This window comes from Bradyrhizobium jicamae, from assembly GCF_018130695.1.
GTDB classification, from domain to species: Bacteria; Pseudomonadota; Alphaproteobacteria; order Rhizobiales; family Xanthobacteraceae; genus Bradyrhizobium; species Bradyrhizobium jicamae_B.
The window spans coordinates 53,957-110,028 of record NZ_JAFCJX010000014.1; the positions used below are offsets into that span (position 1 = coordinate 53,957).

54 protein-coding genes, 1 tRNA gene and 1 other RNA gene (2 of these 56 running past the window's edge) are annotated in these 56,072 nt (G+C 64.5%); 38 read left to right on the forward strand and 18 right to left on the reverse strand.

Going from position 1 to position 56,072, the window contains the following annotated elements:
* The 3 genes from JQ604_RS21160 to JQ604_RS21170 form a co-directional block, all read left to right on the forward strand.
* Positions 1-386, forward strand: partial view of a DHA2 family efflux MFS transporter permease subunit gene (locus JQ604_RS21160; protein WP_212360983.1) — the 3' end only. 1,207 nt of this gene lie to the left of the window's left edge; the window shows 386 of its 1,593 coding nt (coding positions 1,208-1,593); its start codon lies beyond the left edge, outside the window; its stop codon occupies positions 384-386.
* A 345-nt stretch (positions 387-731) separates the two neighbouring features.
* Positions 732-2,534, forward strand: coding sequence for an ABC transporter ATP-binding protein (locus tag JQ604_RS21165; protein ID WP_212360986.1), 1,803 nt, complete (start codon positions 732-734; stop codon positions 2,532-2,534).
* Between the two features lie 63 nt (positions 2,535-2,597).
* The gene (locus JQ604_RS21170; protein ID WP_212360989.1) at positions 2,598-3,995 is read left to right on the forward strand and encodes an MATE family efflux transporter; all 1,398 of its coding nucleotides are present in this window, start codon (positions 2,598-2,600) and stop codon (positions 3,993-3,995) included.
* On the opposite strand, the gene JQ604_RS21175 is transcribed toward JQ604_RS21170, so the two are convergent.
* Both JQ604_RS21175 and JQ604_RS21180 read right to left on the reverse strand, forming a co-directional pair.
* A complete protein-coding gene (locus JQ604_RS21175) occupies positions 3,934-4,851 on the reverse strand; it encodes a DMT family transporter (protein ID WP_212360992.1) in 918 nt (305 codons plus the stop codon). The genes JQ604_RS21170 and JQ604_RS21175 overlap by 62 nt on opposite strands.
* Before the next feature lie 75 nt (positions 4,852-4,926).
* Entirely contained in the window at positions 4,927-5,670 is a 744-nt protein-coding gene (locus tag JQ604_RS21180; RefSeq protein WP_212360995.1) for a sulfite exporter TauE/SafE family protein, read from the reverse strand.
* A 102-nt stretch (positions 5,671-5,772) separates the two neighbouring features.
* Between JQ604_RS21180 and JQ604_RS21185 the strand changes: the two genes are divergently transcribed.
* Both JQ604_RS21185 and JQ604_RS21190 read left to right on the forward strand, forming a co-directional pair.
* On the forward strand, positions 5,773-6,489 hold the full coding sequence (locus tag JQ604_RS21185; RefSeq protein ID WP_212360998.1) for an alpha/beta fold hydrolase: 717 nt from the start codon (positions 5,773-5,775) through the stop codon (positions 6,487-6,489).
* A gap of 186 nt (positions 6,490-6,675) precedes the next feature.
* Positions 6,676-7,614: an AEC family transporter gene (locus tag JQ604_RS21190; protein ID WP_212361000.1), complete on the forward strand. Its 939-nt coding sequence runs from the start codon at positions 6,676-6,678 to the stop codon at positions 7,612-7,614.
* Here the strand turns inward: JQ604_RS21190 and JQ604_RS21195 are convergent.
* Complete coding sequence (locus JQ604_RS21195; protein WP_212361003.1) at positions 7,611-9,266, reverse strand: hypothetical protein; 1,656 nt, start codon at positions 9,264-9,266, stop codon at positions 7,611-7,613. The genes JQ604_RS21190 and JQ604_RS21195 overlap by 4 nt on opposite strands.
* Positions 9,267-9,457: 191 nt before the next feature.
* On the opposite strand from JQ604_RS21195, the gene JQ604_RS21200 reads away from it, so the two are divergent.
* From JQ604_RS21200 to JQ604_RS21210, 3 genes are all read left to right on the forward strand, one after another.
* Positions 9,458-9,808, forward strand: coding sequence for a hypothetical protein (locus JQ604_RS21200; protein ID WP_249158534.1), 351 nt, complete (start codon positions 9,458-9,460; stop codon positions 9,806-9,808).
* A 153-nt stretch (positions 9,809-9,961) separates the two neighbouring features.
* Positions 9,962-10,144 carry a hypothetical protein gene (locus JQ604_RS21205; protein ID WP_212361006.1) on the forward strand — a complete coding sequence of 61 codons (183 nt, stop codon included), beginning with the start codon at positions 9,962-9,964 and terminating at the stop codon, positions 10,142-10,144.
* Between the two features lie 94 nt (positions 10,145-10,238).
* Positions 10,239-10,769 (forward strand): DUF2846 domain-containing protein, encoded by a 531-nt coding sequence (locus JQ604_RS21210; RefSeq protein WP_249158548.1) that lies wholly within the window; start codon positions 10,239-10,241, stop codon positions 10,767-10,769.
* A gap of 61 nt (positions 10,770-10,830) precedes the next feature.
* Here the strand turns inward: JQ604_RS21210 and JQ604_RS21215 are convergent, their stop codons facing one another.
* The gene (locus JQ604_RS21215) at positions 10,831-12,675 is read right to left on the reverse strand and encodes a YncE family protein (RefSeq protein WP_212361013.1); all 1,845 of its coding nucleotides are present in this window, start codon (positions 12,673-12,675) and stop codon (positions 10,831-10,833) included.
* Positions 12,676-13,208: 533 nt separating this feature from the next.
* Between JQ604_RS21215 and JQ604_RS21220 the strand changes: the two genes are divergently transcribed.
* From JQ604_RS21220 to JQ604_RS21230, 3 genes are all read left to right on the forward strand, one after another.
* Entirely contained in the window at positions 13,209-13,754 is a 546-nt protein-coding gene (locus JQ604_RS21220) for a hypothetical protein (protein ID WP_212361016.1), read from the forward strand.
* A 44-nt stretch (positions 13,755-13,798) separates the two neighbouring features.
* On the forward strand, positions 13,799-14,497 hold the full coding sequence (locus tag JQ604_RS21225) for an ATP-dependent Clp protease proteolytic subunit (protein WP_212361021.1): 699 nt from the start codon (positions 13,799-13,801) through the stop codon (positions 14,495-14,497).
* Positions 14,498-14,683: 186 nt separating this feature from the next.
* A complete protein-coding gene (locus JQ604_RS21230) occupies positions 14,684-15,175 on the forward strand; it encodes a hypothetical protein (RefSeq protein ID WP_212361024.1) in 492 nt (163 codons plus the stop codon).
* A gap of 107 nt (positions 15,176-15,282) precedes the next feature.
* On the opposite strand, the gene rnpB is transcribed toward JQ604_RS21230, so the two are convergent.
* An RNA gene (rnpB, locus tag JQ604_RS21235) (RNase P RNA component class A) lies at positions 15,283-15,698 on the reverse strand.
* Positions 15,699-15,949: 251 nt separating this feature from the next.
* On the opposite strand from rnpB, the gene JQ604_RS21240 reads away from it, so the two are divergent.
* Entirely contained in the window at positions 15,950-16,300 is a 351-nt protein-coding gene (locus tag JQ604_RS21240) for a YciI family protein (protein WP_212361027.1), read from the forward strand.
* Between the two features lie 63 nt (positions 16,301-16,363).
* On the forward strand, positions 16,364-17,599 hold the full coding sequence (locus JQ604_RS21245) for an RNA polymerase sigma factor (protein WP_212361030.1): 1,236 nt from the start codon (positions 16,364-16,366) through the stop codon (positions 17,597-17,599).
* Positions 17,600-17,636: 37 nt separating this feature from the next.
* On the opposite strand, the gene JQ604_RS21250 is transcribed toward JQ604_RS21245, so the two are convergent.
* Genes JQ604_RS21250 through JQ604_RS21270 form a run of 5 tightly spaced genes read right to left on the reverse strand, consistent with a single transcriptional unit; the run spans position 17,637 to position 21,566 of the window.
* Positions 17,637-18,473 carry a sugar phosphate isomerase/epimerase family protein gene (locus tag JQ604_RS21250; protein WP_249158537.1) on the reverse strand — a complete coding sequence of 279 codons (837 nt, stop codon included), beginning with the start codon at positions 18,471-18,473 and terminating at the stop codon, positions 17,637-17,639.
* A 38-nt stretch (positions 18,474-18,511) separates the two neighbouring features.
* Positions 18,512-19,129: a nuclear transport factor 2 family protein gene (locus tag JQ604_RS21255; protein ID WP_212361035.1), complete on the reverse strand. Its 618-nt coding sequence runs from the start codon at positions 19,127-19,129 to the stop codon at positions 18,512-18,514.
* Between the two features lie 57 nt (positions 19,130-19,186).
* On the reverse strand, positions 19,187-19,933 hold the full coding sequence (locus JQ604_RS21260; protein WP_212361040.1) for an SDR family NAD(P)-dependent oxidoreductase: 747 nt from the start codon (positions 19,931-19,933) through the stop codon (positions 19,187-19,189).
* The gene (locus JQ604_RS21265) at positions 19,923-20,759 is read right to left on the reverse strand and encodes a sugar phosphate isomerase/epimerase family protein (protein WP_212361043.1); all 837 of its coding nucleotides are present in this window, start codon (positions 20,757-20,759) and stop codon (positions 19,923-19,925) included. The genes JQ604_RS21260 and JQ604_RS21265 overlap by 11 nt, the downstream gene beginning before the upstream one ends.
* A gap of 60 nt (positions 20,760-20,819) precedes the next feature.
* Positions 20,820-21,566 (reverse strand): GntR family transcriptional regulator, encoded by a 747-nt coding sequence (locus JQ604_RS21270; protein ID WP_212361046.1) that lies wholly within the window; start codon positions 21,564-21,566, stop codon positions 20,820-20,822.
* 242 nt (positions 21,567-21,808) lie between these two features.
* On the opposite strand from JQ604_RS21270, the gene JQ604_RS21275 reads away from it, so the two are divergent.
* The 4 genes from JQ604_RS21275 to JQ604_RS21290 all read left to right on the forward strand — a co-directional run bounded on the left by JQ604_RS21275 (position 21,809) and on the right by JQ604_RS21290 (position 24,884).
* Positions 21,809-22,534, forward strand: coding sequence for an amino acid ABC transporter permease (locus JQ604_RS21275; RefSeq protein ID WP_212361049.1), 726 nt, complete (start codon positions 21,809-21,811; stop codon positions 22,532-22,534).
* A 12-nt stretch (positions 22,535-22,546) separates the two neighbouring features.
* Positions 22,547-23,188 (forward strand): amino acid ABC transporter permease, encoded by a 642-nt coding sequence (locus tag JQ604_RS21280; RefSeq protein WP_212361052.1) that lies wholly within the window; start codon positions 22,547-22,549, stop codon positions 23,186-23,188.
* A 79-nt stretch (positions 23,189-23,267) separates the two neighbouring features.
* Positions 23,268-24,101 (forward strand): transporter substrate-binding domain-containing protein, encoded by an 834-nt coding sequence (locus tag JQ604_RS21285; RefSeq protein WP_212361055.1) that lies wholly within the window; start codon positions 23,268-23,270, stop codon positions 24,099-24,101.
* A 24-nt stretch (positions 24,102-24,125) separates the two neighbouring features.
* On the forward strand, positions 24,126-24,884 hold the full coding sequence (locus JQ604_RS21290; RefSeq protein WP_283818019.1) for an amino acid ABC transporter ATP-binding protein: 759 nt from the start codon (positions 24,126-24,128) through the stop codon (positions 24,882-24,884).
* Positions 24,885-25,036: 152 nt separating this feature from the next.
* Here JQ604_RS21290 and JQ604_RS21295 read toward each other — a convergent pair whose 3' ends face one another.
* Both JQ604_RS21295 and JQ604_RS21300 read right to left on the reverse strand, forming a co-directional pair.
* Positions 25,037-25,894, reverse strand: coding sequence for an HD domain-containing protein (locus JQ604_RS21295; protein ID WP_212361058.1), 858 nt, complete (start codon positions 25,892-25,894; stop codon positions 25,037-25,039).
* A gap of 281 nt (positions 25,895-26,175) precedes the next feature.
* Positions 26,176-27,036, reverse strand: coding sequence for an N-acetylmuramoyl-L-alanine amidase (locus JQ604_RS21300; RefSeq protein ID WP_212361061.1), 861 nt, complete (start codon positions 27,034-27,036; stop codon positions 26,176-26,178).
* 382 nt (positions 27,037-27,418) lie between these two features.
* Here JQ604_RS21300 and rsmH point away from each other — a divergent pair, with 382 nt between their 5' ends.
* The 14 genes from rsmH (at position 27,419) to JQ604_RS21370 (ending at position 42,611) form a co-directional block, all read left to right on the forward strand.
* Positions 27,419-28,414 carry a 16S rRNA (cytosine(1402)-N(4))-methyltransferase RsmH gene (rsmH, locus tag JQ604_RS21305; RefSeq protein ID WP_212361066.1) on the forward strand — a complete coding sequence of 332 codons (996 nt, stop codon included), beginning with the start codon at positions 27,419-27,421 and terminating at the stop codon, positions 28,412-28,414.
* Between the two features lies 1 nt (position 28,415).
* Entirely contained in the window at positions 28,416-28,826 is a 411-nt protein-coding gene (ftsL, locus tag JQ604_RS21310) for a cell division protein FtsL (RefSeq protein WP_212361069.1), read from the forward strand.
* Complete coding sequence (locus JQ604_RS21315) at positions 28,823-30,562, forward strand: peptidoglycan D,D-transpeptidase FtsI family protein (RefSeq protein WP_212361073.1); 1,740 nt, start codon at positions 28,823-28,825, stop codon at positions 30,560-30,562. Before ftsL ends, JQ604_RS21315 begins: the two co-directional genes overlap by 4 nt.
* 96 nt (positions 30,563-30,658) lie before the next feature.
* On the forward strand, positions 30,659-32,104 hold the full coding sequence (locus JQ604_RS21320) for a UDP-N-acetylmuramoyl-L-alanyl-D-glutamate--2,6-diaminopimelate ligase (protein ID WP_212361076.1): 1,446 nt from the start codon (positions 30,659-30,661) through the stop codon (positions 32,102-32,104).
* 64 nt (positions 32,105-32,168) lie between these two features.
* Positions 32,169-33,602, forward strand: a complete 1,434-nt coding sequence (locus JQ604_RS21325; RefSeq protein ID WP_212361080.1) for a UDP-N-acetylmuramoylalanyl-D-glutamyl-2,6-diaminopimelate--D-alanyl-D-alanine ligase — start codon at positions 32,169-32,171, stop codon at positions 33,600-33,602.
* A 10-nt stretch (positions 33,603-33,612) separates the two neighbouring features.
* On the forward strand, positions 33,613-34,719 hold the full coding sequence (gene mraY / locus JQ604_RS21330) for a phospho-N-acetylmuramoyl-pentapeptide-transferase (protein ID WP_212361083.1): 1,107 nt from the start codon (positions 33,613-33,615) through the stop codon (positions 34,717-34,719).
* Positions 34,720-34,922: 203 nt separating this feature from the next.
* Positions 34,923-36,323, forward strand: a complete 1,401-nt coding sequence (gene murD / locus JQ604_RS21335; RefSeq protein ID WP_212361086.1) for a UDP-N-acetylmuramoyl-L-alanine--D-glutamate ligase — start codon at positions 34,923-34,925, stop codon at positions 36,321-36,323.
* A 330-nt stretch (positions 36,324-36,653) separates the two neighbouring features.
* Positions 36,654-37,361, forward strand: coding sequence for a hypothetical protein (locus JQ604_RS21340; protein ID WP_212361091.1), 708 nt, complete (start codon positions 36,654-36,656; stop codon positions 37,359-37,361).
* A 45-nt stretch (positions 37,362-37,406) separates the two neighbouring features.
* Complete coding sequence (locus tag JQ604_RS21345; RefSeq protein ID WP_212361095.1) at positions 37,407-37,604, forward strand: hypothetical protein; 198 nt, start codon at positions 37,407-37,409, stop codon at positions 37,602-37,604.
* A 968-nt stretch (positions 37,605-38,572) separates the two neighbouring features.
* Positions 38,573-39,589, forward strand: coding sequence for a TRAP transporter substrate-binding protein (locus JQ604_RS21350; RefSeq protein ID WP_212361099.1), 1,017 nt, complete (start codon positions 38,573-38,575; stop codon positions 39,587-39,589).
* Positions 39,590-39,721: 132 nt separating this feature from the next.
* Complete coding sequence (locus tag JQ604_RS21355; protein WP_212361102.1) at positions 39,722-40,297, forward strand: TRAP transporter small permease; 576 nt, start codon at positions 39,722-39,724, stop codon at positions 40,295-40,297.
* Positions 40,294-41,619 carry a TRAP transporter large permease gene (locus tag JQ604_RS21360; RefSeq protein ID WP_212361105.1) on the forward strand — a complete coding sequence of 442 codons (1,326 nt, stop codon included), beginning with the start codon at positions 40,294-40,296 and terminating at the stop codon, positions 41,617-41,619. Before JQ604_RS21355 ends, JQ604_RS21360 begins: the two co-directional genes overlap by 4 nt.
* 138 nt (positions 41,620-41,757) lie before the next feature.
* Positions 41,758-42,360, forward strand: coding sequence for a Spy/CpxP family protein refolding chaperone (locus JQ604_RS21365; RefSeq protein ID WP_212361108.1), 603 nt, complete (start codon positions 41,758-41,760; stop codon positions 42,358-42,360).
* A 175-nt stretch (positions 42,361-42,535) separates the two neighbouring features.
* Positions 42,536-42,611, forward strand: a tRNA-Lys gene (locus JQ604_RS21370).
* A gap of 60 nt (positions 42,612-42,671) precedes the next feature.
* Here JQ604_RS21370 and JQ604_RS21375 read toward each other — a convergent pair.
* The 3 genes from JQ604_RS21375 to JQ604_RS21385 all read right to left on the reverse strand — a co-directional run bounded on the left by JQ604_RS21375 (position 42,672) and on the right by JQ604_RS21385 (position 44,710).
* The gene (locus JQ604_RS21375; protein WP_212361111.1) at positions 42,672-43,271 is read right to left on the reverse strand and encodes a thiamine pyrophosphate-dependent enzyme; all 600 of its coding nucleotides are present in this window, start codon (positions 43,269-43,271) and stop codon (positions 42,672-42,674) included.
* Complete coding sequence (locus JQ604_RS21380; protein ID WP_212361114.1) at positions 43,268-43,810, reverse strand: thiamine pyrophosphate-binding protein; 543 nt, start codon at positions 43,808-43,810, stop codon at positions 43,268-43,270. Before JQ604_RS21380 ends, JQ604_RS21375 begins: the two co-directional genes overlap by 4 nt.
* Positions 43,811-43,951: 141 nt before the next feature.
* Positions 43,952-44,710: an SDR family NAD(P)-dependent oxidoreductase gene (locus tag JQ604_RS21385; RefSeq protein ID WP_212361118.1), complete on the reverse strand. Its 759-nt coding sequence runs from the start codon at positions 44,708-44,710 to the stop codon at positions 43,952-43,954.
* Positions 44,711-44,878: 168 nt separating this feature from the next.
* Here JQ604_RS21385 and JQ604_RS21390 point away from each other — a divergent pair, with 168 nt between their 5' ends.
* The 7 genes from JQ604_RS21390 to JQ604_RS21420 all read left to right on the forward strand — a co-directional run bounded on the left by JQ604_RS21390 (position 44,879) and on the right by JQ604_RS21420 (position 51,706).
* On the forward strand, positions 44,879-46,138 hold the full coding sequence (locus JQ604_RS21390) for an extracellular solute-binding protein (RefSeq protein ID WP_212361121.1): 1,260 nt from the start codon (positions 44,879-44,881) through the stop codon (positions 46,136-46,138).
* 2 nt (positions 46,139-46,140) lie between these two features.
* Positions 46,141-47,082: a carbohydrate ABC transporter permease gene (locus JQ604_RS21395; protein ID WP_212361125.1), complete on the forward strand. Its 942-nt coding sequence runs from the start codon at positions 46,141-46,143 to the stop codon at positions 47,080-47,082.
* A complete protein-coding gene (locus JQ604_RS21400) occupies positions 47,075-47,923 on the forward strand; it encodes a carbohydrate ABC transporter permease (protein ID WP_212361128.1) in 849 nt (282 codons plus the stop codon). The genes JQ604_RS21395 and JQ604_RS21400 overlap by 8 nt, the downstream gene beginning before the upstream one ends.
* 22 nt (positions 47,924-47,945) lie before the next feature.
* Positions 47,946-49,043 carry a Gfo/Idh/MocA family protein gene (locus JQ604_RS21405; RefSeq protein ID WP_212361131.1) on the forward strand — a complete coding sequence of 366 codons (1,098 nt, stop codon included), beginning with the start codon at positions 47,946-47,948 and terminating at the stop codon, positions 49,041-49,043.
* 10 nt (positions 49,044-49,053) lie between these two features.
* Positions 49,054-49,698, forward strand: coding sequence for a ThuA domain-containing protein (locus tag JQ604_RS21410; RefSeq protein ID WP_212361134.1), 645 nt, complete (start codon positions 49,054-49,056; stop codon positions 49,696-49,698).
* Complete coding sequence (locus tag JQ604_RS21415) at positions 49,695-50,744, forward strand: LacI family DNA-binding transcriptional regulator (RefSeq protein ID WP_212361139.1); 1,050 nt, start codon at positions 49,695-49,697, stop codon at positions 50,742-50,744. Before JQ604_RS21410 ends, JQ604_RS21415 begins: the two co-directional genes overlap by 4 nt.
* Positions 50,745-50,812: 68 nt before the next feature.
* Entirely contained in the window at positions 50,813-51,706 is an 894-nt protein-coding gene (locus JQ604_RS21420) for a dioxygenase (RefSeq protein ID WP_212361142.1), read from the forward strand.
* Position 51,707: 1 nt separating this feature from the next.
* On the opposite strand, the gene JQ604_RS21425 is transcribed toward JQ604_RS21420, so the two are convergent.
* The 3 genes in view from JQ604_RS21425 to JQ604_RS21435 are tightly spaced (at most 53 nt apart) and all read right to left on the reverse strand, a layout consistent with a single transcriptional unit that may run on beyond the window.
* Positions 51,708-52,433, reverse strand: a complete 726-nt coding sequence (locus JQ604_RS21425; RefSeq protein WP_212361146.1) for a formyltransferase family protein — start codon at positions 52,431-52,433, stop codon at positions 51,708-51,710.
* Positions 52,434-52,462: 29 nt separating this feature from the next.
* Positions 52,463-53,797 (reverse strand): hypothetical protein, encoded by a 1,335-nt coding sequence (locus tag JQ604_RS21430; protein WP_212361149.1) that lies wholly within the window; start codon positions 53,795-53,797, stop codon positions 52,463-52,465.
* A 53-nt stretch (positions 53,798-53,850) separates the two neighbouring features.
* Positions 53,851-56,072, reverse strand: partial view of a hypothetical protein gene (locus tag JQ604_RS21435; protein ID WP_249158540.1) — the 3' portion only. 25 nt of this gene lie beyond the right edge of the window; the window shows 2,222 of its 2,247 coding nt (coding positions 26-2,247); the start codon falls outside the window, past its right edge — the gene reads right to left on this strand; the stop codon is at positions 53,851-53,853.

Genomic DNA, 56,072 nt, shown 5'->3' on the forward strand with positions numbered 1-56,072 from the left:
CGCTGGCGCCCGAGCGGGTGAAGAATGCCTCGGGCCTGTACAATCTGATGCGCAACCTCGGCGGCGCGGTCGGCCTCGCCGTGATCAACCAGGTGCTCAACGAGCGCACCGATCTGCACATCTCGCGGCTGCAGGACCGTGTCGGTTGGGGCAACACGACGGCGGTCGAGACGCTCAACAATTTCACCCAGCGCCTGCAGGGCATGGGCGACGCCACGCTGATGGCGATGAAGCAGCTGTCGCAGCTCGTGCACCGCCAGGCCGTGGTGATGGGCTATGGCGACGCCTTTTTCCTGCTGGCGCTGTTCTACCTCGCGCTGAGCGTGCTGATCCTGTTCGTCAACAAGCCGCCGTCGTTGCAGGGCGGTGGCGGCGACGCGCACTGAGTCATTGCGGCCACACTGCTGCGGTTTGATGCGCTGCGCGCAGCGCTCACGGGCTTGTCATCTTGCAATTTGCGCGTGATGGATTTATAAGCACGCGCATTGTTCAACTCGAACCCGGGAGATTTGCATGATTTCGATGCTTTCGCAGATCGCGCGCCCGCGTTCGATGTGGCTCGTTGCCGTCGCGCACTGAGCCTTAAGCTCTGATCGGGATTGATCCCCGATCACCCAAGCTTCCCAACACGTTACCGAATTTTTTCAACGACGCTTGCGGCGGGATTCCGTGCTCCGCTCGCGTCATTTCAGATGGAGCCGGCTGGCGCTTTCGCGTCGCCGGAACGCGCCATGACCGCACAAGCTCGTAACCGTCCCGCCGCGATCCGGATCGTGATCCCGTTCGTGGTTCGCCATTGGCTGGAGCAGCCCTGGCGGACCGCCGCCGTGATCGCAGGCTTCCTCGGCGCAACGCTTTCCGACCTGTTCATGCCAGTCTATTCCGGCCGGCTGATCGACGCGCTCACCTCGGGCGCCTCGGATGATGCTGCGCATCGCGCGGCGATCAGGGCGTTCGGCGCGATCGTCGCGCTCGGCGCGCTGTCGATCACGCTCCGCATGGGCGGGTTGCAGGCGCTGGTGCCGTTCACGCTGAGGACGATGTCCGACGTGGCGCGGAACGCGTTCGCGCGGGTGCAGCGCTTCTCGACCGACTGGCACGCCAATTCCTTTGCCGGCTCGACCGTGCGCAAGATCACGCGCGGCATGTGGGCGCTCGACCTGTTGAACGACACCGTCCTGATGGCGTTGTTGCCGTCGCTGGTGGTGCTGTTCGGCTCGATGATCCTGCTCGGCCTGCACTGGCCGGTGCTGGGTGTCGTGATCGCGATCGGCTCGGTGATCTATGTGGCGATGACGGTGCTGTTCTCGGTGCGCTACATCGCGCCGGCCGCGCGCGTCTCCAACGCATGGGACACCAAGGTCGGCGGCACGCTGGCGGATGCCATGACCTGCAACGCGGTCGTCAAGTCGTTCGGCGCGGAACTGCGCGAGGACTCGCGGCTCGATGGCGTCATCAGCCGCTGGGGCCGCCGCGTGCGGCGGACCTGGCTGCGTTACAATGCCACCGGGGCGGCGCAACTCGTCGTGCTGCTGTGCTTCCGCACCTCGGTGATCGGCGGTGCGATCCTGCTGTGGGCGGCCGGCCGCGCCACGCCGGGCGACGTCACCTATGTGCTGACCAGCTACTACGTGATCCACGCTTACTTGCGGGACGTCGGCATGCACATCAACAACCTGCAGCGTTCGGTGAACGACATGGAGGAGCTGGTTCAAATCCATGACGAGCCGCTCGGCATCGTTGATGCCGTCGATGCACGCGAGATCGTCATCGAGGGTGGCCGCATCGTGTTCGACGACGTCACGTTCCACTACGGCGGTCATCGTCGGCCGCTCTATGACGGGCTGTCGATCGAGATCCGCGCGGGCGAGCGGGTCGGCCTGGTCGGGCGCTCCGGCTCCGGCAAGACGACTTTCGTCAAGCTGGTGCAGCGGCTCTACGACGTCTCCGGCGGACAGATCCTGATCGACGGTCAGGATATCGCTCACGCGACGCAGCAATCGCTGCGCAGCCAGATCGCGATCGTGCAGCAGGACCCGATCCTGTTTCACCGCACGCTGGCGGAGAACATCGCCTATGGCCGGCCGGGCGCGAGCATGGCGGCGATCGAGCAGGCGGCGCGGCTTGCCAATGCGCACGACTTCATCATGCGGCTGCCGAAGGCTTACGGCACGCTGGTGGGCGAGCGCGGAGTCAAGCTGTCGGGCGGCGAGCGGCAGCGCGTGGCGCTGGCGCGCGCCTTCCTGGCGGATGCGCCGGTGCTGATCCTGGACGAGGCGACCTCGAGCCTCGATTCGGAATCGGAGGCGCTGATCCAGCAGGCGATGGAGCGGCTGATGAAGGGCCGGACCTCGATCGTGATCGCGCATCGTCTGTCGACGGTGCGCAGCATGGATCGGATCCTGGTGTTTGATCACGGCGAGATCGTCGAGCAGGGCACGCACGCGGCCCTGACCGCGCGGCCGGGCGGCATCTATCGCAGCCTGTTCGAGCGTCAGGTCACCGAGTTCGGGCAGAACGCGGCGGCCGGATAAACCGATGGCAAGTGGCTGGCGGGGCTTGTGTTCCGTCAGTCACGTCGCCGAGGATGGAATGAGATGAAAGACTTAACGCAAGGCTCGATCACGGGCCACATCCTGATCATGGCACCGCCGATCGTCGTCGGCATGGTGACGATCATGGTCTGCCAGCTGATCGACCTGTACTTCGTCGCCGATCTCGGCGAGGCGGCGGTTGCGGGCGTGGCTGCGGCCGGCAACGCCGGATTCCTGATCAATGGGCTGATGCAGGTGCTCGGCGTCGGCACGGTCGCGCTGGTCTCGCATGCCGTGGGCCGCAAGGACAAGCGCGACGCCAACCGGATCTTCAACCAGGGAATCGTGCTGGCGGTGCTGTGCGGGCTGCTGACGCTCGTCGCCGGTGCCGTGCTGTCGCGCCCCTACATGCGTGCGGTCGCGGCCGATCGCGCCACCATCGAGGCCGGCACGACGTATCTGCTGTGGTTCATGCCGGCGCTGGCGCTGCAATTCGCCGCGCAGGTGATGGGGGCCGCATTGCGGGCGACCGGCATCGTGCGGCCGGGCATGCTGGTGCAGGTGCTGGCGGTGTTCATCAACATTGCACTGGCGCCGGTGTTGATCGCGGGCTGGGGCACCGGATATGCGCTTGGTGTTGCCGGTGCAGGCCTGGCAAGCTCGATTGCCGTTGGCATCGGCGTGCTGATGCTGCTGGGGTATTTCCTCAAGGTAGAGCGCTATGTCAGCTTCGATCCCGCGCAATGGCGCCCGGAGCTGACGCAATGGCGACGCATCCTCAATGTCGGCCTGCCCGCCGGCGGCGAGTTTGCGATGATCTTCATCTTCATGGCGGTGGTCTATTATGTGCTGCGCGATTTCGGCGCCGCGGCGCAGGCCGGCTTCGGCATCGGCACGCGCGTGCTCGGGCTGATCCAGATGCCGGCGCTGGCGGTCGCGCTCGCGGCGGGGCCGATCGCCGGCCAGAACTTTGGCGCGGGCAATGCCGCACGCGTGCGCGAGACGTTTGTGAAGGCGGCGCTGATCGGCACGGCCGTGATGCTGGTGTTCATGGCGCTGGCGCAGTTCGCGCCCGGGCTCCTGCTGGGCGGCTTCTCCAACGATCGCGAGACCATGGCGGTGGCCGGCCAGTTTCTGCACTTCGTGTCGTTCAACCTCGTTGCGCAGGGATTTGTCTTCGTCTGCTCCAGCATGTTCCAGGGGCTCGGCAACACCAAGCCGGTGCTCTTGAGCTCGGCGTCGCGGGTGCTGACCTATTCGCTGCCGGCGGTCTGGCTGTCGACGCGGCCGGGCTTTGCGATCGAGCAGGTCTGGTACCTGTCGATCGCGACGACGACGCTGCAGGCGGCGCTGAGCGTGTGGCTGCTGCGGCGCGAGCTCAACAAGCGGCTCGCGCCGCTCACTCCGCCGCGAGCTGCGCCTCGCGAGGAGGCGGTGTCTTCTGCGCCCGCGTCCGCGTAGAGACGGCGACGGTCGCGACCACGGCGGCGGCGAAGGCCACCACCTGCCAGGTGATGGTCTCGCCGTTGAACAGGGCGGCCAGCGCAAAGGTGACGAAGGGCTGCAGCAGTTGCACCTGCGACACCCGCGCGATGCCGCCCATCGCCAGCCCCGCATTCCAGGCGAAGAAGCCGATCCACTGCGAGAACAGCGCGACATAGAGCAGGCCGAGCCACGGCTTCAGCGGGATGTGCGCGGGGGCGGCCGGCATCGTCAGCGCGGCCAGCGGCAGCGACAGGGGCAGGGCGAGCACCAGCACCCAGCTGATCACCTCCCAGCCCGGCATCGACGCGGTCAGCTTACCTGACAATGCGTAGCCGAGCGCTGCGACCGCGACGGCTGCGAACAGGAACAGGTCGCCGCTCGACAGCGTGCCGCCGCCTTGCCGCAGCGCGAACGCAACCACCAGCGCCGCGCCGGCGAGCGAGGCGATCCAGAACAGCGGCCGCGGCCGCTCATGGGTGATGGCGACTGCGACCAGCGCCGTGCCGATCGGCATGCCGCCGAACACCACGCCGCCATGCGAGGCATCGACGCGCTGCATGCCCATCGCCATCAGAATCGGAAACAGGAAGGCGACGCAGAGCATCGTCAGAAAAAGCTGAAGCCACAGCGCGCGGGGCGGTAGCTTGCGGCGCAGCACGACCAGCAGCACCAGCGAGCAGATGCCGGCAATCGCGGTGCGGATCGCGGTCAGTGCGAACGGATCGAAGTCCGCCACGGCAAGCCGCGTCGCCGGCAGCGTGCCGCCGAAGATCACCATGCCGATGAAGCCGAGCAGGAGACCGAGACGTTCGCGCGATGAGTGAACAGACATGATGTGAGTGGTTAGCGGTTTGGGCGGCGCAACAACAAGCAATCCGTTCGGTGCACATAGCCGCTATGCGTAGCCCTACCTCGGAGCAATTCCGCTCCACAACAATCCTAGTCCGGACAGCACGAGCAGCGCCAGCACGACGTCGGAGAAGTTGCGGTCGCTCATCGCGTGATAGACCCGGGAGCCGAGCCAGGCGCCGATCAGCGTGCCCGGAAAGGCGAACAGCACCAGCCAGACGATATCGAGCTTCACCAGCCCGCTTGCGACCTGCACGCACAGCGCGGTGAACAGGATCGTGAAATTGAAGGTCTGGAAAATGCCGCGCCGCTCCTCCTTGCCCCAGCCACGGATGCTGGCCCACAGGATCGGCAGCGGGCCGGAGAGGCCGGCGAGGCCGCCCAGAATGCCGCCGGCGAAGCCGATCGCCATGTCCGCCCATTTGCCGCCGATCCGGACCGCCATCGGCGCGCGCTGGAAATACAGCAGCACCGGGAACACCACCAGGAACACGCCGATGGTGCGCTTGAACACGACCGGATCGGCATGGGCGATCAGCATGATGCCGATGGGCACGCCGGCGAGGCCGCCGATGATGAAGGGCCAGACCAGGCGGAAATCGATCGTCTTCCAGATCGAGGGCAGGGTCGAAACCTGCGCGATCACCGAGCAGATCAGCACCAGCGGCACCGCGAGCGTCGGCGGCAGCACATACAACCAGATGCCGAGCGCCATCAGCGCGGTGCCGAATCCGGCCAGCCCCGACACGAAACCGCCGGCGAGCGCGCCGGCGAACAGGAGCGCGTAAGAGGCCGCGGTCATCGGTTCGTCTTCTTGGTCATTGCCGCGACGTTTACACGACGTGGCGAGCGGGTACACTCCGAAATCGCGGCCTTCAACGACAATCATGACGGAAACGCACCCATGCCCCAGAATGCCTCCAAAACCTTCCTGGTCTGTCACGGCGCCTGGTCGGCGGGCTGGGCGTGGAAGAAGATACATCCGCTGATGCAGGCCGCCGGCCACCGGCTGGTGACGCCGAGCTACACCGGCCTCGGCGAGCGCTCGCATCTCGCCCATCCCGCGATCGACCTGGAAGCGCATATCCAGGACATGCTCAACGTCATCAAATACGAGGATCTGCGCGACATCGTGCTGATCGGCCACAGCTACGGCGGCATGGTTGCGACCGGCGTCGCCGATCGTATCCGCGACCGCGTCACGCAGCTGATCTATCTCGACGCCTTCGTGCCGCGCGACGGCCAGTCGCTGTTCGATCTCAATGAGGTTGCGATCGCCAAGATGCGCGAGGCCGCGCACGATGCCGATGGTTGGCGCATCCCGCCGATGCCGACGCCGCCGGATACGTCGGCCGCCGATGTCGAATGGCTGATGGAGCGCCGCGTCAACATGCCGATCAAATGCTTCGAGCAGAAACTCAGGCTGCACAATGGCGAGCTGACCCTGCCGCGCAGCTACATCTACGCCACCCGCATCACGCCGGCCGACACCTTCGGCCAGTTCACCGCGCGAGCAAAGAGCGAAGCCGGCTGGCGCTATTTCGAGATCGACGCCAGCCACGCGCCGAACGTCACCGCGCCGGAGGCGCTGATGACGCTGCTGGAGAAGATTGTCGGTTGACCTTACAGTGCCACCGCAGAGGGGCTGCGCTCCCTCTCCCGCTTGCGGGGGAGGGTTGGGGTGGGGGCTCTCTCCACGAGTCGTGTTGTGGAAAGAGCCCCCACCCGTATCGCATCTTCGATGCGATACGACCTCCCCCGCAAGCGGGAGAGGTGGAGCGCGGCGCCGCGTAGAGGGGAAAGCCGGATGCAAGTTGCGAGCTTCGTCCTGCCCGTGTTTGCGATCATCGTCACCGGCTGGCTGGCGGGATGGCTCGGCTACATCTCGCGCTCACTGGCCGGCGAACTCGTGCATTTCGCCTACAATGTCGCGATGCCTGCGCTGCTGTTCGTCACCATCGCGCAGGAGCCGGCGCGCAACCTCTTGGAATGGCGTTTCCTGTTCGCGTTCGGCGGCGGCTCGATGATCTGTTTCGCCATGGTGTTCCTGCCGGTGCGCGCCGGCGGACGCGATCTCGCCAGCAGCACGATCCATGGCATGACCGCGGCGATGACCAACACCGGCTTCGTGGCGCTGCCGGTGCTGCATGCGATCTACGGCCAGCCGGCCGTGCTGCCCGCGGCGGTCGCGACGGTGTTCGTGGCGGCCGTGATGTTTCCGATCACGGTGGTCCTGCTGGAAAGTGGCAAGGGCGGCGAAGGCGGGCCATCGGCGGCTGTCCTCGCCAAGCAGATCCTGCTCAACCCGATGGTGCTGTCGACGCTGATTGGCCTCGCCTGGGCGATCGCGGGCTTGCCGATTCCGGCTCCCGTGGCGGCCTATCTCAACATCCTTGCCGCGGCGCTGACGCCGTGCGCGCTGTTTGCGATCGGGCTCGGCCTGTCGATCGACGGACTGCGCGCCAATCTGAAAGCATCAGGCGTGCTCGCCGTCATCAAACTCGTGATCATGCCGCTGATCGTCTATGGCCTCTGCGTCGTCTCCGGCCTCAATCCGCTCTACACCATCGCAGCCGTGGTCTGCGCCGCGGTGCCGACCGCCAAGACCGTCTATGTGCTGGCGCATGAGAACAAGGTCGAGGAGCCGCTGGTCGCCGCCACGATCTCGATCACGACGGTATTGTCCGTCGTGACCTTGATCGGCTGGCTGTACCTGCTGTCCGGGTTGCCGGCGAAGGTCAGTTAAGCCGCGAGCTCCGTCCGCCGGCAGAAGCACGACGCCTTGATGTGCACCTCCGCGCGCGCTTGCGCCAGATCGAGCCGTTGCCGGATCAGTGGGCGCTCGACGGTTTCGCCGCGGCGGACCAGGCATTCGTGCAGGCCGTGCAGCGACCACAGATTGTCCGGATGCTGGCAGGCGCGGCTGAGCTTGCCGTCGAGGCCGAGATCGGAGCGGTAGACCGCCTCGGCTTCCTCGATCCGTCCCTGCTCGAGCAGTAGCGCGCCGAGCGCGTGGCGCGGCGGCTGCATCCAGCCCCAGGGCTCGTCATAGGGCAGGTCATCGGACAGCGCGACCGATTTGCGCAAGTGCGCGAAGGCGATGTCGTAATGGCCCTTGCGATATTCCAGCTCGCCGTCGAGCATGGCCTCGGCGACGCCAAGCAAATTCACCACTTTGTTGTTATGGACGAGCCGGCTCTCCGGCACGCGGGTCTTGGCCGCGGCGAACCGCGCCTTCTCGGCTTCGGCGTCCGCGACATTGCCGAGCGCCGAATGTGCCACCGCCTTGGCGTAATGGATCATCGCAGTGACGGAGCAGTAGAGCTCGCGATCCTCGGGCAGCTCCTGCGCGATGATGTCGTGCCATTTGCCGAAGCGCACCAGCACGTGCTGCTTCATCGTCAGGTATCCCTCGAGGAAATCCGCCATCGGCGGCGAGGGGATGCGTAGCACGGCCTCCGGCACGGTTGCGATCAATTCCTCGGCGGCCGCGATCGCCGGCGTGTATTGCCCGAGGAACATCGCGCCGTAGATCGCGAAATGGAAATTGTGGATGACGTAGACGAGGTAGACGCCGGGATCGGCCGTCGAGGCGAGGAATTTGCGATCGACCGCCAGCGCTTTCTGATTGTAGACCAGCACGTCGTTATACAGGCCGCACAGCACGTCGAGATGCGTCGGCATGTGCATCAAATGCCCGCCATCCGGGACGATGGTGCGCAGCCGGTCGCCGGCGCGCATCGCGCGTTCAGGGAATGGCGACATCTCCATCAGGTGGACGTAGAGATGCAGCAGGCCCGGATGATCCCAGGCGCGCGGGATTTTTGCGAAGGCGTGTTCGAGCAAGGCCTGACATTCCTCGGTACCGGCGCCCTCGGCCGGCTTGCCTGACGGCAGATCCCACATCTGCCACGGCGTCTCGTTCATGATCGCTTCGGCGAACACCGCGCGCACCTCGAGATCATCCGGATACGTCGCAAAAATCTTGCGCATTTCCCTGGTGTACGCCTTGTCCCACGGCGACATGTCCTCGATCGCCGCGGCTTGCGGATAGCGCGCCGGCAGCGCCTTGATCAATGCCTGTTCGACCGGACTTGCCTTTGCAGCATGCGCCAACGCCTGCTGCATGGCGTCGTAGGAGGCGGCAAGTGCCATCTGCCGTCCCTGCGGGTCGTAGCGGACCCAGGGCAGATTGTAGTTCGGTCCGGCTGCGTAGCTGGTGCCCCAATGCGCCATCGCGCAGGTCGCGTCATGCTCCAGCGCCTTCTGGAAGCATTTGATGGCTTCGCCATGGTTGAAGTTGAATACCCAGTTCAGCCCGCGGTCGAACCAGGCTTGAGTATCCGGCGATGATGTCGTGATTTTGCGGCTGTACGGCCCGAGATCAAAATAGGTCATGACCCTTGTCCTCTCTGCGCAACGCCGAGCGGGAACTTAGCAAAAAGGCGAGCGACGGCACAGCGTTTCCGGAACCCTCAAAACTTAGCAAAAGCCGAGCGAAATCGAAAAGATTTCGCGCCCCATATCGCTTTAGCCGCCGTCAAGGATCGGTTGGTTAGGCTTTGGACATCCATCGAGGGAGCCAAACCATGCCGAACCGAGCGAAGCGAGCTGTTCCTGCCGGCGTTCACATGCAGGAACGCGAGGATATCCTCAACCCCAGCGCGATCGAGCATTTGAGCGCGGGCGCCGTCAGCGCCATGAGCGCGGTCGGTGCCGCCGTCATCAAGATGCACAAGCAGACCGCCGACAGGAAGGCGGAATGGTTCTGGCACATGTTCGCCAAATGCGAGGCCAAGGCCGTGCGCCTCGCCGAGCAGGCCGCAGAGGCGCCCGACACCTGCGGCGATGCGACCTTCATCGAGGTCTACGCGAAGAACCTGCCGAAGCTGATGGCGGACGCGCTCAGGAAGCACGAGCAGGCGCTCGCGAAACGCTAGGAGGCCCTCGGCCCTCCACTCCTGGCGCAGATGTGACTCAGGGCACATCGCCTTCGTGGACCTGTGACGCCGCGCACAGTCGCTGGGAACGAAAGGCCATACACCACACGCGTGGTTGAGCAATCGTGCTCGCCACAACGAGGGGGTATGGACATGACTCATCAGGACATCAAAGAGCTCGGCGAACGCGAGCTGGATCACGCTGCCGGCGGCGAGACAGCGCCGGTCGGCAATGCGGCTCCCACGCAGGCCGCCACTCAAGGGACAAGCGCTTCACCAGACTTTGGCTTCGGCCGCGGCTGGTGCTATTGGCATCCCTACGTTTGCCGCAAGTAATAACCGGCGGGCAGTGCGTCGCGGCCAGCGAAGTTTGGTTGTCGGCCGCTACAACTTATGCTCTAAGTCCACCGGGACATGGGCTGGGGTGGTGATGCGGCGGTTTATGATGTGGGCTTTGACGCTTGGCGTCGTGGCTCAATTTTGTGGGGGCGCGCTCGCGCAGGCGCCGGAAGCGTCACCGAAGGCCAAGGCCCAAGTGCGGTCTCAGCCGAAGCCGCAGACCTCAGATGGCGCCCGCTTGTACTTCTTGCGCGAGAAGGGCGTGATCAGTACCGGCGTGGGCATCAAGATCAATGGCCAGCAAGTCGGTTCGGTTGCCAAGGGCACATATTTTTCCGTGAACAGGCCGCCCGGCCGATATCGGATTACTTGCGTCAATCCGATGTCGATGGATTACGAAAGCGAAATCCAGATCGAGGCCGGCCGCACCTATTATTTCGGCATCGGCAGACCTCAGGTGTCGGCGCCCGGTCAGAACCTGGTCAATCAGGCCCTCGCCGGAAGCAGCGGACAACAGATGCGATCGACATCGCCGCAGATGCCGGCCAATGCCGCGGCCGGCTTCTATCAGATCGATGCTGCAGAGGGCGCGGCGATCGTCAGTCAGATGAAGCCGCAATAGCGACCGCCGGCGTTTCGTATCAGCATCAAGGTCCAATGCGATACAGCCGCAGTCGGTCGGTTTAAATGGCGCGCGTCATCAGCCAGCGGCCGTCGGCTGATAGTTGCAGGGGCCGCTGTGCGATCGAGGTGATGCGTTGCCGCTCGCGGCCGCTCGCCTGGTCGCGTAGGACGATTTCGCCGGTCTTGCTGTCTGCGCGCCAGAATGCCTCGATGCGCAGGCCATGGCCCGACAAGCTGCTGTTTGGCGGCTGGTCGGCCGAATTTGGAATGGGTGGATCTTTCTTGTCGACGGTGCCGATCAGGGCCCCGGTCTGTGTGTCGAAGGTCAGCGTGCGCAATATCCATGATGCGGGTCCGGTCTCACCAGAGATGCCCGGCGGCGTGCCGTGAAAGTTCAATTGGATGGCTCTCTCGTCGATCTGGCTGATGCCGCTCTGTGAGGTCATCCCGCCGACCAACGCCGTTGGCAACGCCACCGTCACGACGTCGCGGTCGCGGATCAGCTCGTGGACTCGGAACGGCTTGTCACCGGCGGGGAATTGCCACGCCCATATGCTTTCGCCGATTCGCTCCAGTCCCTGGATCGGACCGCTCTCCGCGGTTGGCCCGTAGCGTCGGATGTCGTGCACCCGCATCGTGGGGAGCTCGAGTCGGATCGCCATGAGATCGTCCGGCTTCGGTGCATAGAATTGGCCACACACCAGCCACAGGCTATTGTCGTCGTTGGAAAATATCAGCGAGTTGCGGGCGTAGACGTCGAAGCAGGAACCTTCGCTGTTGGCGAATTCCCCGGCCAGCGTCATCTCGGGCAGCGCATAAATCCGTATTCGGATCTGATGTCGGCTGTAATAGGTGTTCGGGATTGACACCTTCTTCCCATTGCTCCGGAGCGCGAGATAACGTCCGTCGGGACTCCACGCGATCGCGTAGCTTTCCAGCGGGGCTAGCGGATCGGCTAACCGCCGGATGACCTGGCCGTTCGCGATGTCGACCTGCACCACGGCGTGGTCGGCGCCACGAACGATCGCGCTCCGCCCATCGGGAACGATCTCGATCGCGGACGTCGGCGCAACGGGAATCGCGATGTCGTGGGAATAGGCGAGAACCGTTTCACCCTGTGAGCGATCCCGCGATGGTGCAGTTGATAGGACCCGGCGCAATTTCGGCGCGCCATTAACGACACCGTCCGGCCCCGCGAGATAACCGGCAAATGGCGCCAGCAGGGCGATCAGGAGCGGTGCGGCGAACACAACAGCCAGTCCGCGAGCGCGATGGGTGACGAAGGCCCTGGTCTGCTTGGCGCCTGTATCGTTGATCCGGCAGATCATCAAAATCACGAAGATCGCTGCGGTTGCGCCCCAGACGGCCCCGACGCCGGCGCGTGCGGCGAGCACATGAAAGCGCTCGGGCCAGGACAGGCCATTGAGGGCCCACCAGTGCGGTGGGCGATCGTCGAAACCGATCTGGTAAATTTGCTCGACGATGCCTGAAACGACTGCTGCCACGATGGAAGCGACGAGAAACAGCAAGGTCGCTCGCCTCACTCCGGACGCCATGCCGAGCGCCCAGGCCGGCAGAAGTGACATCAGTACGTTGGTTGCGATCGTCCACAGCAGGAATGGCAGCCACGGCAGGTCCACGATATGCGTGGCATTCAGTGTGCCTGCCAGATGTTGGGCTCGCGCGAGGTTTTGAAGTTCGGTCTGGGTCCGGAAGCCGGCCGCGATCAGGCCGCCATGACCCTGCGAAACTACCATCATTGCGAACCATGCAATGGCCGACAGCGCGACGCAGCAGAACCAGAACAGGAGACTAAGCCTTGGCAGGATGCGTTTGAGCACGAGCCCCTGCAGGAGCGGCGGAGCCAGCGTCGCAACCACAATGAGGGCGAGGATCGCGTTCATGATCAACGCGCGGTGCTCCGTGCTCCGCGAGATTGGTTTGTCGAAGGCCGTTGCGGACATCGTGCTCAAGATCGGAGCGAGCGTGCAGACGAGCACCCAGGCGAACCAGATTGGCCAGGTTACCGGGCGTACGCGATCGAAAGGCGAAGGTTGGGTGGGATTCATAAGCGAGGCATTACTCTGCAAGTCACACGTGGGCCGGCGGAGCCTCAGTCACATGCACGAGTGTCACAAGCGTCATTCCCGACATAGTTGGGCACGCGACCGAGTGCGGTGTGCCGACTTGTCCGGATTTGTGAGGATGTGTCCGCTTCGCGGCCAAGGGTTCTGGCGCAAGTTCGTCAGACGCGACGTCGACGCGCTGCCTCACCGGGCAGGCGGCATGGTTACCGGGCGCCTGCAACGTCACCGCCTTCGCCGCTCCAGCACGCTTAACGATATCTGCATCCCGACAATTCACCGACACTCTTTAGCGAAGTCTTATGGTGTTCACCCATAGGTAGTGGGCTCCTTAGATCCTGGGAGCGATCGCGATGTCGTTTGGCAAGCGTCAGTCTGGTGTTGGTGCCGGTGCACAGACTGTGAATGTCGACATGGCTGCTGCACCGAGCCAGGCCGGCAGCGAAGCCGATCGGACGGCGGGCGGCCCGATCCGTTGGCTCATCGTGTTTCTGGCCTGTTGCACGATGCTTTACGGGTTGTTCGCCAGCTATGGTCCGGACCTCGTGCGCGACCATCGCCTGGCCGGAAGCTGGCAACCGGCCTACGATCTGCAAGCCATGGACGGCAAGTGCAAGCGAACCAACTTCGTGGTCACCTTTTGCACTGCCAAGATCAAATCGGTCGCCCAGCCTGATCTGGCGCCGATCGATCATGGTTTCTTCATGCTGTTTTCAAGCGGTGACGGTGAGGCGCTCGTGCCAGTGCGCTCGACGACCGATCGCGCGGCAGTCTCGATCTTCTACTCGGCGGAATCCAAGCTCTGGAATCGCACGCTGTCATTTGTCGTGGCGGCGGGCTTCCTGGCCCTCTTTGCCGTCGGCTCGCTGCTGCTCTTGCGAAGAACGCTCAATTCGTGACGGCCATCTTCTGATCGCGAACTCAGTGATTGCGTAGGTCACCCGTGTCGGGGCTCAAAGTTCTCAGCGCCATCTGCTGTGTCTTGCTGTTCTGGGGCTATTTCCAATTGCCCTCCGGCTCCAAGGACGTGGCATCGCGACAGACCTTGTCGGTCAACGAAGAGGCGGACCGCATCGTGCTTGGCTGGAGCGGGCCGGTGCAGGAGCCGATGAGCGAGCACCTCACTGCTGCCTTCGATCGCTACGGGGCAGATCGACGTCGGCTCGTCCTCGTCCTCAACTCGCCGGGCGGCTCGGTCGAACACGGACGCAAGGTCGTTGCCGCGATCCGCGCGCGCGATCGCGCGATTGATACGCTGGTGCAAAAAGCCGGCGTCTGCGCCTCGATGTGCGTGCCGATCTTCCTCGCAGGCAGCAGGCGGATCGCCGATCCCGAGGCCTACTTCATGTTTCACCAGGTCAGCCTGAACAGCAGCGCCAAGGAGAACATCAAGGAAAACGGCAAGGGACGTGAGCTCAGCGACGTCGAGAAGGCGTCCTACGCGCGCGTGGTCAAGTCGATCGAGACGCAGGTCACGGACGAGTTCTTTCGCAACGACATCGGCATCCGTGGCGTCAACGTGGCCTGGCTGGCCCGGATGCGTCAGAAAATCTCCGGCCGCGATGTCTGGATGAGCGGCCAGCAGCTCGTGGATGAGGGCTCCGGCATCATCGACAGTCTCGTGCGCACGGCTGCTCGCTAGCCTCGACGCGGAGGAGGGCCAGGCGAGGCGCTCGCAGTCGGCTCCCTTGGTGCTAATTGGCGGCTCGTGACCCATAGCGGACATCAAGTCGTTATCTCCAGATAAACTTTATTCGACCGATGCCGACGTCTTCCAAGCACCGGGTCTAGACAATTACACTATCGCGTTCTGATCGCGAGGCGTGCGATGCGACGACGGGATTTTCTCGGGTTGATCGGAGGCGCGGCGGTGTGGTCGCGCTCGGCCAGCGCGCAGCAGCCAACGCTCTTTCGGCTGGGTTCTCTCAAATTGACCGAACCAAGCGGAAAGTCGGTTCATATCAACGTGGCGCTCGTAACCTTCATCAGATCTGACACACATATTTCTGGTGCTAACGCCGAACTTGGTTTGGCGAGTGGAAAATCTCAGGGGGTGCTGGAGAATGTCGAAGAGGTCATGCGGTTGGTCATGGCTTCGCATCGCGGCGAAATGTCCTGGATCAAATTGACTGAACCTAACGGTAAGCCGATCCACATCAACGTATCGCAGGTAACCTCCGTCAGGTTTGACACTCGAATTCCCCGCGCAAACGCTGAACTCGGTTTTGCGAGCGGGAAACTTCAGGGCGTGCAAGAGCATGTCGATGATGTCATGCAGATGATCGCCGCCATTGCAGGGCAAAAAGCGAAGCCGCCATGAATTCCGGTCGTTTTGAACTCGCCGACTGCTAACACCAGTTGCGCGACTTCAAGCACGCGTAATGGCGAAGGGCCCGGCGCATCACGCCGAGCCCTTCATTTGGTAGAAGCATCAGCCAGCCTGTAAGCCGGGTTCTGTAGGGCACCGTCCTTGCGAACGATACGTGACGGCCATTCCTCTGGGACCATGCTTGCACATGGCCTCGAGCAACCTACCCGGACGGCGAGCCTGACATCGCCCTGCGGTGTTATCGCGCGAGCGCGAACTGACCGCGTTGCCGTCCCTATTCGGTTTTGCTCCCGGTGTGGTTTGCCATGCCGTTTCCGTTGCCGGATACGCGGTGCGCTCTTACCGCACCTTTTCACCCTTGCTTCCTCGCGAGGAGGGAGCGGTTCGTTCTCTGTGGCACTTTCCCTGGGGTCGCCCCCGCCGGATGTTATCCGGCACCGCATGTCGATGGAGCCCGGACTTTCCTCCCCCGCGGCCTTTCGACACTTGCGGGGGCGGCCGTCCGGCCGACTGACGCGCCAAGGGATGAAGGTTCCGGCGTGCCGCGTCAAGCGGATAACGGGGACCACGTAGCGTTTTCAAGCGAAGTGGGGACCGGTTCGCGTGAAGAAAACGCGTCAAGACAAGAATCGAGAGCCCCTCCCGTTCCGGCCGGAATGGGAGGGGATCGAGCGCTGAAAATAATTTACCCTGACGGTGTCGTCTGGCCGGCCGCCCGTTCGACTGGGTGTCGGCGATCCAGCCGATCACAAGGAGTGCTGAGAGATGAATTACCTGTTGCTGATCTACCGGAGCGACGCGTTGTACACCCACATGTCCGCCGATGACCGCAAGAAGCTGACGGCGGAGTATGGCACGTTCACCCAGTCCATCATCCAGAGCGGCCATTTCAAGGCCGGCGACGGCCTGCAGCCGGTCTCGACCGCAACCACCGTGCGGGTGCGCGACGGCAAGACCATGTTGACGGATGGCCCGTTCGCGGAGACCCGCGAGCAGCTCGGCGGCTACTATCTGGTCGACGCCAAGGATCTCGACGCCGCGATCGCCATCGCGGCGCGAATTCCCGGCGCCAGGGACGGCTCGATCGAGGTCCGGCCGGTCATGATCTATGATTGATCGCATGCTGTTGTCCCGGATGTGCCGATGGCGCATCCGGGATGCGGCATGTGAAGATATCGCATGACCCCGAGCCAGATCGAGAAAATCTTCCGCGACGAAGCGGGCCGCGCGCTGGCCACGCTGATCCGTCTCGTCGGCGATTTCGATCTGGCCGAGGATTCCCTGCAGGATGCGTTTGCCGTTGCCTTGGAGCGCTGGCCGATCGGCGAGTTTCCGTCCAATCCGCGCGCCTGGCTGGTCAATGTCGGCCGCAACAAGGCGATCGACCGCGTCCGCCGCGCCGCGAATTTTCGCGGCAAGGAGCCGGAGCTGACGCATCAATTGCTGCTCGACGCCGCGCCGTCCGACGATGTGGCCGACGCGACGCTCGACGACGACATGCTGCGGCTGATCTTCACCTGCTGCCACCCGGCCTTTGCGGAGGAGGTGCAGGTCGCACTGACCTTGCGCACGGTGTGCGGCCTCGGCACCGCGCAGGTCGCGCGCGCCTTCCTGGTCAGCGAGGACGCGATGGCGCAGCGGCTGCTGCGCGCCAAGCAAAAGATAAAACTCGCAGGCATTCCCTATGAGGTGCCGGAACGCAAGGCGCTCGCGATGCGGCTGCGCGGCGTGCTCGCCGTGATCTATCTGGTCTTCACCGAAGGCTATGCCGCGACGCTGGGCGAAGATTTGATGCGGCCGGATCTGGCGCGCGAGGCGATCCGCCTGGCGCGGCTGATCGACCGGCTGATGCCCGCGCGCGGCGAGATCAAGGGCCTGCTCGCGCTGATGCTGCTGCATGACGCCCGCCGCGCCGGACGGCAAACGGCCGGTGGCGACATCGTGCTGCTCGAAGAGCAGGACCGCTCGCTGTGGGATCGCGGCCAGATCGCCGAAGGCTTGAGGCTCGTCGAGGACGCGCTGCAGATGCCGGGCCGCCCGCAACCTTACGCCGTGCAGGCCGCCATCGCCGCGCTGCACGCCCGCGCGGGGAGCTTTGACGACACCGACTGGCCGCAGATCGCCGGCCTCTACGAGGTGCTGCTGCGCATCAACCCGTCACCGGTGATCGAGCTCAACCACGCCGCAGCCGTCTCGATGGTCGACGGCCCGCAACGTGCGCTCGATCTGATCGACGCGTTGGTCGCGCGCGGCGGATTGAACGGCTACGAGCTGCTGCCCGCCGTGCGCGCGGATCTGCTGCGAAAACTGGGCCGGAAGGAGGAGGCGAGGGAAGCGTATGCGGCGGCAACGGCGGCAACCCAACTCGAGCCGCTGCGCCGTCTCTACGCGCGACGGATCGCGGAGATGGAGTGAGTTCACCGCTCCCCGCAGGAGGGCGGGAGAGGTGAAGTTAATGCGATGGACGAGGTGACGGGCCATGGACGCCGCTCAGCAGGGCCCGCGTGGCTGCACCACAGATCCGCCCTCGTTCGATCGGCGAAAGTCCCGCATACTCCGCACAGGGAGCTTCAACCGCCACCGTGATGCCGCTCGGAAACGCACGCAGAAATTCGCCAAGCGGAAGCTCGCCTTCGCCTGGATAGAAACGTCCGCTGCGGCCCTCCGTTCTCAGTCCCGCCGCATCCGGTGCTGCGGCATAGGCATCGCAGAGATGGATATAGGGGAATAATCCGGGATCGAGCGCGGCAAGGTCGCTGGCGTGGGCCCCCGAACGATAGAAATGCAGCGCGTCAATGAGGAGTTTGGCGTTCGGTCGGCGGACTGCGTCAAGCAGCGCGCGCGCCTGCGCAAGGGTCCTGAGTTCGACATACGACATGAGTTCAAGGACGATCCCGAGGCCGAACCCATCAGCGAGATCGCACAGCGCAGCAAAGTTATCGCGTTGTCGCGCGGTATCGGAATCGTTGCCGACGACCAGGAGATGTTGTGCGCCCAGACGCGCTCCAAGCTCAATCGCGGGCTTGAGCGCTGCGACGTCGGTATGAGGCATCAGCCAGACGGCCTCGACATCAAGGATACGAATGCCTGTCGAATCGAGCCGTTGTTCGATCGCCCGGATCAGTCGCGCATCACCGATCACGGGGACGATCTGATCGGTCGGCATGGGCGGAACGATCCGCAAGCCGATCGCATCGAATTGCCCACTAGCGGCGGCTTCAATGAGCGTCAAGGGATCGGCGTCGAGCACCGTCAGATGCGCAAGCGAAAGCGTGATGGGGGCCGTCATCTTGCGAGTCATTGGCCTGCCTTTCGCGGGCTTGCGCCTTACAGCGGCTTGCCCGCGAGCCAGGTCGCTCCGCGCGCGTAGAGCGCCTGGACCTCCGCGCCCTTGAGGCCGGGCATGTCCTTCTTGACGGTGTAGCCGATGCGGGTCTGCAGATAGGCGAGGTGGCGATAGCCGACCGGAAACGACTCGAGGAGAGCGCGGTCGAGCGTTGGCACGGCGCCCGGCGTCACCGGGTCCATGCGGTCCTTCTCGTAGATGGGTTGGCGCAGCACGATGCCCCATCTTCCCTGGCGCTTTTCCAGGAAGTCGTAGAAGCGGCCGGTGCAGACCACGTCCACCTCGATCCCTTCGACGAAGGCGCGCTGCGAGATCGTCATCTTGGTCTGCGAGATCGCCCGGTCGCCCGCCAGGTCGATGGAGATGCCACCGAGGAAGTGAAGAATGTTGACGCCCTTGGCCCAGGCTTCCTTGCTGATGGCGATGAACTCGTCCCCGGTCCCTTGGGTCCAGGTCGCCATCATGACCCCGTCGGGGTGCCAAACGCTGCGGAAGCGCTCCCAGTCACCAGCGTCGCGCCATACCACCCAGTTCTGCAGGAGCTCCGTGATCAGCCGACGATCTTCGATGCTATCAGCTGATGGCGTGTCGTCCTTCATGGCGTTCTTCCCTTGCTCCGTTCATCCTGCGGAGCTTACGGTTCGGCTGGCGCGGTCTCAATAGGTGGCGCGTCCACCGGAAATGTCGAACACAAAGCCGGTCGTGAAGCTGCAGGCGGGACTTGCGATCCAGGCGCAGAGTTCCGCGACCTCGTCGGGGAGAACGAGGCGGCCCATCGGGATCTTGGCCGTCATCGTCGCGATGAACTCGGGTGTCATGGCGTCGAGCAGGGGTGTTGCGGTCATCGCCGGCGCAATGCAGTTCACCGTGACGCCGTCATTGGCGAGGTCCTTGGCCATCGACTTGGCGAGCCCGATCACACCGGCCTTTGCGGCCGAATAGGCGCTGAGGTTCTGCACGCCTTCCTTGCCGGCGATCGAGGCCACCGTGACCAGGCGGCCATAGCGGTGCGCGCGCATATGCCGTGCCGCGACCCGGCTCGCGTAGAACACGCCCGTCAAATTGATGGCGATGACCCGATCCCAGTCCTCGAGCGGATAGTCCCAGGCCGGCGCATTCGGTCCGCCGATCCCGGCATTGTTCACGAGGATATGGATCTGCCCGAACTGCCTTGTGGCGGCATCGAAGGCGCGCTCGACCGACGCGTTATCGGCAATGTCGACGGTAGAGACAGCGGCGGGCGAAAAGTCCTTTGCGCCGGCGAGCGGCGTCACATCGCGGTCCCAGACGATGACTTTGGCGCCACGTGCAGCCATCAGCCTGGCGATGTCGAGCCCGATGCCCCTTGCGGCTCCCGTTACGATCGCAACCTGGCCATCCAGGCGTGTCTTGTCAGCGGACATTTGAGCGGCCCTTCATCTGCAGTCCCTCGACATACGCGCGCGTCACGTCAAGCGCCTTCCGGCTGTAGGCTTCGAGGCCCATTTCTGCGGTACGCCGAGCGTGCGGAATTTCCAGTGTGATCGGGATATCCTGCGGCATCGCCGCGATGATGGGTGCGAAATCGATCGCACCTTCACCCGGCAGCAGGCGTTCACGCCGGGCGGTGTACATGAGGCCTTCCGCCGTGGCCGGCGTCTCGGCCGGGCAATCCGCAATATGGAGCACGCGAAGCCAGGATTTCGGCAGACTTTCAAGCTCCGCCACGGTCGAGGCCGACCGGTGGAAATGCAGCGTATCGACCAGGATGCCGCAATTGTCCGCGGCGACCGCCTTGCAGATGCGTGCGGCGGCGCCGAGGTTCGGCACTTCCGACCACGGCAGGAATTCGATGCCGACATGCAGGCCCAGCGGGCGTGCCATGGCACAGAGGCGACCGAACTTGTCGATCGCGCGACCCGTCTCCGGGTCGGGCAGATGCGTCGTCACGGTGCGGGCGCCGAGCGCCGCACCGGTCTCGAGAAACGCCTGATAGGATTCGGGCTCGACGTCCGGCGTCAGGCGCACGATCTCGACGTCGGCGCACGCGACATTGCTCGCCGCCAGCCGCTCCTGCGTCGCGCGCAGCAATGCCTTGTCCGTCGTGATCGGATACAGCCGCTCTTCTGCCGTCAGTGGCAGCAATCGCAATCCAACGGCATCGTAGCCGCAGCGCCCGGCCGCCTCGATGAAATCAGGCGGATCGAGCGGGAGCATCTGAAGGTGACCGACGGCGTAGCTTCGCGTCACGTGGTCACTCCCGGGCGCGAACCGGCGAGGTTCCGGGGCAGTCGTGTTGGAATCATCGCGCTAGCCTTGCTCGGCCTTGGTTTTCGCCGCTTGCTGCATCGCCCTTTGCGCCCCGGCATAGCGCTCGCTCATGGCGTCGATGTGCCCGGTCAGGACGTCGGCCGCGCCATCCACGTCGCCGCGCGCGAAATGCTTGATGATGAGACGGTGCTCGGCTCCGGTGCGCCGCTTGGAGACCTCCGACTGGCGCGCGAAGAAGCGGGCAGCGCCGATCCGGCCGGCAATGAGATCGTAGGCCTGCACGAAGACCCGATTGCCGCAATGGCGGAACAGCGCGCCATGGAAGTCAGCATCCGCGCGCGCGGCCGAGACCCAGTCGCCGACATCCTCGGCCGCCGCGAGCGCATCTTGCGCCATCTGCAGCTCCTTGAGTGTCACGGCCCGATCGCTGGCGAACGCGAGTCGCAGTGCCCCCGTTTCCACCAGGACCCTGAACTGGCAGAGCTCCGCGATATCGGCCTTGCTCGGCTGGAAGACGAAGCTGCCGCGCTGCGGGCGGACATCGATCAGGCCTTGAAGCTGCAACAGCGTCAACGCCTCGCGGACCGGGGTGCGGCTGACGCCCAGCATGGACGCCAATCGTTCCTCGGACACCGCCTCGCCGAGACCGAGCTCGCCGAAGACGATCGCGTCACGGATGCGGTCGGCGACGATCGTCGCAAGCGCCGGGCGCTTTTCCACAGCGATGGCCGTCAGTGTCGGCGTGCGTGCGTCGTCCGCGCGTCGCGCCTTGGCATGCTGCGTCATGCTTTTATTCCCAATTTCTCGTTGGGCCCGCGCCGGCCATCGAACCACTTGCATACTGAGGTACGGAATGCTAGCACACCGCGATAGGCGGTCAAGCATGGATCGCGCATGGGTCCTCCGATGAATCGGACGACCGAACCGACGAGAGCGATCGCCGGGGCATAAGCGCGACGTGCGAGTGACGACGGGGAAACGAACGGCCGACCGGCGAATGCCGCGGCTTCAGGCAGGGAAGACGTCGCTTGGCTTACAAGTTCGACTTCGGTGCCATCTGGGAGGCGATGCCGCAATTGCTGGCGGCGGGCCTCGGAACGCTTGGACTCGCCGTCGCGGGCTCGCTGCTTGCAATCGTCATCGGCATCGGGGGCGTCGTGCTGCGCGACAGCCGCCTCGCGCCGGCGCGCTGGCTCGTGATGAGCTTCGTCGAGCTGATCCGCAACACGCCGTTCCTGGTGCAGATCTATTTCATCTTCTTCGCGCTGCCGCTTTTGGGCGCGCAGCTCGGCCAGTTGCTGGCGGGGCTGGGGCTGATCGCCAGGCCGACAAACTATCTCCTGATCGGCCCGTGGCCGACGGCGGTGATTGCACTCGGGCTCAATGGCGGCGCCTATGCGATCGAAATCATCCGCGGCGGCGTCCAGGCGGTCCCGAAAGGGCAGTGGGAAGCCGGCGCTGCGCTGGGTCTGCACAGGGCGACCGTGTTCAGGCTGATCGTGCTGAAGCCGGCGCTGCGCGCGATCTATCCCTCGCTCACCAGCCAGTTCACGCTGCTGACGCTGACGACGTCGATTGCCGGCGCGATCGCCGCCTACGAGCTCTTCTCCGAAGCCAAGTTCATCGACAGCCAGATCTACAAGCCGTTCGAGGTCTACTTCACGATCACCGTCTTCTACTTCGTGATCTCCTGGTTCATGAACCAGCTGTTTCAGGCGTTCGCGCGCCGCTACTTCAGCTATCCCACCAAATAGGCAGAGGGGCACATGGGCGTCGACCAGTATCTCTTCCTGCTCAACAGTCTCAAATGGACGCTGATCCTCTCGGCCGTCGCATTCGCATTCGGCATCCCCTGCGGACTCGGCGTAGCGCTGATGCGCACGTCGGATTCGACGCCCATGCGCTGGCTCGCGACCCGCTGGATCGACATCTTCCAGGGCACGCCGCTGCTGATGCAGCTGTTCGTGGTCTATTACGGCCTTGCCCTGCTGGGACTGAAGCTTGACGAGTGGTCATCGGTCACCGTCGGATTTACCCTGCATGCGAGCGCTTTCCTCGGCGAGATCTGGCGCGGCGCCATCGAGGCCGTGCCGCGCGGTCAGACCGAAGCGGCGCATGCGCTCGGCCTGCACTACTGGTCACGCATGAAGGACGTGGTGCTGCCCCAGGCGCTGAAGATCTCGTTGCCGGCGACGATCGGCTTCCTCGTGCAACTCATCAAGGGCACCTCGCTCGCCTCGATCGTCGGCTTCGTGGAGCTGACCCGCGCCGGCGGCATCATCGCCAACATCAACTATCGCCATTTGCTGGTCTACGGCGTGGTGGGTCTGATGTACTTCTGCATCTGCTGGCCGCTTTCGCTCTGGGGCGCGCGGCTGGAACGCAAATTTGCTGCGGCGAGCCGCTGAGCGGCCGCATCAAACGGATCGGCGCTCGCAGCCGATCGGACAGGGACACGTTTCGTAGCTGGGAAAAGGAGTTTGACAGATGACATCAGAAATCCGATCGACGCGCCGCGCGGTGCTTGTCACCCTGGGCGCCTTCACGGCATTGGCCCTTGCGGGCGGCACGGCGCTCGCCGGCACGATCGACGACATCAAGTCGAAGGGCACGATCGTCATCGGCATCCAGGGCGACAACCCGCCGTGGGGTTTCGTGAACGCGCAGGGGGCACAGGACGGCATCGACAAGGACATCGGCACGGCGTTCGCCAAGTATCTCGGCGTCAAGGTCGAGTTCAAACCGCTCGCGGTCGCCGACCGTATTCCGGCGCTGACGACCGATCGCGTCAACGTGCTGTTCGCGACCATGGCGATGCTGCCCGAGCGCGCCAAGGCCGTGCAGTATTCCAAGCCCTACGCCGCCAACACGATCGTGCTGTACGGCGCCAAGTCCGACGCCATCAAGACCTACGACGATATCGCGAAGTTCTCGGTCGGCGTGCCCTCGTCGAGCGTGCAGGACAAGGAAGTCACGGCAAAGGCACCGAAGAACACGAAGATTCTGCGCTTCGCCGACGACAGTGCGACGATCCAGGCCCTGATCTCCGGTCAGGTGCAGGCGATCGGCGGCAACACCGCCTATTTTGCGCGCATCGAGCAGGCCAGGGCCGGCGAATTCGAGCCGAAGATCACGTTCACCAGTCTCTTCAACGGCGCCTGCGGCAAGCTCGGCGACAAGCAGATGAACGACACGCTGAACGCGTTCCTCGACAAGTTCCTCGTCAGCGACGAGTACAAGGCGATCTACAAGAAATGGTTCGCAATCGACGTGCCAGCGTTCCCGGCGAGCGTCGAAGGCGTGCCGTTCACGGTGCAATGATCTGACGGTCGAGGTGCCCTAGACATGACGCAGACCCGGCAAGCCGCGCCCATGATTCTCATGGAAGGCGTCGAGAAATGGTACGGTCAGTTCAAGGCTCTGACCGACATCAATCTAGAGGTCAACAGTGGCGAGAAGATCGTGCTGTGCGGCCCGTCGGGGTCGGGCAAGTCGACGCTGATCCGCTGCATCAACCATCTCGAGCCGATTCAGAAGGGCCGCATCGTCGTCGACGGCGTGACTCTCGGGCACGACACCAAGTCGATCGACGCGGTCCGCCGCGGCGCGGGTATGGTGTTTCAGCAGTTCAACCTGTTCCCGCACATGACGGTGCTGGAGAACTGCACGCTGTCGCCGTTGCGCACGCGCGGCCTCAAGAAGGACGCGGCCGACGCGCTCGCCCGCAAGTTCCTGGCGCGGGTGCAGATCCTCGATCAGGCGGAGAAATATCCGGCACAGCTCTCCGGCGGCCAGCAGCAGCGCGTCGCCATTGCGCGCGCGCTCTGCATGGAGCCGAAAGTGATGCTGTTCGACGAGCCGACTTCGGCGCTCGACCCCGAGATGGTGAAGGAGGTGCTGGATACGATGGTGGAGCTCGCCCGCGACGGCATGACCATGATCGTGGTGACCCACGAGATGGGATTTGCCCGTCAGGTGGCGGATCGCGTCATCTTCATGGCCTCCGGCCAGATCGTCGAAGAGGAGCCGCCTGAACAGTTCTTCCAGGCGCCGAAGCACGAGCGCACCCGCAAATTCCTCGGCGAGATCCTGCGCCAGCATTGAGATCGAAGTGAGCCGTCAAGCTGCGCTCAAGAGCTGACGTCAAGGCGCCAGCCGTCGTTCGTACGAACGGACATGAACTGCTGCGGACTTGCTGCGCAAGCTCGGCCGGAAGGAAGCGGCGAGGGAAAATCGTTCCGCTCAAGGAGGCCGATCTATATCTGTGGGCCAGATAGTCTGACCTCTCGCTCAGCGCGAAGGACGTTGCCATACAGATTGCCGATCCATTGCCTTCCGCTTGAAGTTACATTCAGATACCGGATGGCAGCTTGGATCTGCGGCGCAACCTTCGTCCAATAGAACTGAGGATATTTGTACACCACGTCTGCGGGCGTCGCGTATCCGAGCGATTTGTTCAGCCCTACCTCTTCAAATTCATAGAAGAGCGCGTTCGATTTCTTCATGTAATTGGGATCGCCGAGCTGACCGATCAGGTCAGCGGCGCGCAGCAACAAACCTTCCTCGTCGTCCAGGTCATCGTCACGCTCGTTGGTTGATGCGGCGGCATAGGGAAAACGGGTATATTCGATGGCTCGGGCAACGCGGGTGGCATCAATTTGGTCGACCGCGTCGAGGCGCTCCACGGCGAACAATTTTGAGCGATCGACGTGATAGGGCGCAAGCGCTGCATCGGAGGAGCCGATCGGCAACTCAACCGTTCGACCGGTACCATCAACGACATAAGCTCCCTCCTGGTCTCCGTGAATGATTCCCCGAACGTAGCCGATGTCATGCAGCAGGCAGGCGAGTATGAAGTGAGCATAGTCACCGGCCGTCGTTGGCCTCAGAAGAGCACGGCCAGTCAGAATCTCGTGCCCCACCAGCGTCACCAGCATGGTGTGCTCGACGTTGTGATAGAGTGCATCGCTGTTACCAATACATTCCAGGGCCAGCTTTGCTGCGTAGGGGAGCAGTTCCGGCAAGCCGGCGTCGGACGCGCCGAAGCGGTCTCTTGTCTCCGAGATCAGGAACGCACCGAGCGCGCGCGAAGTCAGTTCCGGAATCGTTATCATGAGCAAACTCCTCACGGCCCGTCCGTGTACGCGTAGCAGGCTGTCTGCAGATCAGCAGAGAGAGGAGGTCAGCAGCGCCGGAACCCAATTGATTCAGATCAAACCAAGTTATTCCCGTGCCGCCTTCATGAGCGACAAGGGACCGTAATGGAGTGGCGCGCCTCGCGGCGATACTTGGCGAATGTCAGGCGTGCGCTCGGGCGTGTCCGTTGTCGATGCTGATAGCGCGACCAGCGGTCGTCAAAACTCGCAAGCAAGCCGCGCGAAACAGAGAGACGTCCTTACGTCGCAGCAACCACCGTCGGCGTCGCCGCATCCGGCGGCAGGGTCGCCAGCAGCGCGTGCAGCGTCGCCATGGTGGATTGATCCGCGATGCCATCGACGCGCTCGGGCCGGAAGTGGCGCTGGAAGGCGGTGACGACTTCCATGGTCGGGCCGTCGAACTTGCCGTGGGTCGGGATGCCGTAGCCGTAGCGCGCGAACGCGGTCTGCATCGCGGTGACCTGGTCGCTGATCGCTCCTAACTTCAGCGCCTCGCCGCGCACGAGCGGCGCCGGCTGTACCCAGTGGCCGACGCCGGAATTGGCCAGCGAGTGCCACGGAAATTTCTCGCCGGGATCCTTCTTGCGAGCGGGGGCGACGTCGGAATGGCCGAGCACGCGGTGGCCGGGCACCTTGCGGCGGAGCATGATGCCGCGGCACAGCGCGATCACGGCGGCGATCTGGCGCAGCGGGTAGTCGGGATAGCCCCAGTCATGGCCGCGATTGATGATCTCGATGCCGATCGAGCAGGAGTTGATGTCCTCCTCGCCGGCCCACACCGAGACGCCGGCGTGCCAGGCGCGCTTGGCCTCCGGCACGGTCTGCACGATGCGGCCGTCCTCCAGCACGATGTAATGCGCCGAGACGTCGGTGCCGGCGGTGCAGAGCTTGGCGATCGCGCCCTCGACATCGGGCATGCCGGTGTAGTGCAGCAGGATCATGTCGGGCTCGCGCCCGCTCGCGCGGTCGCCGAAATTCGCCGACGCGATCACGTCGGAAGCGATCGAGGAATCCGGGATGAACGTCTTCATGTCGACGGCGGCCTTGGGAACGGGAAGGGCGCGTTGACGCTTCGAATCATCAGACGAACCTGAAGCCATCAGAAAAGCTCAAAACTCGGCAGCAGAACGGCAAGTCAACTGCAATGAACAAGTGAATACGTCTACTATTCCTTAACCCTGAGGGCCCGCAATCGGCTGGCCACAGGCGCCGGCGCATTTTGCACCTAGTGTGTGCCGAAGGCATCACCGGGTTCCACACACGGTTAAAAGGCTGACGATTCCGCTAACCGATTTTCAACGCTTTCTTAACGCTAAATGCCCCTACTGAGGGGTGAACAGCCGAACCGTTTGGGGGCGGCCGAGGTCCGCTTTTGCGCGAAATCCCATGGAAGCCCTTCAAATTCCGGTCGGACATCAGGGTTTGCCGCCGGCGATGGCACGCGCGCGGTATTTTGAGGCCGGCGCCACCCGGGGGCGGCGCATGACCGGGGCGGCCTCACGACATATCTCCGTGCTCGGCCGTGAGGCGGTCGAGGCACTCGCGCCCCGCGACGGCGGAACCTATATCGACGCGACCTTCGGCGCCGGCGGCTACAGCCGTGCGATTCTCGAGGTGGCGGGAGCCCGCGTCGTCGGCATCGACCGCGACCGCATGGCGATCATGGGCGGTTTCGACCTGGTCGATCGCTCCGCAGGCCGCTTGACGCTGGTCGAGAGCCGCTTCTCCGAACTGGATGAAGTTTGCGCCGCGCAGGGGCTCGACGCGGTCGACGGCGTCGTGATGGATGTCGGCGTATCCTCGATGCAGCTCGACCAGGCCGAGCGCGGCTTCTCGTTCCGCCTCGGCGGCCCCCTCGACATGCGGATGGGGCAGAGCGGGCCGACCGCGGCCGATGTGGTGGCCAAGGCTTCCGAGACCGAGCTCGCCAACATCATCTACATCTTCGGCGAGGAGCGGCACTCGCGCGGCGTTGCCCGTGCCATCGTCGCGGCCCGCAAGGATACGCCGATCGCGACGACGCAGGCGCTCGCCGACATCGTCGCCAAGGTCGTGCGCGCCAAGCCGAACGAGATCCATCCGGCGACGCGGACCTTCCAGGCGTTGCGCATCTTCGTCAACGAAGAGCTCGACGAATTGCATCTGGCGCTGACCGCCGCCGAGCGCGTGTTGAAGCCGGGCGGCCGGCTCGTCGTCGTCTCCTTCCATTCGCTGGAAGACCGCATCGTCAAGAACTTCCTCGCCGAGCGCGGCAAGGTCTCGGCGGGCTCGCGGCATCTGCCCGAGGTCGCGCAGGCGGTGCCGAGCTTCAGGATCCTGACCAAGCGGCCGGTGGTGCCGGGCGACGCCGAACTATCAGCCAATCCGCGCGCGCGCTCCGCAAAGCTGCGCGCCGCCGAGCGCACCGATGCGCCGGTGCATGCGGTCGACAAATTGCCGTCCTGGCCGCGGCTCGCTGACGTCATGAGGGGAGGCTGACATGCGCATCCTCCATTTCCTCGTCATCGGCATGCTGATCTTCGCGGCGTCCTATGTCTACCGCATCAAGATGGAATCGACCTCGCGGACCGAACGCGTGCTGCGGCTGAATGCCGAGATCCGCGAGCAGCGCGATGCGATCGCGACGTTGCGCGCCGAATGGGCCAAGCTCGATGCGCCGCTGCGGCTGCAGGGCCTGTCCGACCGGCATCTGCCGCTGAAGCCGCTCAATGCCAACCAGTACGACTCGCTGAAGAACCTGCCCGAGCGGCCGCCGAATTTCGCCAAGCCCGGCTCGCCCGATCCGATCGGCGCGATGATCGACACCATTGAGGCCGCCGCCGATCCCGCCGCCACCACCGGCTCGGTGCCGCAGGCCGATCCGCAGCCAGCGTCCGGAGATCAGCAATGAGTGATCCGGCCTCGAGGAAAGTGGAACCGTGGCGGCAGCGGCTGATCCGCGGGCTGCTCTACGGGCGCAACGTCGATCGCGCCGCCAAGGCGCGCGCCCGCGTCGGCCTGGCGATCGTCGCATTCGCCGCGGTCTATTGCATCATCGCCGGCCGTCTCGTGATGTTCGCGATCGGTGCCGACAGCCATAGCGCGCGCCGCGCCGCCTCGCAGGATGCGATCGCGACCGCGCGGCCCGACATCGTCGACCGCAACGGCGAGATTCTCGCCACCGACGTCAAGGCGCCGAGCCTGTTCGCCGAGCCGCGCCGCATCGTCGACAAGGACGAGGCGATCGAGCTTCTGACCGGCACCTTGCCCGATCTCGACACCGGCGAGGTGCGCGAGCGCATCCAGTCGCGCAAGGGCTTCGTCTGGCTGAAGCGCGAGATCACGCCGAAGCAGCAGTCGGACATCCACAAGCTCGGCCTGCCCGGCATCGGCTTCCTGCGCGAGAACAAGCGCGTCTACCCGACCGGCAACGAGGTCGCGCATCTGATCGGCCTGGTCAACATCGACAACCAGGGCATCGCCGGCATGGAGAAGTGGCTGGACACCAACGGCCTGGCCGACCTGCATCGCGCGGGCTTCGCCGTCGACCGGCTGCAGAAGCCGGTGGAGCTGTCGGTCGATCTGCGCGTCGAGCACGCGCTGCGCGACGAGCTGCTGAAGGCCAAGGACAAGTACAAGGCCAAGGCCGCATCGGGCCTCGTCTCCAACGTCAGGACCGGCGAGATCGTGGCGCTGGTGTCGCTGCCCGATTTCGATCCGAACAATCCGAAGGAAGCCCACGACCCCGATCGCATCAACCGCCTGACCACCGGCGTGTTCGAGATGGGCTCGACCTTCAAGACGCTGACCCTGGCGATGGCGCTCGATTCCGGCAAGGCGACGCTGAACTCGATGTACGACGCGCGCGGCGGGCTGCACTACGGCAAGTTCACCATCCACGACACCCACAATCTTGGCCGCGCGATCTCGATGAAGGAGGTCTTCACCTACTCGTCGAACATTGGTGCTGCGCGCGTCGCGCTGAGCCAGGGCGTCGAGGCGCATCGCGCGTTCCTGAAGAAGGTCGGCCAGCTCGATCGCCTGCGTACCGAACTGCCGGAGAGCGCCTCGCCGATCGTGCCGAAGCGCTGGGGCGAGCTCAACACCATCACCATCGCGTTCGGTCACGGCATCGCGGTGGCGCCGCTGCAGGCGGTGATGGGCATCAACGCGATGATCAATGGCGGCTACCTGATCCCGCCGACCTTTCTGAAGCGCTCGGAAGACGATGCCAGGGCGCTCGCCAGAAAGGTGATCAAGCCGGAGACCTCGGACAAGATCCGCTATTTGATGCGGCTCAACGCCGAGATCGGAACGGCCAAGAGCGCCGACGTGAAGGGCTATTATATCGGCGGCAAGACCGGCACCGCGGAAAAGGTCGTCAACGGCCGTTATTCCAAGAAGCAGGTGCTGAACTCCTTCACCGCGATCCTGCCGGCGGACAATCCGCAATATCAGGTCCTGATCATGCTGGACGAGCCGAAGGCGATCCCGGAAACCAAGGGCTTCATCACCTCGGGCTGGAACGCGGTGCCGACCGGCGGCAAGGTGATTGCCCGCATCGCGCCGCTGCTCGGCATCGAGCCCCGCTTCGATTTGCCGCCCGCCGATCGCCTTATTCTTGCGACATCGAGGACAACCCAGTAAGGCGTACGGAGCGGGCGCTCCGTCGCGCCGATCCATCGTTTTTTGAGCATGATTGCTTGCGAAAACCGCTTAAATCATGCTCCAGACTGGATAATCATGAAACTTCGCGACCTCCTCGGCAATGATGCTGCGATCGACCCGAATGCGGTGCAGGTCGAGGTCGGCGGCCTTGCCGTCGACAGCCGCGCGGTGAAGCCGGGCGACTTGTTCTTCGCGCTGGTGGGGACAAAAACCGACGGCGCGCGCTTCATCGACTCCGCAATTGCCGCGGGTGCGGTTGCCGTCGCAGGCGACCATGCGCCGCAGGCCGCGCTGTCAGTGCCTTTCGTGGTGACACCGAATCCGCGCCGCGCGCTGGCGCTTGCCGCCGCAACATTTTACCCGCGCCAGCCCGAGATGATCGCAGCCGTCACCGGCACCAGCGGCAAGACCTCGGTCGCCGCCTTCACGCGCCAGATCTGGCAGCGGCTCGGCCACTCATCCGCCAGCATCGGCACCATCGGCCTGGTGTCGCCGAAGCGCACCGTCTACGGCTCGCTGACCACGCCCGATCCGATCGCGCTGCATCGCCAGCTCGACGAGATCGCGAACGATGGCGTCACGCATCTCGCCTTCGAAGCTTCCTCGCACGGCCTCGACCAGTTCAGGCTCGACGGCGTGCGCATCGCCGCCGGCGGTTTTACAAACCTGTCGCGCGACCACATGGATTATCATCCGGACGTCGCGCATTACCTGAATGCCAAGCTGCGGCTGTTCCGCGATCTCGTGATCGACGGCGGCGCCGCCGTGATCTCCGCCGATCACGACTGCTCGCAGGACGTAATCGACGCCGCGCGTGAACGAAAACTCCGCATCATCACGGTCGGACGCAAGGCAGACGCCGACGGCATCCGCCTGGTCGACGCTGCGATCGACGGTTTTGCGCAGACGCTGGTGATCGCCTATCGCGGCAGGCCGCGCACGATCAAGCTGCCGCTGGTCGGCGAATTCCAGATCGAGAACGCGCTGGTCTCGGCGGGCCTTGCGATCGGCACCGGCGGCGACGCCGATGCCGTCTTCGCCAGCCTCGAGCATCTCGAAGGCGCCAAGGGCCGGCTGGAATATGTCGGCGCGCATCATGGCGCGCCGATCTTCATCGACTACGCCCACAAGCCCGATGCGCTGGCGAAGGCGCTGCAAGCTCTGCGTCCCTATGCCAGGCGCAAGCTGGTCGTGATCTTCGGCTGCGGCGGCGATCGCGACGCCGGCAAGCGTCCGATCATGGGCGCGATCGCGGCCGACAATGCCGACAGCGTCATCATCACCGACGACAATCCGCGCAGCGAGAATCCGGCAGCGATCCGCGCCGCGATCATGGCGACCGCGAAGGGCGCGCGCGAGATCGGCGATCGCACCGCGGCGATCCGGGAGGGGATTGCCGGCCTGGAGGCGGGCGATGCCCTGGTGGTGGCCGGCAAGGGCCACGAAATCGGACAGATCATCGGCGACAAGACGCTGCCATTCAGCGATCATGAGGCGGTGGCGGCCGCGCTTAGAGCATGATCCGGAAAAGTGTGCAGCGGTTTTCCGAGAAGATCATGCTCCAAAAAAGTGCTGAGAGGGTTTCATGAGCTCATGGTTGTGGACGTCGGCGGCAATGGCCGAGGCGATGCGTGCGGCGACGCAGGGCACGCTGCCTGATGGCGTCACCGGGCTTTCGATCGACAGCCGTACCATCGGCAAAGGCGAAGCCTATTTCGCGATCAAGGGCGACGTCCATGACGGCCACGCCTTCGTCGAAGCCGCGCTGAAGGCCGGCGCCGGCCTCGCTGTTGTTGAAGCCGCACAGCGCGACAAGTTCCCCGCCGATGCAAAACTGCTCGTCGTCGATGACGTGCTCGCAGCGCTTGTCGATCTCGCGCATGCCTCGCGCAAGCGTCTCGGAGCCCAGATCATCGCGGTCACCGGCTCGGTCGGCAAGACCTCGACCAAGGAGGCGTTGCGCCGCGTGCTCTCGGCGCAGGGCACGACGCATGCCTCGGCCGCATCCTTCAACAATCACTGGGGCGTGCCGCTGTCGCTGGCGCGCTGTCCGGCCGATGTGCGCTTCGCCATCTTCGAGATCGGCATGAACCATTCCGGTGAGATCACGCCGCTGGTCAGGATGGTGCGCCCGCATGTCGCCGTCATCACCACGGTCGAGCCGGTGCATCTGGAATTCTTCAGTGGCATCGAGGCGATCGCGGATGCCAAGGCGGAAATCTTCGAGGGCGTCGAGCCCGGCGGCGCGGTCGTGCTCAACCGCGACAATTCCCAGTTCGCGCGCTTGCAGAAGCGCGCCAAGAAGCTCGGAATTAACCGCATCATCTCCTTCGGCGAGCACAAGACAGCCGAGGCGCGGCTGATCGACGTTTCGCTGCACGCGACCTGCTCGGCGGTGCATGCGGATATCCTCGATCACGACATCACCTACAAGATCAGCATGCCCGGCCGCCACATGGCGATGAATTCGCTGGCGGTGCTGGCGGGCGCTTCTCTCCTCGGCGCCGACATCGCCCGCGCGGCGCTGTCGTTGTCGCAGCTCGAGGCGCCCTCGGGGCGCGGCGTGCGGCGTGCGCTCGAGGTCGGCCATGGCGAGGCCACCCTGATCGACGAGAGCTACAATGCCAATCCGGCCTCGATGGGGGCGGCGCTGAACGTGCTCGGCCAGGCCAAGGTCGGAGCGCACGGCCGCCGCATTGCGGTCCTCGGCGACATGCTGGAGCTCGGCCCGACCGGGCCCGATTTGCATCGCAGCCTTGCCGAAGCCGTGACCGCCAACCGCATCGATCTCGTATATTGTTGTGGTCCGCTGATGCGGAATTTGTGGGATGCCCTTTCCACGGGCAAGCGGGGAGGCTATGCCGAGAGCTCGGCGGCGCTGGAAGCACAGGTGCTGGCCGCGATCCGCGCCGGTGACGCGATCATGGTGAAGGGATCGCTGAGTTCGAAGATGAAGGTGATTGTCAGCGCGCTGGAAAAGCGCTTCCCCGGCAAAGCCGCGCACGAAGAAGCGGTATAGGGCTTTTTGAATGTTTTACTGGTTGATCGAGCTGTCCAACACGGTGCCGGGTTTCACCGTCTTCCGCAGCGCCCTGAACGTCTTCCGCTACATCACCTTCCGCACCGGCGGTGCGATGGTGACGGGTGCGCTGTTCGTGTTCCTGTTCGGGCCCTGGATCATCGACCACTTGAGGCTGCGCCAGGGCAAGGGCCAGCCAATCCGCACCGACGGCCCGCAGTCGCATCTGATCTCCAAGAAGGGCACGCCGACCATGGGCGGCCTGATGATCCTGTCGGGCCTCGTGGTCTCGACCCTGCTGTGGGCCAACCCGATCAATCCCTATGTCTGGATCGTGCTGGCGGTGACGCTCGGCTTCGGCTTCGTCGGCTTCTATGACGATTATCTCAAGGTCACAAAACAGTCCCACAGCGGCTTCGCGGGCAAGCTGCGGCTGTTGCTCGAAGGCGTGATCGCGCTCGCCGCCTGCTACGCGCTGGTGCGGCTCGGCCGCGACGTCTCCTCGACCTCGCTGGCGATCCCGTTCTTCAAGGACATGATCTTCAACTTCGGCTGGTTCTTCGTGATCTTCGGCGCCTTCGTGATGGTCGGCGCCGGCAACGCGGTGAATCTCACCGACGGCCTCGATGGCCTCGCCATCGTGCCCGTGATGATCGCCGCCGCGAGCTTCGGCATGATCTCGTATCTGACCGGCAACGCGGTGTTCTCGGATTATCTGCAGATCAACTACGTCGCCGGCACCGGTGAGCTCGCGGTGCTCTGCGGCGCGGTGCTCGGCGCCGGCCTCGGTTTTCTCTGGTTCAATGCGCCGCCGGCCTCGATCTTCATGGGCGACACCGGCTCGCTGGCGCTCGGCGGCATGCTCGGCGCGATTGCCGTTGCGGTAAAGCATGAGATCGTGCTCGCGGTGATCGGCGGCCTGTTCGTGCTCGAAGCGGTGTCGGTGATCGTGCAGGTCACCTCGTTCAAGCTGACGGGCAAGCGCGTGTTCCGCATGGCGCCGCTGCACCACCATTTCGAGCAGAAGGGCTGGACCGAGCCGCAGATCGTGATCCGCTTCTGGATCATCTCGGTGATGCTGGCGCTCGCCGGCCTCTCCACGCTGAAGCTGCGCTGAACATTCGTCGTCCTTGGGGCATCGCATATGAGACTCGACTGCCAACGGCATCGGCACCATGCCCCCTCTCCCGCTTGCGGGGGAGGGTTGGGGTGGGGGTGCTTCCGCGTTGGGATTCTCTGTGTGGAGAGAGCCCCCACCCGCCGCGCATCTCGCGATGCGCGTCGGCCTCCCCCGCAAGCGGGAGAGGCGAAGGAAAAGTCATGATCCCCGTCACCTCCTTCGCAGGCAAGACGGTCGCGGTGTTCGGCCTCGGCGGCTCGGGCCTTGCGAGCTGCCACGCGCTGAAGGCCGGCGGCGCCGAGGTGATCGCTGCCGACGACAATGCCGACAACGTCGCCAAGGCAGCCCAGGCCGGCTTCGTCACCGCCGATCTGCGCACCGTGTCCTGGACGAATATCGCAGCGCTCTTGCTGACGCCGGGCGCGCCGCTGACCCATCCGGCGCCGCACTGGAGCGTACTCAGGGCGCGCGAGGCCGGCGTCGAGGTGATCGGCGATATCGAGCTGTTCTGCCGCGAGCGCCGCCGCCACGCGCCGAACGCGCCGTTCGTCGCCATCACCGGCACCAATGGCAAGTCGACGACGACGGCATTGATCGCGCATTTGATGAAGGTCGCGGGTTACGACACCCAGATGGGCGGCAACATCGGCACCGCGATCCTGTCGCTGGAGCCACCGCGGATGGGCCGCGTCCACGTGATCGAGATGTCGTCCTACCAGATCGATCTCTGCCCGTCGCTCGATCCCTCCGTCGGCATCCTGCTCAATGTCAGCGAGGACCATATCGATCGCCACGGCACGCTGGAGAATTACGCCGCGGTCAAGGCGCGCCTCGTCGCGGGCGTGCAGCCCGGCGGCACCTCGATCGTCGGCGTCGACGACAGCTTCTGCCGCAACATCGCCGACCGGCTCGACCGGTCCGGCAAGCGCGTGGTGCGGATCTCCGTGAAGAACCCGCTGCCCGACGGCGTCTATGTGGAGCGCGAGACCATCGTGCAGGCCTCGGGCGCGGCGCGCAGCGAGGTCGCGAGACTCGGCGGCATCGGCTCGCTGCGCGGCCTGCACAACGCGCAGAACGCGGCTAGCGCCGCCGCCTGCGCGCTGGCGATGGGCATCTCGACGGAAGTACTGCAGACCGGCCTGCGCAGCTTCCCCGGCCTCGCGCACCGCATGGAGCAGGTCGGCCGCTGCGGCAACGTGCTGTTCGTCAACGACTCCAAGGGCACCAACGCGGACGCCGCCGCGCATGCGCTGTCGTCCTTCTCGGACATCTTCTGGATCGCCGGCGGCAAGCCCAAGGCCGGCGGCATCACCAGCCTCACCGGTTACTTCCCGCGCATCCGTAAAGCCTATCTGATCGGCGAAGCCGCGCCCGAATTCGCCGGCACGCTCGGCGACCGCGTCCCGCACGAAATCTCGCAGACGCTTGATGTCGCCATCGCCAACGCCGCCCGCGACGCCGAAGCCTCAGGGCTCGCTGACGCCGTCGTGCTGCTGTCCCCGGCCTGTGCCTCCTTCGACCAGTACCGCAACTTCGAAATCCGCGGCGCCGCCTTTCGCGATCTGGTGAATGCGCTGCCGGGCGTCAAGCCGGTGGTGTAGGGCAGGGATGCGTAGCAGGTTGCGTAGGGCGGATTAGCGCTAGCGTAATCCGCCATTCTTCGTAGCAACACACGGTTCGGCGGATTACGCCTACGGCTAATCCGCCCTACGATCCCGAATGCCAATCACAAAAACGTGCAACGCGCACGATATCGTCTGGCGTCGCCAGAACGGCGCTGCGGAGACAACTCTGCAAATGTGCTGCCGTGCGCGAGCCTTTCATTAACCGCCACCTTCAAGAATCTTGAACAACACTGTCGCTTCGCCAGACTTATCCCTAAGTGATGGAATGGCTGCAATTGTTCCTGCCGCAGGCGAGGCGAGGCTTTGATGGACAATGCCGGCAAAGGCGAGACCGTTCTGATTCCGGGTCCGCCTCAGATGAGCAATCCGATGCCTCCACCGATCACGGTGCCATTACCGATCATCGCGTGGTCGCATGAGTGGAAAAATGTCTTGCTCGGTCTCTTCTTGTTCGTCGGAGGCTTGTTCTTCTTTTCGATGGGTTTGCTTTCCGGCTTCGCCACGTTCGCGATTGGGTTTGGTTCAGGGGTGGGCGACGTGCCTTTGTGGAAGAGCTGTGTGCTCGTCCTGATCTTGCTATACGTCGCAATCTACGGAACTCAATTTGGTGCAGGCTGCATCGGCGCGGCTATCACGTGCTTCTGGGATGCGGCGCGAAACGATCCGGTACTGGAGATCGGAGTTGACGGCTTGCGGGACCGTCGCTCCGGCCTGGCTATTCCCTGGTCGTCGGTGAAATCGGCCAGGCTCTTCAATGGATCTCTGAGCGTCGATCTCGAACTCCGCACCGCCTGCACGAATTGGCAGAACCCTTTCCGGCTCGGCGTGCTGCGGCATCGTTATCGACCGATTCCAGATCGCGTGATCGTCTCCGTCGCCCATCTCGATGTGACCGCGCATATCGCAAGCTATGCAATTCTCACCCTGATCCGGCAGAACGGTGGTGAAGTGATCACCAAGATGCATCGTGGTTCCGAGATGTATCCGAAGCTGATCGCGCAAGGACGTGCATGACGAGATCACGGGACAGCCGAAGCGATACAGCGGCGCGGTGCCGGCATGGATGATTTCCTTCGCGGCGTGATCGGCTTGCTCGTTCGGGGGCTGTTTGAGTGCCTCGTCATCGGTCTCGGGCGGCGCGTGCTGAACCTGTGCGGCTGGCGCCAGCCCCATGAGGTGGTCGCGCTCTTGGTCGGTATCCCCGTCTTGGCCATCCTGGTGATTTTCGCGGCCGGCACGATCAGCAGGTTCCTGTAACCGCAGCCGGATGCGGATCTGTGACAAATTCGACACGACGGGCAAATCAGCTAGCGCGTGAAAAATCTGTCAAGCACCGCATGCGAAAATATTATCGTTTACACGAACTTCCGATTATACTAATAATGGCCCATCTCACCCTCTGAGGGGCGTTGCGCAATGTCACGAACGCGGGCTGGGATGCGGTGGACGCCGAGCGTGCGATAGACATGCGCGCGCAAAGCGTACGGCGAAGTCGTGTGGGCCTGCCGCCCCGATGTTGGTGGTAAGCCCGTGAGAGGCCTAAAGCCGATCGCGGATGATGGTGGCACAAAAGCAGAGTCTCACCAGGGCGAGCACGTATAAGCCGTAAAGCCATCGCGCGGGGAAGGCCGGCGTGCCTCCGCTGCATTTGTATGCCCGTGTGCGCCACTCTCTACCCATTGCGCACGGGACCTCGGGTGCAGCGTGCATCCGGTCTTCCCTGCGCCCTCGATTTCGAGAGAGGGCGGAACGAGATGGAAAGCTCGGGCAGATCATGTCGCGAGAATGCGGACGCACGGCCAGTTGCCGTAGGGTGGGCAAAGCGCAAGCGTGCCCACCATCACGAGCACGCCGAGAATGGTGGGCACGTCGCTACGCTCCTTTGCCCACCCTACGGCTTCAGCGATTGACGATTCAGCACGCCACGACATCTATTATGTGTCAGCAAGCGTTCGTCCCACACGAATCCGCCATTCCCCAACCTCGCATTGACCTCGCCGTCTCCGCCGGGCACAGCGTGCGACGGCGCTTCGCTGGAGGTGCCCAACAAACGAACAGGGCAGCCGCCACCGATACCGCCGCGTCGCTTTTTGCATTGCAACAAGAGCGTGCACCGGCCCCTGCTAAGGGGCAATGGTGTTCGCTGTCGCTTCTCTGTAATGGTGCGGCTGGCATACAAGTCTCGGAGCCGAAAAATCGTGCTCCGCAATTGCGCGGGAGGAAACATGCGTCAATTCGTTCTGGCTGCGGCATCGATCGCGGCGCTGACTTTCGTCGGGCAGCCTTTTGTTGGGCCCGCGTCGGCGCAGGCGCCGATCGTGATCAAGTTCAGCCATGTGGTGGCCAGCAACACGCCGAAGGGATTGGCGGCCGACAAGTTCAAGGAACTCGCCGAGAAGTACACCAACGGCAAGGTCAAGGTCGAGGTCTATCCCAACTCGCAGCTCTACAAGGACAAGGAAGAGCTCGAGGCGCTGCAACTCGGCGCGGTGCAGATGCTGGCGCCCTCGAACTCGAAGTTCGGCCCGATCGGCGTCAAGGAATTCGAGGTGTTCGATCTTCCCTATATCCTCCCCGACCTGAAGACGCTGCGGAAGGTGACCGACGGGCCGCTCGGCACGAAGTTGCTCAAGCTGCTGGAGCCGAAGGGCATGACCGGTCTCGCCTACTGGGACAACGGCTTCAAGCAGATGAGCGCCAACAAGAAGCTCGTGGCGCCTGCCGACTACAAGGGCCTGAAGTTCCGCATCCAGTCCTCCAAGGTGCTGGAGGCGCAGTTCCGCTCGCTGGGCTCGGTGCCGCAGGTGATGGCGTTCTCCGAAGTCTACCAGGCGCTGCAGACCGGCGTCGTCGACGGCCAGGAGAACACCTGGTCGAACATCTACACCCAGAAGATGCACGAGGTGCAGAAGTACATCACCAACACCAACCACGGCTATATCGGCTACGTCGTGGTCGTGAACAAGAAGTTCTGGGACGGTCTGCCGGCCGACATCCGCGAGCAGTGCGAGAAGGCGATGAAGGAAGCCACCGCCTATGGCAACGGCCAGTCGCAGAAGGAAAACGACGACGCGCTCGCCGAGATCAAGAAGACCGGCAAGAGCGAAATCGTGACGCTGACGCCCGAGCAGGACGCGGCGATGCGCAAGGCGATGGAGCCGGTCTACAAGGACGTCGCAAACCGCGTCGGCCAGCCCTTGATCGACGAGTTCCTCAAGGAAACGCGCGGCACGACCAACTGATCGAATCGTCAGGGCTTCCGTGCTCCGGCACGGAAGCCGCTTTGTGTCTGGGGAGCCGCGGCGGCATTCGGCCGCGGACAGGGCGAGCTGAGACCGGAGCAGTCCGGCGGGCCGCGCAGGGGGAGATACGTGGTGCTGCTTCGGATCCTCGACCGGCTTGAGGAAATACTGATCGCGACGCTGATGGCGGCCGCGACCCTGATCATCTTCGTCGCGGTGATGCACCGCTATCTGCTCGGCGTTCCCTTCCTTTACGACATCCTGTTTCCCATCAACCTGTCCTGGGCGCAGGAGCTGTGCATCTACATGTTCGTGTGGGTGGCCAAGTTCGGCGCCGCCTATGGCGTGCGCACCGGCATCCATGTCGGCGTCGACGTCGTGGTCAACCAGCTCAGATCGCCCTGGCGAAATGCCGTGGTGCTGTTCGGGCTGTTCTGTGGCGCGTTCTTCACCGCCGTGATCGGCACCATGGGTGCGAAGTTCGTCTGGGGCCTGATGCACACCGACCAGGTCTCGCCGGATCTCGAGATCCCGAGCTGGCTGGTCTATCTCTGCATCCCGCTCGGCTCCTATTTGATGTGCTTCCGCTTCCTGCAGGTGGCGTACGCTTATTTCCGCACCGGTGAATTGCCGCATCACGACCACGCCCATGTCGAGGGCGTCGATGTCGATGCGCCCGGCGCAGGGGCTGCGGAGGTGACGCGATGAACTCGCTCTTCATCTTCGGCCTCTTGATCGCGTTGATGCTGACGGGCATGCCGATCTCGATCGCGCTCGGCATGACGGTTCTGACCTTCATCTACACGATGACGCAGGTGCCGACCGAGTCGGTCGCGCTGAAGCTGTTCACCGGCATCGACAATTTCGAGATCATGGCGATCCCGTTCTTCATCCTGGCCGGCAACTTCCTGACCCATGGCGGCGTGGCGCGCCGCATGATCAATTTCGCGACCTCGATGGTCGGGCACTGGTATGGCGGGCTTGGCCTTGCCGGCGTGATGGCCTGCGCGCTGTTTGCGGCGGTGTCCGGCTCCTCGCCGGCCACCGTGATCGCGATCGGCTCGATCATGATGCCGGCGATGGTCCGCCATGGCTTTCCGAAGCGGTTCGGCGCCGGCGTGATCACGACATCGGGCGCGCTCGGCATCCTGATCCCGCCCTCGATCGTGATGGTGATCTATTGCGTGGCGACCGGCGGCAGCATCGCGCTCGATCCCGCCGGCCACCGCGTGTCGTCGGCGTCCGTCGGGCAGATGTTCATCGCCGGCGTGATCCCCGGCCTGATGCTGGCGGCGCTGCTCGGCTGCACCACTTTCTACCGGGCCTGGCGCAACGACTATCCGCGCCTGCCGAAGGCGAGTTGGGCGGAGCGCTTCACCGCGTTCCGCAAATGCGTCTGGGGCCTGCTGCTGATCCTGATCGTGCTCGGCGGCATCTATGCCGGCATGTTCACGCCGACGGAAGCGGCTGCGGTCAGCGCGGTCTATGCCTTCGTCATCGCCGTGTTCGTCTATCGCGACATGTCGCTGAAGGACGTGCCGAAGGTGCTGCTCGGCTCGGCCAACATGAGCGCGATGATCCTCTACATCATCACCAACGCGGTGCTGTTCTCGTTCCTGATGGCCAACGAGAACATCCCGCAGCAGATCGCGAGCTGGATCACCTCGGTCGGCGTCGACTGGATCATCTTCCTCCTGATCGTCAACGTGCTGCTGCTGATCGCCGGCAACGTGATGGAGGCGTCCTCGATCGTGCTGATCATGGCGCCGATCCTGTTTCCGGTCGCGGTCAAGCTCGGCATCCATCCGGTGCACTTGGGCATCCTGATGGTGGTCAACATGGAGGTCGGCATGTGCCACCCGCCGGTCGGCCTCAATCTCTACGTCGCCTCCGGCATTGCCAAGATGGGCATCACGGAGCTGACGATCGCGGTGTGGCCGTGGCTGTTGACCATGCTGATCTTCCTCGGCGTCGTGACCTACGTGCCGGAGATCTCGCTGTGGCTGCCGCGCATGCTAGGAATGCTCTAGAAATTCATGCGGCGCCAAAATGTTGCTGCGCGTCAATGGGGGATTACATCTTGGTAAGACAGGGCGTTCTATCCAAACTGTAAGTTGCGGGCCGGGCGGGGCGGCCCCATCTTCAAGCCACCTTCACAGGAGGTTTGCATGAGGAAGTTCACCATCGCCGCCATCGCCGTGCTTGCGATCGCCGGCTCGACCGCCGTCTACGCCCAGCACCGCCATTGGGGCCATGGCCCGATGCGGATGAATCCCGAGGACAGGGCGGCCTTCCTCGATGCGCGCATCGCCGCCGTGCATGCCGGGCTGAAGCTCACGGCCGATCAGGAAAAGCTGTGGCCGCCGGTCGAATCCGCGGTGCGCGACTTCGCCAAGCTGCGGATGGACCGGGCCAATGCGCGGATGAATCCGCCGGATGCTTCGAAGCCGGATGCGGCGAAGACCCCGGATGATCCGGTCAGCCGGTTGCGCGAGCGCGCCGACAACATGGCCACCAGCGCGGCCGCGCTGAAGAAGATCGCCGATGCCGCCGATCCCCTCTACAAGACGCTCGACGACAACCAGAAGCGGCGGCTGACGATGCTGACCCATATGGAAGGCCATGGCTTCGGCCCCGAGGGCTGGCGCCGCCACCGGTTTGAGCGCGGCATGGACCGCTGGGAGCGCGACGGCGGCCCCGGGCGCGGCTATGACCGCGACCGTTACGACCGCGATCGCGGGCCCGACCAGGAGCGCTCCGGCCGGCTCTGAGGAGCGGTTTTCGGCCGCCCCCATAACTCACGGAAAAGCCGCCGGAATCCGGCGGCTTTTGGCTGACAAGAAAACCGTCCAAAGGACGGGAAAACTTGAGCGCGATTGCTGGACATCCCGGAATCGCTTTGCTAAACGACCGCTCTCTCGCGAGGGTCATTTCCGGACCGGTTCCGGGCGCATAGCTCAGTTGGTAGAGCAGCTGACTCTTAATCAGCGGGTCCCAGGTTCGAGCCCTGGTGCGCCCACCAAGCTTTTCAAAGACTTGGATCGACCTCGCCGAGACCAGCCGCCATGGGCGGAATCTTCACTCAATTGTAGAGCGCGTTGTCGCCGAGAACCGCCTGGCGGAAGCGCGTGGTCAGGATGACGCCATCGGCCGGCGGCAACACGAAGGTGAGCGCCTCCGGATTGACCTTCACTTGCGCAAACACCGGACCGTCGCCGTGATGCGCGAGATCGCGGAGCTCGGAGACCTCGGCCATCGTCCGCACGATGCGTGAGGTGCGGAAGCCAGCGGCAGCGGCCATTCCGGCAAGATCGACGCCGGCCGCGGTATGGGTCTTCTGCATTCCGGTCTCGCCGAAGCGCTCATTGTCGAGCACCGCGATGGTGAGGTTCGACGGCTTCTCGACCGCGATGGTGGCGAGCGCACCGAGGCTCATCAGCATCTCGCCGTCGCCGGTGATGACGAGCACCCGCCGTTTCGGCTGCGCGGCGGCGAGGCCGAAGCCCATCATGGCCGCCGCGCCCATCGCGCCCCAGAGCGGAAAATTGTTCGGATGGTCGCCAGCCGCGGAGATGTCCCAGTTGGGCGCGCCGAGGCCCGCGATGACCAGGAGATCGCCGCGATCGCGCAGCAGTTCGGTGACGACCTCGCGGCGGTGGAGCAGGGCGTTGGGTACGTTCATTTGCGGGCGAGCTCCTTGAAATTCTTGGCGCCGAGCACGCGCTGTCCGATCAGCACCGCCGCCGGCCGCCAGGTGTTGAAGGCAAGATGGGCCGCGCCCGAAACGGTCGACGCCACCAGATGCGGTTCGTCTGCGCGGGTGACGATCACGCCCATGGCTTCGAGCGCCGCCTTGGTGCCCTGACCCATCGGGATCTGCCACGGGTTGAACTCGCCCCAGTCGCCGCGCATGGTCACGAGCATCAAGAGCGGCATGCGGCAGATCACCGGCAGCGACAGCATGTTGATGCAGTTGCCGACGCCGCTCGATTGCAGCAGCAGCACGCCGCGCTCGCCGCCGAGCCAGGCGCCGGCGAGCATCGCAATGCCTTCCTCCTCTGTGGTCAGGGTGACGACGCGGGTCTGGGGATCGGCCTCGAATGCGCGGATCAGGCGGCTATGGCCGGCATCCGGCACCATTCCAACCTGCCGCACATCGGCGTCCTTGAGGACGCGATACACCTCGTCCGGCCAGGTCGGCAACTGCGGTGTCTCCGCCATGGAAGCGCTCTCCCTTCGAAGGTTCTCAACGACCATCTGAAGCGTTCATAGAACGAGGCCGATGTCGGCAGAACCCCGAAAGTCGATAAGGCTCCTATTCCAAAATGGGAAAGCAGCCGCGCGCTGCGGTCGCAAGCGTGCTCACACCCAGCCGCCGTCGACGATGTAGTGCTGCGCTGTGCAGGCGGAGGCTTCATCCGAGGCGAGGAAGACGGTGAATCGCGCGACCTCGTCCGGCACCAGCCGGCGCTTCAGGCATTGCCGCTGCTGCAATTCGATCTCGCCCGCCGGCGTCATCCATTTCTCGAGCTGCCGCTCGGTCATGATCCAGCCCGGCGCAATCGCATTGACGCGGATGTTGTAGGGGCCGTAGTCGCGCGCCAAGGAGCGCGTCAGGCCGATCACGCCTGACTTGCTGGCAGTGTAGGCGGCCATGCCGCCCTGGCCGGCGATCCACGACACCGAGCCGAAATTGACGATCGCGCCGGCGTTCGCCGCCTTCATGTCCGGCAACACGGCTTGCGAGGTAAAGAACTGGTGCTTGAGATTCACCGCGATGCGGTCGTCCCAATATTCCGGCGTCATCTCCTCGGTTTTGTGCCGCTCGTCATGCGCGGCGTTGTTGATCAGGATGTTGATCGCGCCGTGCTTGCTGCGCGCCTCGACGACGCCGGCGCGCAGCGCGGGGATGTCGGTGAGGTCGACGTGCTGGAAGTGGGCGGCCAGGCCCTGATCCGTCAACTCGCGCGCCAGGCGCTGGCCCTCGTCGACCTTGATGTCGAAGAACACGACCCGGGACTTCTGCTCCGCAAAACGCCGCACGATCGCCGCGCCGATGCCCGCAGCACCTCCGGTGACGAGAACGACCTTGCCGGCGAGGTCGGAATAGATGGCAGCCATGGGCACCTCTCAGTTTGTTGCGGGCGGCCCAACAAAGGCCGCCCCGATTCTTTTCCCGACCTTAGCCATTCCTCCCATGAGGTGCATAGGTCAGAATTTGTGTTGCGTACCTCAAAAAATGAAGGCAGGATTGCAGCCAAAGAAGAGAAGCCTGCTGGGAGGAATGTGATGAGACTGCTCGGGAAGCTGGGACTCGCCGCTGCCGCATGCCTGCTGTGGGCCAATTCCGCGTCGGCGGACACCACCGTGAAATGGCTGCACATCGAGGCCAATCCGGCCCAGGTGAAGATTTGGGAGGAGGTCGCCCGGGCCTATGAGGCGGGCCATCCCGGCGTGAAGGTCGAGATGCAGTTCCTCGAGAATGAGGCCTACAAGGCCAAGCTGCCCACCATCCTGCAATCCAAGGACCGTCCGAACATCATCTACAGCTGGGCCGGCGGCGTCTTGAAGGCGCAGATCGAGGCCGGCGTCCTCGATGACATCACCGAGTCCGTGAAGGGCTACAGCGATAGCTTGACGCCGGCGGCGCTCGCCGCCTTCACCAGCAACGGCAAGATTTATGGCCTGCCCACCGCGCTGTCGCAGGTCGGCTTCCTCTGCAACAAGGAGCTGATGGCCAAAGCGAAGGTCGATCCATCAGCCATCAAGACCTGGGACGACCTGCTCGCGGCGGTGAAGACGTTGAAGGCAGCCGGCGTGACGCCGATCGTGGTCGGCGGTGCCGACAAATGGCCGCTGCATTTCTACTGGACGCATCTTGCGGTGCGCGTCGGCGGCAAGCCGGCGTTCGATGCCGCGCTGAAGGGCGAGAACGGCGGCTTTGCCGGCGAGACCTTCCAGAAGTCCGGCGAGCTGTTCAAGCAACTGGTCGACCTGCAGCCGTTCCAGAACGGTTTTCTCGGCTTCAAGAACCCGCAGGCGGTCGGCTATTTCGGCGACGGCAAGGCCGCGATGACGCTCGCGATCTCGACCGTCTATCACCTGCAGCGCGCGCTCGCTGCCGACAAGGTCGGACTCTCCGAGGACAAGATCTGCTGGTTCGATTTCCCCGTCGTCGCCGGCGGCAAGGGCGCGCCGACGGACACGCTCGGCGGCATCACCGGCTGGCTGGTCACCAAGGGCTCACCCAGGGAGGCGGTCGATTTCCTGAAATACTTCGTCTCCAAGGATGTGCAGACGCGGCTTGCGGCGGGCAATTTCATCATCCCGGTCGTGCAGGGCGCGGACGCCGGCCTCAACAATTCCTTCATGAAGCTGATTGCGGCCAACCTCGCGAAATCGAACTATCACCAGAACTTCTATGACCAGAGCCTCGGCCCCTCCGTCGGCCGTGTCGTCAACGACGTCACCGCGGAAATCGCCGGCGGCAGCATGAGCCCGCAGGATGCCGCGAAAGCGATCGAGGCGGCCTGGAAGCAGGGCAACTGAGGATGGCGCGCCACACCGCGAGCTCGCCGGCGATGGGCACGACGCAGACATCGTTTGCCTCGCTCGCGGTGCGCGGCCCGAGCTGGGACGGCCGCTTCACCGTGCTGATCCTGTTCCTGCCGCCGGCGCTGCTGCTGTTCACGCTGTTCGTGGTGCTGCCGATTGGGGAAGCCGCCTGGTACTCGGCTTTCAACTGGAACGGTTTTGGCAAACCGACCAACTGGATCGGCTTCGACAATTACCGCTTCGTGCTGGAGACCCGCGCGTTCTGGCTGGCGCTGCGCAACAACGGGCTGATCATCGCGGTCTCGCTCGCAATCCAGCTGCCGCTCGCGCTCACCCTGGCGCTGATGCTGGCGGAAAAGTTCCGCGGCGCGGTGGCGCTGCGGATGCTGTTCTTCATGCCCTACATCCTGGCCGAGATCGCAACCGGGCTGATCTTCTCCTTCGTCTATGACGGCGATTACGGTCTCGTCGCCTCGATCTGGCGCAGCTTCGGCGCCGAGCCGCCGCATCTGCTCGCCTCGACCGACACGTCGATGATGGCGGTGCTGATCGTGATCGTCTGGAAGTATTTTGGCTTCCACATGATGCTGTTCATCGCAGCGCTGCAGAGCCTCGACAAGAGCCTGATCGAGGCAGCGCGCATCGACGGCGCGACGCGGGCGCAGACGCTGCGCCACGTCGTGATCCCCTTGCTCTATCCGACCATCCGTCTCTCGGTGTTCTTCGCCATCATCGGCTCGCTGCAGCTGTTCGATCTGGTGATGCCGCTGACCCGCGGGGGACCTGCAGATTCCTCCAACACGATGGTGAGTTTCCTCTACAACAACGGCATCTCACGTATGCGGGTCGGCTATGGCAGCGCCATCGGCGTCATCCTGTTCGTGATCTGCGTGACCTTTGCCTTCACCTACAAGCGATGGTTCATGCGCGATGAGTAACGCCGAGACCACCCGCGCGCCGTTCGATCCCGCCGTGCTGTTCAAGGCGCTGTTCCTTGGCCTGATCGCGATCTTCGTGCTGGTGCCGCTGCTCGCGACCCTGCTCGGCGGCTTCAAGTCGCTCGGCGAGCTCCGCGTCAATCCGTTCGGCTGGCCCAAACACTGGGAGTGGCAGAACTATGCCGACATCCTGTTCTCGGCACGCTACTGGCAGCTCTTGCGCAACTCGCTGATCATCTCGACCTTGGCGGTGACGTTGACCCTGATCACGGCGTCGATGGCGGCGTTCACCTTCGCTCACATCAAGTTCTACGGCAGCTCGGCGCTGCTGAGCTATCTGACGCTCGGCCTGCTGTTTCCGGCCGCAACTGCCGTGCTGCCGCTGTTCATCAAGGTGCGCGATCTCGGCTTGCTCGATACATACTTTGGCGTCGCGCTGCCGCAGGTCGCCTTCAGCCTCGCCATGAGCGTGCTGCTGCTGCGCCGCTTCTTCAAGGACATTCCCTATGAGCTGCTGGAAGCCGCGCTGGTCGACGGCTGCAGCTACATCAAGTTCTTCCGCTACGTGACGCTGCCGCTGTCGCGACCGATCCTGGCGACCGTCGGCACCATCACCTTCGTCAACAGCTGGAACGCCTATCTGCTGCCGCTGGTGATGCTGAACACCGATGCGCTCTATCCATGGCCGCTCGGTATCATGGTCTATCAGGGCGAATACTCGTCCGAATGGCACCTGATCCTGGCCTTCATCACACTCACCATCCTGCCGACGATCATTTTGTTCCTGCTGGCGCAGAAGCACATCGTCGCCGGCCTCACCGCGGGCGCGGTCAAGGGATGAGCGAGACTTCACGGAGATAACAATGAGAAAAGTCGGCATCGGAATCATCGGCTGCGGTGTGATCAGCACCGCCTACCTGAAGGCGGCGCAGCGCTTCCCTGTCATGGAGGTCAAGGCGCTCGCGGACATGCGCAGCGATAACGCGGAGCGGCAGGGCGCGGAGTTCGGCCTGCCGGCGATGCGGGTCGACCAGTTGCTCAAGCGCGATGACGTCGAGATCGTCATCAACCTCACGGTGCCGCTCGCCCACACCGATGTCAGCCTCGCGGTGCTGAATGCCGGCAAGCACGTTCATTCCGAAAAGCCGCTCGGCATCAATGTCGCGGAAGCGCGCAAGGTGATGGACCTCGCCGCCCAGAAGAATTTGCGGGTCGGCAGCGCGCCGGACACGTTCCTCGGCGGCGGCCACCAGACTGCGCGCAAGCTGATCGACGACGGCGCGATCGGCACGCCGGTGGCCGGCAGTGCCTTTTTCGGCTGCCCCGGTCATGAGCGCTGGCATCCGGCGCCGGGCTTCTATTATCTACGCGGCGGCGGGCCGATGCTCGACATGGGGCCGTATTACATCACCGATCTCGTGCAACTGCTCGGCCCGGTCGCCAGTGTGATGGGCTCGACCGCGCGGCCGCGATCCGAACGCGTCGTCACCAGCCAGCCGATGAATGGGGCGCTGATCCCGGTTGAGGTCGATACCCACGTCTCGGGCACGCTGGAGTTCGAAAGCGGTGCCGTCGTCTCGATCGCGATGAGCTTCGACGTGCCCAAACACAAGCACGCGCCGATCGAGATCTACGGCGATAAGGGCAGCATGCTGGTGCCGGACCCCAACCGCTTCGGCGGCGAGGTGCAGGTGGCGAAAACCGGCGGCGAGTGGGAAGCGGTGCCGCTGACGCACGGCCATGTCGACGGCGAATTCCGCTCGATCGGCGTCGCCGATATGGCTTCTGCCATCCTGAACGACCGGCCGCATCGCGCCAGCGGCGCGCTTGCTTTCCACGTGCTGGAGGTGATGGAAGCGTTCCAGACCTCCGCCGACGAAGGCCGCCGCGTCAAGATCGAGAGCCGCGTCGAGCGGCCGGCGATGTTGCCGGCCGGATGTGAAACCGGACAGATCGACTGAGGGAATGACCATGCGCAAGGCATTGATAGTCTGGGGCGGCTGGCCGGGACACGATCCGGACCTGTGCGCCTCGATGATCCGCGGTTGGCTCAAGGCGGAAGGCTTTGAGGTCCGGATCGAGACCACGACGGCGGCCTTCGGCGATCCCGCGATCCATGATCTCTCGCTGATCATCCCGATCTACACCATGGCGAAGATCGAGAAGGCGGAGGCGCTCAATCTCTGCGCCGCGGTGCGCAGCGGCGTCGGGCTCGCCGGCCACCATGGCGGCATGTGCGATGCGTTCCGCGATTCCGTGGACTACCAGTTCCTGTGTGGCGGGCAGTGGGTTGCGCATCCCGGCAACATCATCGACTACAAGGTCGACGTGACCAAACCGGATGACCCCATCATGAAGGGTTTGAAGAGTTTCGAGCATCGCTCCGAGCAGTATTACATGCATGTCGACCCCGCCATCGAAGTGCTGGCGACCACGACCTTCACCGGCGAGCACGCGTCCTGGATCGACGGCGTCGTGATGCCGGTGGTCTGGAAGAAGCGATACGGCGCGGGCAGGGTGTTCTATTCCTCGCTCGGCCACCGCGCCTATGAGCTCGACGTGCCGGAGATCCGAACCTTGATGACCCGTGGCATGCTGTGGGCGGCCCGCGAATGAGTATGGGGACGATCCAGCCGGTGGCGCGGGCCACGCTCGAAGACGTCGCGCGCGCGGCTGGCGTGTCGCTCGCCACCGTCGACCGCGTCGTCAATCGCCGCGAGGGCGTCCGCGCCAAGACGGTCGCGCGGGTCGAGGCTGCGGTGGCAAAGCTCGGCTATCGTGCCGATGTCGCAGCGGCGCGGCTGGCGCGCGGGCAGAGCTTTCGCTTCGCCTTCGTGCTGCCGACCGGCAGCAACAGCTTTATGACCAACCTGACCGAGCAGGTCGCGCGCACCGCGGACTGGCTGGCCGGCCAGCGCGGCTTCATCGACATCCTCCATGTCGACGTGTTCGATCCGGACGTGCTCGCCGGCGCGCTGGAGAATCTGTCGCCGGCCTATCAGGGCGTCGCCGTGATCGCGCTCGATCATCCACGCGTCCGCGCGGCGATCGACGAGCTCGCCGCGCGCGGCGTCGCCGTGGTAACGCTGGTGTCGGATGCGCCAAGCTCGCGCCGGCTGCACTATGTCGGCATCGACAATCCCGCCGCGGGCCGCACCGCCGCGACCCTGATGGGGCGTTTCCTGAGCGGGCGCGAGGGTAGGGTCGCGGTGATCGCGGGATCGTTGTCGCTGCGCGATCACACCGAGCGGCAGTTCGGCTTCCACCAGATCCTCACCAGCGAATATCCTGATCTCACGGCGTTGCCGGCGATCGAGGGCCGCGACGACAGCGAGCGCACGCGAAAACTCACCGCGGCGCTGCTCGAGCGGCACGCGGACCTGCGCGGCATCTATTGCTGCGGCGCAGGCAATCGCGGCATCGCGGAGGCGCTGGAGGCCTCCGGCCGCGCCCGCGACGTGGTCTGGATCACCCATGAACTGACCCAGCACACGCGGCGTTTCCTGGTGCGCGGCACGCTCGATGCCATCATCAACCAGGACCCCGGCCACGAGGCGCGTTCCGCGGCGCGGGTGCTGCTGGCGCATTGCATGGAAGAGCCGATCAGCTCCGATCAGGAGCGCATCCGCATCGACATCTTCCTGCGCGACAATCTGCCGTGATCGTGTCCCATCCGCTGGTCTGATGGTGTATAGGCTGTTCCAAGCCGACACCAGGGAAGGACTTGCGGATGATCATTGCACGCCAGGAAGACGTCACGCCCGCCGTCCTCGCCGTCATGCAGCGGACGACCGATCCGCGCCTCCGCGAAATCATGATCTCGCTGGTCACGCATCTCCACGGCTTCGTGCGCGACGTCCGCCTCACCGAGGAGGAATTCCGGACCGCGGCGGCGATCCTGAACGAAATGGGCCAGCTCTCCAACGACACCCATAACGAGACTGTCCTGATGGCCGGCTCGCTCGGCGTCTCGCCGCTGGTCTGCCTGTTGAACAATGGCGACGGCGGCAACACCGAGACCTCGCAGTCGCTGCTCGGCCCGTTCTGGCGACTGAATTCGCCCCGCGTCGAGAATGGCGGCTCCATCGTCCGCTCCGACACGCCGGGGCCGGCGCTGTTCGTCAACGCCCGCGTCATCGACCGGGCAGGGCGGCCCGTCGTCGGCGCCGAGGTCGACGTCTGGCACGCCTCGCCGGTCGGCTTCTACGAGAACCAGGACCCGGACCAGGCCGACATGAACCTGCGCGGCAAATTCACCACCGATAGTGATGGCCGCTTTTCATTCCGCTCCGTGATGATGGTCGGCTATCCGATTCCGACCAACGGCGTGGTGGGCCGCTTGCTGAAGGCCCAGGACCGCCATCCCTATCGTCCGGCGCATCTGCATGCGCTGATCTTCAAGGAGGGCTTCAAGGTCCTCATCTCGCAGGTCTACGATCCCAACGATCCCCATATCGAGGATGACGTACAGTTCGGCGTCACGCGCGCGCTGATCGGCGACTTCGTGCGCCACACCGAGCCGCATCCAAACGCGGCCGACGTGACCGCGCCCTGGTATTCGCTCGACTACGTCTATGTGATGGAGGCCGGCAAGGCCGTGCTGCCGCGGCCTCCGATCAAGTAAACTAGGATGCCGCCGCCAGCGGCGGCGAGACGACTTGCGGCGCGTCTGCCTGGCGCGGCGCTGTCGTGGCGAGCTGGAAGCGGACGCCGTGCAGATCGATGCTGAGCGGGATGTCGCGGAAATCATCGTGGAAGGCGCGGATCCGGCGCTGCATCTCGGCGGCCGTGATGCCTGATGGCATCTCGCACATCTGACGATACATGCGCCGCGTGCTCTTGATGCCGCTCCAAGAGATCGGCAGCACGTCGAGCGGCGTCGGATCGCAGGCGAGCTCGCGCGACATCCGCCAGAACAGATGCGCCAGCCGCACATAGGCGATCTGCTCCAGCCCGCGCACGCTGATCTTGTCGGGGATGATGAAGGTCTCGACGCCGACGATCGGTCCGGAGTCGACGCTCGCAGCCATCACATGCGCGGTCGCGCCAAAGCTGCGGACGCCGTCATAGAGCGCGAAATGCGCCGGCGCCCAGCCGGGATATTGCGGCGGGCCGGGATGGAAATTGTAGGCGCCGTGGCCGAGCGCGGCGAGGATGTTGCCGGGCACGATCACGCTGGTGGTGAAGGCGAGCAGCCGCGCGTCGCGCAGCACCTCGGGCTCGATCGCGAGCAGCTCGTCCAGCGTCACCGCGCAGCGGAACGACAGCGCCGGATTGTGTGCCTTGAGGAGCTCGGTCAGCGCAAATTGCTGATCGGCGACGCCGGTGAGAAGGATGATGGTCTTGAGCATGAGGTAAGGCTCCTTCTCTTGCGATGGCGTCAGCCGCGACCGGTCATGACGACCACGCTGCCGGCGGCTTTGGATTGGGCAAAGGCACGGAACAGGTCGCGTGGCAGGGTCTGCCAGGGCGCGATCTCGAGAATGCGATTGTTGGCTGATGTCGCCGCCGCCTTGGCCGCGCGGATATCGTCCTGCCAGGGACACAGCGACAGCTCGAGCTGGCCGAAGCCGCCGGAGTCGCTGGCGAAGGCGCCGGTGACCGCTTCGATGCTGTCAGCGATCTCGCGGGCGTCGCTATTGGCGACGTCTCGCATGATCACCGTGACGGCGCCGGCCGACGGCGCATCCGATTTGACCACGATCATGGCGTCGCGGCCGCCGCTGCGGCTGGCGCGGCGCGAGCCGCGCATCGCGACCCCGAAGTCCAGGTCGGGACCGAGATCGGCAGTGCCGGACAGGTTATGCACGATGGTGGTGTGGCGCGGCGTGCCGAGATCCTCGCTCGGCGCGTGATAGGAGCGCGGCAGCCACACGGTCTCCAGCGCCAGCTGCGACGACGTCAGGCTCCAGGCCTGGTCGATCAGATAGCCGTCCCAGACGGACGGATAGGCCTGCGCGATGTGATGCCAGTTCCGCAGCAGGGTCGCGGCGGCGGCGGTGCGGCCGACATAGAGCGTGCGCGCCGACATCTCCCAGCGGTTCCACTTGTGAACCGCGACATCGCAATCGAGGTTCGCCGGCAGCAGCGGCGGCTCGGTCAGCACCGCATCGGCGTCGATGAGCAGCAGTGGTTCGGGATGCTGCCGCCACATGCGCTGCATGAAGTCGGCCTTGTCAGCGGCGCTGAGGGCATCGCCGGTGGCGTCGATCGCCTCGATGGTGAAGGCAATCCCAAACCCGGTCAGCGCGTCCGCAAGCTTTTGTGCATGATCAGCGCCCAGCGCGCTCGCGTAGCACGACACCACGCGCAGCGGCAGGTCCGTGCGGAAGTGCTCGCCGGTGCCGAGCGCGCGCCATTTGTGGCCGCCCCACCACAGCTCATGCGGGCCATCGAGGCTCGGGCCGATCGTGCCGAAGTCGGTCAGCTTGGACTTCAGGAAGTCGAACGCCGGGTTCTCGCCAAAGGGAATCACGACGGCACTATCGGTATGCAGCGAGCGGACCAGCAACTCCGCGCCGGCGCCGCTCAGCGGCTCGACCACGATCACGACGCCGCGATGCTTGGTGCCGAGCGTGCTGCCCCGATGAATGATGGCGGGGCCGAGCCGATCGACCAGCCAGTCCAGCCGGCGGCGCTGTGACGCGCTCAGTGTCACGCCGCTGGACTGCAGCAGATGGTCGAGATGATCGGAAGTCGTGTCGCGTGATGTCATGCCAATGCCCCTCGCAAGCTTGAACGTGCGAGGCGGCGCGATCAGGCGGACAATCAGCCGATCGATGCTGAGAGAGCGACCGTGTAGATCGCGACCTCATCGGCGGTCGGCTCGACCGTGACGAGCAGGCAGCCGTCGTCATCATGGGCGCGGAAATGGCGGCCGATCCGGGCCATTCCGGCATGGACCAGCCTGTCGTCGGCGATCGCCCTGATCTCGGAACTCTTGGCTGCGTCGGCTGCGGTCTCGCCGGATTGCACGACCACGCCGTGCAGCGTGCCCTCGCGGGTCAGTTTTGCGAGCGGCAGCGCGATGGTCGCGATCGCCATGCGGCGGGCCAGCGGGATGCGCAGGCGCAGGTCGCCAAGCCCGGTGCGGTAGACATTGATTGTCTCCAGCGCGGCGCGGCCGTCGCGGCCGAACAGGCAGATCTGCAGCGTGCCGCATGGCGTCTCGCCGAACACGTTGGCAGGCAGATGGTTGGCGCCGAACAGCAGGTACCAATGGGCGTGCGCCGGCGACAGGGTGGTCAGGCTGCCAGCGAGCCACATCGGTGGCGCCGGCGCGCTGCAAGCCGCGATCAGGCCGCGGGCGTTGATCTGGTTCTCGACGTAGTCGCGATCGATCAGCGGCGCCAGAGCCTGCGTGCCGAGGTTGACGTCATGCTGGAAGCCGCCAAGCAGCGCCACCTCATCGTCATCGGGTAGCAGCAGCAGGCGGCCGAGCACGGCGGCCGTCCAGAGCGCCGCAACGTCGCGATCGCGATAGGGATGCAGGCGATAATGCGGCGCGAGCTCGCGTGAGCGGGTCGCGAACGCCAGCGCGCCGGCCTGGATCTCGGAAACAAGTGCGGTCTGTGCCGCCGGGCGCTGGTCGCCTTCACGCAGCACCGCACCATTGCGATAGTCGCGCGCCGAGCCTTCCGCCGAGCAGCAAATCTGCTCCAGCAGCGCGATGTTGCGGATCAGCATGCGCTTGACATGCGGGGTGACGACGAGATCGGAGATCAGCCCCGCCGCGCTGTCCGCATCGGCGATGTCGTCGAAGGCGTCGTCGAGCGACAGCAAATAGGTGCCGTGCAGGCGGATGCGGAGGCCTTCGCGGTCGAAGATGCGTCGCAGCGCCTTCTGCACGCTGGCGGAATAGCCGAGGTCGGCCAGGATCAGGTCGGTGCAATGGTCGAAGCCGGGAATATTGGCGCGCAGATACGCCAGCAGCCGGGCGCGGATGCCGGCGGAGATCTCGGTCATCTCGCGCGGGTCCATCAGGTCGGGCAGGGCGTCGGCGAGGTCGCTGCCGGGCGCGATGCCGTCCGGATAATTGGCGAAGAACGCCATCACATCAGGCGGCGCCACCTTGACGATCTCGACAAAGGTTGCCGCGTCGATCCGCACCACGCGGCCCAACAGCTCGCACAGCGGCTCGAGCGTGTCGGCCGAGCCGACCAGGCTGATACGGCGGTTGATCTCGATATAGCTGCCGGTGCCGGCATGCGCATCCTGCCAGATCAGATGCGGCAGGAATCCGTCGCGTCCGAGGAAGCCGACCGCGACGCGGCCGCCGTCGCGCACGAGCTCCGTGCGCCGCGCCTCGATGAAGGCATCGAAATCGGTCATGACCGGGCCGAGCACGGTGAGGCCGAGCTGGAATGCGGCAGATTTCTCCGCGCTCTGCGCCGCCACCATGCGCCGCAGCGTGCGCGCGCCGTGATCGAGGCGCGACGGCCGATGCGGGCAGAGCAGCTCGAACACGGAGGTCTCGCGCTGCAGCTTGGAGGCCAGCGCGGCGCTCGCCTGCGGATAGTAGCGCGCACGGAGGCCGTAGCGGCGCGCGCCCCTGACGTCGGCGGCGTCGTTGTCGCCGATATGGATCGAGCTCGCTGCGTCCACATCCTGTTCGGCGATGTAGCGTTCGAACAGCGCCTCGCTCTTGCTGCTGCCGTGGTCGCAGGAGGCGTACAGGAAGTCCCAGGAGATTTCAGGGGCGCAGGCGCGCAGCAACCGCGCCAACTGGCCGGAATTCCAGTAGGTGTCGGAGATGAATCCGACACGATAGCCGGCGCGTTTCGTGTCCAGATATTGCCGGATCATTTCCGGATTGACGCGACACAATTCGATCTCGGCATTCAGCTCGGTGTCAGCAAGCCTCCCGAGGTCATCGCGTGTCAGGCCGAACAGCTTGAAAGGAAAAAACTTATAGACCTCGGCGATATCCACTTCAGTCGAACCGCTGCGCTCCCTGGCGAGCTTGCGCGCGCGTGCTTCCGCCTGGATTC

Coding starts and splice junctions, on each gene's coding strand:
- JQ604_RS21165 (WP_212360986.1), top strand. CDS start 732: ATGACCGCACAAGCTCGTAACCGTCCCGCCGCGATCCGGATCGTGATC.
- JQ604_RS21385 (WP_212361118.1), bottom strand. CDS start 44,710: ATGGCTGCCATCTATTCCGACCTCGCCGGCAAGGTCGTTCTCGTCACC.
- JQ604_RS21270 (WP_212361046.1), bottom strand. CDS start 21,566: ATGACGCAGCATGCCAAGGCGCGACGCGCGGACGACGCACGCACGCCG.
- JQ604_RS21220 (WP_212361016.1), top strand. CDS start 13,209: ATGTCGTTTGGCAAGCGTCAGTCTGGTGTTGGTGCCGGTGCACAGACT.
- JQ604_RS21340 (WP_212361091.1), top strand. CDS start 36,654: ATGGACAATGCCGGCAAAGGCGAGACCGTTCTGATTCCGGGTCCGCCT.
- JQ604_RS21290 (WP_283818019.1), top strand. CDS start 24,126: ATGACGCAGACCCGGCAAGCCGCGCCCATGATTCTCATGGAAGGCGTC.
- rsmH (WP_212361066.1), top strand. CDS start 27,419: ATGACCGGGGCGGCCTCACGACATATCTCCGTGCTCGGCCGTGAGGCG.
- JQ604_RS21175 (WP_212360992.1), bottom strand. CDS start 4,851: ATGTCTGTTCACTCATCGCGCGAACGTCTCGGTCTCCTGCTCGGCTTC.
- JQ604_RS21410 (WP_212361134.1), top strand. CDS start 49,054: ATGCGCAAGGCATTGATAGTCTGGGGCGGCTGGCCGGGACACGATCCG.
- JQ604_RS21315 (WP_212361073.1), top strand. CDS start 28,823: ATGAGTGATCCGGCCTCGAGGAAAGTGGAACCGTGGCGGCAGCGGCTG.
- JQ604_RS21240 (WP_212361027.1), top strand. CDS start 15,950: ATGAATTACCTGTTGCTGATCTACCGGAGCGACGCGTTGTACACCCAC.
- JQ604_RS21430 (WP_212361149.1), bottom strand. CDS start 53,797: ATGACATCACGCGACACGACTTCCGATCATCTCGACCATCTGCTGCAG.
- JQ604_RS21185 (WP_212360998.1), top strand. CDS start 5,773: ATGCCCCAGAATGCCTCCAAAACCTTCCTGGTCTGTCACGGCGCCTGG.
- JQ604_RS21300 (WP_212361061.1), bottom strand. CDS start 27,036: ATGGCTTCAGGTTCGTCTGATGATTCGAAGCGTCAACGCGCCCTTCCC.
- JQ604_RS21400 (WP_212361128.1), top strand. CDS start 47,075: ATGAGTAACGCCGAGACCACCCGCGCGCCGTTCGATCCCGCCGTGCTG.
- murD (WP_212361086.1), top strand. CDS start 34,923: ATGATCCCCGTCACCTCCTTCGCAGGCAAGACGGTCGCGGTGTTCGGC.
- JQ604_RS21255 (WP_212361035.1), bottom strand. CDS start 19,129: ATGAAGGACGACACGCCATCAGCTGATAGCATCGAAGATCGTCGGCTG.
- JQ604_RS21170 (WP_212360989.1), top strand. CDS start 2,598: ATGAAAGACTTAACGCAAGGCTCGATCACGGGCCACATCCTGATCATG.
- JQ604_RS21425 (WP_212361146.1), bottom strand. CDS start 52,433: ATGCTCAAGACCATCATCCTTCTCACCGGCGTCGCCGATCAGCAATTT.
- JQ604_RS21415 (WP_212361139.1), top strand. CDS start 49,695: ATGAGTATGGGGACGATCCAGCCGGTGGCGCGGGCCACGCTCGAAGAC.
- JQ604_RS21295 (WP_212361058.1), bottom strand. CDS start 25,894: ATGATAACGATTCCGGAACTGACTTCGCGCGCGCTCGGTGCGTTCCTG.
- mraY (WP_212361083.1), top strand. CDS start 33,613: ATGTTTTACTGGTTGATCGAGCTGTCCAACACGGTGCCGGGTTTCACC.
- JQ604_RS21230 (WP_212361024.1), top strand. CDS start 14,684: ATGCGACGACGGGATTTTCTCGGGTTGATCGGAGGCGCGGCGGTGTGG.
- JQ604_RS21405 (WP_212361131.1), top strand. CDS start 47,946: ATGAGAAAAGTCGGCATCGGAATCATCGGCTGCGGTGTGATCAGCACC.
- ftsL (WP_212361069.1), top strand. CDS start 28,416: ATGCGCATCCTCCATTTCCTCGTCATCGGCATGCTGATCTTCGCGGCG.
- JQ604_RS21375 (WP_212361111.1), bottom strand. CDS start 43,271: ATGAACGTACCCAACGCCCTGCTCCACCGCCGCGAGGTCGTCACCGAA.
- JQ604_RS21325 (WP_212361080.1), top strand. CDS start 32,169: ATGAGCTCATGGTTGTGGACGTCGGCGGCAATGGCCGAGGCGATGCGT.
- JQ604_RS21210 (WP_249158548.1), top strand. CDS start 10,239: ATGCGGCGGTTTATGATGTGGGCTTTGACGCTTGGCGTCGTGGCTCAA.
- JQ604_RS21180 (WP_212360995.1), bottom strand. CDS start 5,670: ATGACCGCGGCCTCTTACGCGCTCCTGTTCGCCGGCGCGCTCGCCGGC.
- JQ604_RS21195 (WP_212361003.1), bottom strand. CDS start 9,266: ATGACCTATTTTGATCTCGGGCCGTACAGCCGCAAAATCACGACATCA.
- JQ604_RS21380 (WP_212361114.1), bottom strand. CDS start 43,810: ATGGCGGAGACACCGCAGTTGCCGACCTGGCCGGACGAGGTGTATCGC.
- JQ604_RS21250 (WP_249158537.1), bottom strand. CDS start 18,473: ATGACGGCCCCCATCACGCTTTCGCTTGCGCATCTGACGGTGCTCGAC.
- JQ604_RS21285 (WP_212361055.1), top strand. CDS start 23,268: ATGACATCAGAAATCCGATCGACGCGCCGCGCGGTGCTTGTCACCCTG.
- JQ604_RS21390 (WP_212361121.1), top strand. CDS start 44,879: ATGAGACTGCTCGGGAAGCTGGGACTCGCCGCTGCCGCATGCCTGCTG.
- JQ604_RS21215 (WP_212361013.1), bottom strand. CDS start 12,675: ATGAACGCGATCCTCGCCCTCATTGTGGTTGCGACGCTGGCTCCGCCG.
- JQ604_RS21200 (WP_249158534.1), top strand. CDS start 9,458: ATGCCGAACCGAGCGAAGCGAGCTGTTCCTGCCGGCGTTCACATGCAG.
- JQ604_RS21360 (WP_212361105.1), top strand. CDS start 40,294: ATGAACTCGCTCTTCATCTTCGGCCTCTTGATCGCGTTGATGCTGACG.
- JQ604_RS21350 (WP_212361099.1), top strand. CDS start 38,573: ATGCGTCAATTCGTTCTGGCTGCGGCATCGATCGCGGCGCTGACTTTC.
- JQ604_RS21345 (WP_212361095.1), top strand. CDS start 37,407: ATGGATGATTTCCTTCGCGGCGTGATCGGCTTGCTCGTTCGGGGGCTG.
- JQ604_RS21395 (WP_212361125.1), top strand. CDS start 46,141: ATGGCGCGCCACACCGCGAGCTCGCCGGCGATGGGCACGACGCAGACA.
- JQ604_RS21280 (WP_212361052.1), top strand. CDS start 22,547: ATGGGCGTCGACCAGTATCTCTTCCTGCTCAACAGTCTCAAATGGACG.
- JQ604_RS21365 (WP_212361108.1), top strand. CDS start 41,758: ATGAGGAAGTTCACCATCGCCGCCATCGCCGTGCTTGCGATCGCCGGC.
- JQ604_RS21320 (WP_212361076.1), top strand. CDS start 30,659: ATGAAACTTCGCGACCTCCTCGGCAATGATGCTGCGATCGACCCGAAT.
- JQ604_RS21205 (WP_212361006.1), top strand. CDS start 9,962: ATGACTCATCAGGACATCAAAGAGCTCGGCGAACGCGAGCTGGATCAC.
- JQ604_RS21260 (WP_212361040.1), bottom strand. CDS start 19,933: ATGTCCGCTGACAAGACACGCCTGGATGGCCAGGTTGCGATCGTAACG.
- JQ604_RS21190 (WP_212361000.1), top strand. CDS start 6,676: ATGCAAGTTGCGAGCTTCGTCCTGCCCGTGTTTGCGATCATCGTCACC.
- JQ604_RS21420 (WP_212361142.1), top strand. CDS start 50,813: ATGATCATTGCACGCCAGGAAGACGTCACGCCCGCCGTCCTCGCCGTC.
- JQ604_RS21245 (WP_212361030.1), top strand. CDS start 16,364: ATGACCCCGAGCCAGATCGAGAAAATCTTCCGCGACGAAGCGGGCCGC.